This is a genomic window from Nocardiopsis quinghaiensis (assembly GCF_008638365.1).
Lineage (GTDB): Bacteria > Actinomycetota > Actinomycetes > Streptosporangiales > Streptosporangiaceae > Nocardiopsis > Nocardiopsis quinghaiensis.
In genome coordinates, this window is the sequence record NZ_VWVU01000031.1 from 1 (window position 1) to 56,025 (window position 56,025).

A 56,025-nucleotide genomic window follows, 5' to 3' on the forward strand; every position below is an offset into this window, starting at 1 on the left:
GCAAGGACGGGCTGCGGGTGCAGTTGGCCCGCCAGTACTACGCCGAGCACCACGCGGTGCCCTCCCAGTCCGCGCTGACCGACGCGATCTCCGTCCTGGAAGGACGCGCCATGGACCAAGAACCCCAACCCATCCACCTGCGGCTGGCCACCCACCGCACCGAGAACGGCGACCAGGTGGTCATCGACCTGGGCACCCCGGACGGGAGGTGCGTGGTCGCCGGCCCCGACGGCTGGCACATCGCCGAACGCAGCCCGGTGCTGTTCCGCCGCACCAAGCTGACCAGCCCCATGACCGAGCCCGGCCCGGCCGGGCAGACCACCCAAGGCCTGGCCGCCCTGCGGGACCTGCTCAACGTGGACGAGCCCTCCTTCCGGCTCATCGTCGGGTGGATGGTGGCCGGAATGATGCCCGACCTGCCCCACCCGATCCTGGGAGGCAAGGGAGAGCAGGGCACCGGCAAGTCCACCGCGCTGGAAATGCTGATCAACCTGCTCGATCCCTCCCCGGCCGCGCTCCGCTCCCTGCCCCGCGACATCAAGACCTGGGCCACCGTCGCCTCCGCCTCCTGGGCGGTGTGCCTGGACAACGTCTCGGTCATTCCCATGTGGCTGTCGGACACCCTGTGCAAGGCGGTGACCGGTGACGGCCTGGTCGACCGGGCCCTGTACTCCGACGACGACGTGTCCGTCCTCAGTTTCCGACGACTGATCGCGCTCACCTCGATCGACACCGGCGCTCTGGCCTCGGACCTGTCCGAGCGGATGCTGACTGTGGAGTTCCTGCCCATCAAGAGGGAGCAGCGCCGCGCCCACAGCGAGGTCGCCGCCGCCTACACCCGGGATGCGCCCGCCATCCGGGCCGCCCTACTGGACCTGCTGTGCCGGGTGCTGGCCGAGCTGCCCACCACGCACCTGGACGAGCTGCCCCGCATGGCCGACTTCGCACGCATCCTCGGGGCCCTGGACACGGTCATGGGGTGGAACACCCTGGACACCTACCTGACCGCCTCCCAGGTGACCACCGCCGACCTGCTCGACGCCAAACCGTTCACCAGCGCGGTGGCGGACTTTATCGACGAGCGCGGGTCATGGACCGGGTCCATCAGCCAGCTCCTGGACCTGATCCCCGCCCCAGACCCGCGGCCCCGCTCCTGGCCGGTGGACGCCACCCGCGCCTCCGGCCAACTCAAGCGGGACGCCCCGGTGCTGCGCAGCATCGGCATCACCGTGACCGAGGCCGGGCGGTCCAAGGAACGCCACCGCCGCCAGCTCTACACCTTCACCGCCCACAGCCTCGACGGCCAGGCCCCGCAGGCTCCGCACGCTGATCCTGCCCCGGACACCACGGTGACCAGGCAGGACACCCCTTTTTTTGACCAGGCAGTCACATCTGACCCCAGGGGCACGGAGACTCCAGGCTCCGCACCAGACTCCGCCCATATCCCCAGGTCACAGCAGTTTGCGGAGGCTACGGAGCCTGCGGAGGCTGGCTTCCCCCCACTCTCTGAAAAGACGTCCGTCGAAGCCGTGGAGATCGGCCCGTGCACCGCGTGCGGAGCGGGATTCCGCCGATTCGAGGCCACGACCCATCCGCGGGTGTGCACCAGCTGTGCGCACCGCCACCGCACCTGACCACGCTCATCCGAAGCGGCCCCGGACCCGATGCCTGCCAGCCCGGCCGGGGCCGCACCCAACCCGAAGGAAAGGCACTCCCAGCATGCCCGAACGCCGCAAGCGCCGCCTGGACCTGGCCAAGGTCCGGGTGATCGGACCGCCCGAGATCGTCGACCAGGTCGTGGACGCCATCACCGACGCACTGCCGTCCGCCGACCCGTCCGGGGCCTACCCGAGCCGCCACAACTCCGACCACGTCCGCGTCTACCTGGAGGTCGCTCCCGAATGAGCGTCGGAACGCGTACCGAGAAGCCCAGCTCCTTTCTGACGGTGCAGGAGGTCTGCGAGGAACTCAGGATCTCCCGGAGCACGTGGGACCGGATGGTTCGACTCGGACAGACCCCCAAGATGAAGCGCATGGGCGGCAAACGCGGCGAGATCCGCATCCGCCGCAGCTGGCTCGACTCCTGGCTGGAAGAGGGCAGTGCCTGATGCCCATGACCTACGACGTGCAGTTCTACAAGGTCCGAGCGCGGCCCAAGGGAGCACGGCCCTACCAGGCACGGTGGCGCACGGCGGAGAAGGTCCACCCCCGCTCCTTCCTGACTGCCGAACTCGCCGCCAACTGGGTCTCGGAGCTGCGGGAGGCCGCGAGGAAGGGGGAGATGTTCGATGTCGGGACCGGGCTTCCCCAGTCCAAGCTGCGTGAACTCCGAGACGTTCCCTGGTTCGCGCACGCCCGTGAGTACGTGAGTGAACGCTGGCCCGACGTGGCGGGCAATACCCGAGTCAGCATGATGGAGGCCCTGGTCGCGGTCACACCGGTCCTGGTGGGCGACGCCCCGGGGGCGCCCGACCAGGATGCTCTTCGTCAGGCTCTGCGCGACTGGGCATTCCGCATGGAACGGGACACCCAGGGCAAGTGGCGGTTCCCGAAGCCCCCTTCCCAAGTGGAGACAGTGTTCGCCTGGTTGGAGAAGGCATCCATCCCGGTCAGCGAGGTCGCGGACTCCAGGAACCTGGGGATGGCCATGCGCGCGTGTGGTCGGCTACTCGACGGAACCCAGGCATCCGCCGACTACTTCAGTCGCCGGAGACGGGGATTCTCCGCGGCTCTCAGCTACGCCGTACTGAAGGAACGCCTTCCGGAGAACCCGCTCCGGCGGAAGGACCTGCCTACCGACTGGCAGCCCCCGAAGACCGAGGAGGAGGTCGATCCGCGGTCGATCGGCAACCCGACGAAGGTCCGACAGGTTCTGACAGCGGTGAGCTACGTGGGACGACGCCAGGGGCCACGGTTCGTGGCCTGGTTCGGCTGTATGTACTACGCGATGATGCGCCCCCAGGAGGTCGCCAACCTTCGCCGGTCCGGCTGCGAGCTGCCCACCGAAGGGTGGGGCAAGCTCACGTTCTCCGACAGCAGCCCGGCGCCCGGCAAGAAGTGGACGGACTCAGGGGCCTCCCATGAGGAACGCGGCCTGAAGGGCAGGAAGCAGGGGAAGGGGAGAGGGAAGAAGCCGTCGCGAACCGTTCCGATCCCGCCTGAGCTGGTGGCCATGCTGCGCGAGCACATCCGCTGCTTCGGCGCCGGGCCCGACGGGCGGCTGTTCAGGAGCGAGAGGGGCAACCCGATCCAGCCTTCCACCTACTGGCGCGTCTGGGATCGCGCACGGCGGTTGGCGCTCACCGAGGAGGAGCGGGAGGGTTTGTTGCTGAAGCGGCCCTATGACCTCCGGCACGCCGGAATCACCTACCGGCTCAACCGCGGGGTACCGGCGACCCAGGTGGCCAAGTGGGCCGGTAACAGCGTTGACGTGCTGCAACGCGTCTACGCACAGGTCTGGACTCAGATGGATGAGGTGTGGATCAACCGCATGGGCGACCATGGGTGACGCAGATCACACTGCAGTGAAGTGCTGAGGGCGGGGACTCCGAGTGGTTTCGGGGTTCCCGCCCTTTTTGTCGTTTATGCCCGGTCCACCAGTGGTCCACAGGTGGTCCACAGAAGGTCGTTGAACCTGGTGTGAGATGACGTGACCTGACAAACGAAGAGACGCCACTCAACCAGTGTTTGCCCTGGTCAACGTGGCGTCTGTGCTCATCAGAGTGAAGTGCCCCCTGCAGGATTCGAACCTGCGCACACGGCTCCGGAGGCCGTTGCTCTATCCCCTGAGCTAAGGGGGCTGACTCGCGAGAACAACTGTAGCAGGGGCTCCGGGCCCTTCGTCCACTCGTTGCGGGCGCGCCCGGCCGAGCCCGCCGATACCCGCGATCCGGTGGTGCCGTGTCATCCCACAGCGGTAGTGTCACGCCCGTGAACGCCCTACCCACACGGGTTCTCGTCGTCGAGGACGACGACGTGATCCGGGAACTCATCCGCCTGAACCTCGAACTGGAGGGGTTCGAGGTGTTCACGGCCGTGGACGGGCAGGACTGCCTCGACCGTGCCGCGCACATCGACCCCCACGTGGTCACCCTGGACGTGATGATGCCCCGCATGGACGGGTGGACGGCCGCCGAGCGCCTGCGCGCCGACGCGCGCACCCGCGACCGGCCGATCATCCTGGTCACCGCACGTACGCAGGAAGAGGACCAGCGGCGCGGCGAGCGCATCGGCGTCGACGCCTACCTCACCAAGCCCTTCGACCCCGACGTGCTCGTCGACGTCATCCGCGGCCTGGTCGACGGGGGCCGGAAGTGACCCCTGGAGAACTGGAGGCGGCCGTCCGCGAGGCCGCCGTGCGGGTCTTCGGCCTGGACCCGGCCCGGATCCCGTTCGTGTGGCCCCGCAACGACCACGCGGACGAGGGCGCCGACGTCGCCACCGCGCTGCCGCCCCGCCTGGCCGGCAGTGTGGGGGACCGGCTGCACGTATCCCGCGGCGACCGTCGCGCGGCGGTCGCCGCCCGGGTCGCCGACGGGCTCTCGGACATGCGCGAGGAGGGCCTGGTGGACTTCGACCGGGTCTTCCACGACGGCCGCGGCTTCCTCAACGTCACCTTCACCGGCCGACAGCGCGAGGACCTGCTCGCCGAGGCCGCGGACGGGCCCCGCTTCCTCACCGGTCGGGACTGGGACGGCCCGGGGGAGTGGCCCTCCTCCGCCCTGCACGAGGCCGGGCCGGTCGCCCAGGCCCGCAGGCTCGCCCGCGCCGACGCACGAGCCCGCATCAGCCTGGCCGTCGGCCCGCAGGCCCCGCCGCCGGGACCCGGCGAGGGCGAGGAGGTCTCCTGGCGCGACCCCTACCGGGACGGCGGGCCCCGTGAGCTGATCACCCCCGCCGCCCGCGCCCTCGGCGCCGTGGGCGAGGACAGCGCCCGCCTCGCCTTCTGCCGCTCGGTGCCCGAGCGGCCCCGGGACACCGAGACCACCGGCCGCGACCTGCCGGTACTGCCCTCCGCCGAGTACCCCGGAGCCTGGGCCCGCCTGACCGACGCCAACCCCGCCTTCCGGCTGCGCTACGCCCATGCCCACGCGGTCAGCCTGTGCCGCTGGGCCGCGGAGGGGGCCCCGCCGCCCACGGCCTGCCCCGAGCACACCGCTCCCGTGCGCGGCCTCCTCTTCGACGGGCCCAGCGTCCTGGACACGGCCGCGCGCCGAGAGGAACCCCATATCCTGGTTCGATACCTGGAGACGCTGGCCAGTGCCTACGATGAGTGGCGAACGTGTCCCACCGCGGTCCCCGGACCCGCGCCACGGACCGCCACGGACCCGGCCCTGCCAACCGCCGTCGCCGGAGTCATCCGTACCGGGCTCTTCCTGCTCGGAGTGTCAGCGCCCACAAGGCTGTAGACACCCCGTGTCGTCGTCCGGCGGAGCGCACCCAACCCTTTCGTCCCGACCTGTTTGGTGGACAATGGCGGGAGGGTGCCGCCAACCCGCACAGCCGTACAGTCCCAGCCGAAAGCCCATCATGAGCCGCTACGCCCATCCCGCCGGTTCCCGCCACGCGGAGATCCTGCCGGAGGACAACCCGCCGCTGCCGCCCGAGAGCCTCAACGAGTTCGACCCCCAGGTGTGGTCCGCCACCGCGCGCCGCACGGACGGCGAGCTCGCCGTCGGCGGTGTCGGCGTACGAGAACTCGCCGCCACCCATGGCACACCCCTCTTCGTCATGGACGAGGAGGACTTCCGCGGCCGCGCACGCGACTTCCGCACCGCCTTCTCCGACGCCGACGTCTACTACGCGGGCAAGGCCCTGCTGACCAAGGCCGTCGCCCGCTGGGTCGCGGAGGAGGGCCTGAAGCTGGACGTGAGCTCGGGCGGCGAGCTCGCCGTCGCCCTGGCCGCGGGGTTCCCCACCGAGCGCATCGGCATGCACGGCAACAACAAGTCCGCCGCCGAGCTGCGCCGCGCCGTCGAGACCGGGGTGGGCCGCATCATCATCGACTCCTTCGACGAGATCGAGCGCCTCGAGGCCGTCGCCGCCGAGTTCGGAGCCCGCCCCAAGGTCCTCATCCGGGTCACCACCGGCGTGGAGGCGCACACCCACGAGTTCGTCGCCACCGCCCACGACGACCAGAAGTTCGGTTTCGCGATGAGCACCGGCGCCGCCGCCGAGGCCGTCCGCCGCGTGCTCGACGCCCAGCACCTGGACCTGGTCGGCCTGCACTCGCACATCGGCTCCCAGATCTTCGACACCTCCGGCTTCGAGGTCGCCGCCCGCCGCGTCGCCCGGTTCCTCACCGGCGTCCACGAGGACCTGGGCGTCACCCTCGCCGAACTCGACCTCGGCGGCGGCCTGGGTATCGCCTACACCTCGGGCGACGACCCGCTCGACCCCAAGACCATCGCCGAGAGCCTCACCTCCATCGTGCGCCGCGAGTGCGAGGAGGGCGGGCTGCCCATGCCCCGTATCGCCGTGGAGCCGGGCCGCGCCATCGCCGGTCCGGCCGGGATCACCATCTACGAGGTCGGTACCGTCAAGGACGTCGAGGGCATCCGCACCTACGTCAGCGTCGACGGCGGCATGAGCGACAACATCCGCACCGCCCTGTACGGCTCGGAGTACACCAGCCAGCTGGTCTCCCGAGAGAGCGACGCCGAGCCCATGCTGTCCCGCCTGGTGGGCAAGCACTGCGAGAGCGGTGACATCATCGTGCACGACCTCTATCTGCCCGCCGACCTGCGGCCGGGCGACCTGGTGGCGGTCGCCGCCACGGGGGCCTACTGCTACTCCATGGCGAGCAACTACAACCACCTGCCCCGACCGGCCATGGTCGCGGTCCGAGACGGGAGCACCCGCGTCATCGTACGTAGGGAGAGCGAGGAGGACCTGCTCCGCCTCGACGTCGGCTGAACAGTCCTTCACGGCGGCACGGCCGTCCGACACAGGACACGAGAGAAGTGGGAGTCACGCCCAAATGGCGATGAAGGTGGCGCTGCTCGGTTGCGGCGTGGTGGGTTCGGAAGTCGTCCGCCTGGTCAATGAACAGTCCGAGGAGCTGGCCGCGCGGGTGGGCACGCCGATCGAGATCGGCGGTATCGCGGTGCGCCGCATCGACCGCGACCGCGGCGTCGATCCGGCGTTGTTGACCACCGACGCCACGGCCCTGGCCACGCGCCCCGACATCGACCTGGTGGTCGAGGTCATCGGCGGTATCGAACCGGCCCGTTCGCTGATCCTCGCCGCGGTCAAGGCGGGCAAGTCCGTGATCACGGCCAACAAGGCCCTGCTCGCGGAGGACGGCCAGACCCTGCACACCGCGGCCCGCGACGCCGGGGTGGACCTGTACTACGAGGCCTCCGTGGCGGGCGCCATCCCGCTGCTGCGCCCCCTGCGGGACTCGCTCGTGGGGGACAGGGTCAACCGTGTACTGGGCATCGTCAACGGCACCACCAACTACGTCCTCGACCGGATGGACTCCATGGGCGCCGGGTTCACCGAGTCCCTGGAGGAGGCGCAGGCCCTCGGGTACGCCGAGGCCGACCCCACCGCGGACGTGGAGGGCTTCGACGCCGCCGCCAAGGCCGCTATCCTGGCCCGGCTGGCCTTCCACACCCAGCAGGTCACCGCCGCCGACGTGCACCGTGAGGGCATCACCGGCGTGTCCGCGGGCGACATCGCCAGCGCCCGCGCGATGGGCTGCGTGGTCAAACTCCTGGCCATCTGCCAGCGCTCGCAGGACGGCCGCTCGGTGGGGGTGCGCGTCCACCCGGTGATGCTGCCGGTCGAGCACCCGCTGGCCAGTGTCAAGGAGGCCTACAACGCGGTGTTCGTCGAGGCCGAGTCCGCGGGTCGCCTGATGTTCTACGGCGCGGGCGCCGGCGGCACCCCCACCGCCAGCGCGGTCCTGGGAGACCTGGTGGCGGTGGCGCGCAACCGCCTCGCCGGCACATCGATGGCCGAGGGAGGCCACGACACCGGTATGCCGGTGCACGACATGGGCCAGACCATCACCAGCTACCACGTGGCGCTGGACGTGGCCGACCGCCCGGGTGTGCTGTCCAAGGTCGCGGAGATCTTCGCCGACCACGGGGTCTCCATCAGGAACGTGCGCCAGGAGGGCAGCGGCGACGACGCCCAGCTGGTACTGGTCAGCCACCCCGCCCCCGACGCCGCGCTCAGCGCCACGGTCGAGGAGCTGCGCACGCACGACATGGTGCGCGAGGTGGCGAGTGTGATGCGCGTGGAGAGCTTCGCCGACTGAGGGCCCGCCGGGGCGGGGACCGGGCCGGGGACCGGAGCGGTTTCGGGCGGGCCGTACGGACGCGCGTACGGCCCGCCCGCCCTGCCCGGGTGTCCCGCATGATGGGACGCGGAAGACCGCGATTCGAGATACCCGGGACGGGGTCATAGACTCGTGGCTGGTGGGACGACGGGCGCGCCGCGGTGCCGTCCGGACGGGCCCCCGCATCCATCGCGCGTCAAGCGAAGCCGCATCCACCCGAAAGGGAAAAGTCGTGAGCATGGCACGGGCGTGGCGAGGCATCGTCGAGGAATACCGCGACCGCCTCCCCGTCAACGAGAGCACCCCCGTTGTCACCCTGCAGGAGGGCGGTACGCCCCTGCTGCCCGCCACGCGCGTTTCCGAGCTCACGGGCTGCGAGGTCTTCCTCAAGGTCGAGGGGCTCAACCCCACCGGGTCCTTCAAGGACCGCGGGATGACCATGGCCATCACCAAGGCCGCCGAGGACGGCGCCAAGGCCGTCATCTGTGCCTCCACGGGTAACACCAGCGCCAGCGCCGCCGCCTACGCCATCCGCGCGGGCATGACCTGCGCCGTGCTGGTGCCGCAGGGCAAGATCGCCATGGGCAAGCTCGCCCAGGCACTCGTCCACGGCGCCCGCCTCCTGCAGGTGGACGGCAACTTCGACGACTGCCTCGAACTGGCGCGCAAGCTCAGCATCGACTACCCGGTCGTCCTGGTGAACTCGGTCAACCCCTACCGCCTCCAGGGACAGAAGACCGCCGCCTTCGAGATCGTCGACGCCCTCGGCGACGCCCCCGACGTCCACTGCATCCCCGTGGGCAACGCGGGCAACATCACCGCGTACTGGATGGGCTACACCGAGTACGCCAGGGACAAGGTCGCCACACGCAGCCCCCGCATGCTCGGTTTCCAGGCCAGCGGCGCCGCGCCCATCGTCAGCGGCGTGCCCGTCACCAGCCCGAGCACCATCGCCACCGCGATCCGTATCGGCAACCCGGCCTCCTGGAAGCTCGCGGAGCAGGCGCGCGACGAGTCCGGCGGCCTCATCGACAAGGTCACCGACCGCCAGATCATGGCCGCCTACAAGCTCCTCGCCGCCGAGGAGGGCGTGTTCGTGGAACTGGCCTCCGCCGCCAGTGTGGCCGGTCTGCTGCAGGCCGTGGAGGCGGGGCGGGTGGAGCGCGGCAGCCGCGTGGTGTGCACCGTCACCGGGAACGGGCTCAAGGACCCCGACTGGGCGCTGGCCGGGGCCTCCTCCGCCACCACCGTGCCGGTGGACGCCCTCGCCGCCGCCAAGGCCCTCGACCTCGCCTGAGCCCGGGCTCGTCCGTGAGCCCTCGCAGAAAAGAGCCCACCGTGCCCCCACCACACCCCGCCCGGGTGTCCGTCCGCGCCCCCGCCACCAGCGCCAACCTCGGTCCGGGCTTCGACGCCCTGGGCATGGCCCTGCGGCTGTACAACGAGTTCGAGGTCCGACTGCGCGACGACGGCGAACTCCACGTCCGGGTCGAGGGGGAGGGCGCCGGGGAGGTGCCGACCGACGAGTGCCACCTCGTCGTGCGCGCCATGCGCGAGACCTTCGAGAGGGCCGGGGAGAAGCTGCCCGGCCTCGACCTGGCCTGCGTCAACAACGTCCCGCACGCCCGCGGGCTCGGCTCGTCCTCCTCGGCGATCGTCGGCGGCGTGGCCGCCGCGAGCGCGCTGTTGGGACGCACCGGGCCCGACGGCGGACCGGACCGCGACGGCATCTACCAGATCGCCGCGGACATCGAGGGCCACCCCGACAACGTGGCCCCCTGCGTCCACGGCGGATACACGGTCGCCTACCGCGACGGCGACCGCTGGGGCGCGGTGTCCCTGGTCACCGACGCGCGGATCCTGCCGGTGCTGTGCGTTCCCCCCTGGCGGCTGTCCACCGAGCGGGCCCGCGGTCTTCTACCGGAGGGGGTGGCGCACTCCGACGCCGCGTTCAACGCCGGGCGCGCCGCGCTGATGACCGCGGCCGTTTGTGGCCACCCGGAGTCCCTGTACGCGGCCACCGAGGATCGTTTGCACGAGTCCTACCGGGCGCCCGCCATGCCGCGCACCCTCGATCTCATCCGTGACCTGCGCAGACACGGGAACATGCCCGCCGTGGTCTCCGGAGCGGGACCGACGGTGCTGGTGCTGTGCGCGGTGGACACGGGGGAGGCCGGCCCGGATTCACCGGAAATCGCCCGGCAGACTGATTCGATCCGTCAGCGGGCGGGTAAGGACTGGGACGTACGCCCCCTGCCCGTTGAGCCGGCTGGGGTGCGGGCCCTATCTCCCCATCCGTAGCACCTGTGTCGAGGAATAGCCGTGGCCTCTGTTGATGTTAGGCTAGGTGAAGCACCAGATGCCCCGTTGCGGGGTGAGTGCTCATCCGCCACAGCGGCCTCCGCATCTCATACTCCGGTGGTTCCGTCTCACGACTCCCCGGAAGCGGCAGCCAACGTGTCGAGTCAGCGGTTCTTCCGCGACTGTGCCAACGTCATCGCAGCCCGCTCCTCCTCGGATGAGCGTGTCTTCACGATTGACGGGCAACACCACCGAGCCATATGCCCCGACGTCTGGCTGTACCCAGAGCCCGCCGCGATTGGGTAGGTAGGGGACCGCTTTCCACACCGGTTTCCGACATCCACGTGGGGCACGCCCTACCCGGCCCTGCCGGTTCGCACCATCGGGCCGGCCGCTCCAGCACCCGCTGACGGCCGAAGCCCGCTCCTTGGGAAGGACCCTTAGTGAGCGACACCACCGAACTCCGAACGGACGCGGCGGTCGACAGCACAACCACCACCGGCGCCTCCGAAGCGGAGGCTGGCGAAGCCGCGCCGACAGGTGCGTCGTCGCGGTCCCGCGCGGCGTCGCGCGGGACCGGGCTGGCGGCTTTGAAGCTCCCGGAGCTCCAAAAGCTCGCCTCCAGTCTGGGCATCACCGGTACGGGGCGTATGCGCAAGAGCGACGTCATCGCCGCGATCGAGGCCAGACAGGGCGGCCCTGTCAGCGGCCCGGCGAAGGCCAAATCCGCAAAGAACGCCGAGACGGTGCCCAAGGCCGGTAAGGTCGAGGCAACCGACGGCCAGACCGAGGCCCAGGTCCCCGACACGTCGGGCACGGACGAAGCTCCGCGCAAGCGTGTGGCCGAGCGGCCACCGGACCAGGCCGTCACCGACGCTCAGGGTGAGCGGGACGACAAGCCGTCCCGCAGCCGTCGTTCGTCCCGCAGACGCGGTGACGAGCCCGGTGACCAGACCCGATCGGTGGACGGCACCGACTCCACTACCTCCGCGAGCAGCGTGACCAAGACATCCAGCACCCCCCAGAAGAACGGCCCCGACTCCTCCGAGGACCGTGACACCAGGTCCGGACAGGGTCGCGAGCGCCAGCGCAACCGCCGCAACCGCAACCGGGGCGGCGACGACCAGAACACCGGCGGCAACTCCCAGCAGGGCGGAGGTGGCCAGAACCAGGGCCGGGGTGGTGGCGACGACGACGACTTCGGCGGCGGACGCCGCCGCGGACGTCGCCGCGACCGACGCGACCGACGCGGACGCGGCGGGGGCCAGCAGGAGCCCGAGCCGGTGATCGGCGATGACGACGTCCTGCTGCCGGTCGCGGGCATCCTCGACATCCTGGACAACTACGCCTTCGTGCGCACCACCGGCTACCTGCCCGGGCAGAGCGACGTCTACGTCTCCCTGGCCCAGGTGCGCAAGCACGGTCTGCGCAAGGGCGACCACATCATCGGCGCGGTGCGTCAGCCGCGCGACGGTGAGCGCCGGGAGAAGTTCAACGCCCTGGTGCGGCTGGACTCGGTCAACGGCATGTCGCCGGACCAGGCCAAGGGCCGCCAGGAGTTCTCCAAGCTGGTTCCGCTCTACCCGCAGGACCGACTGCGCCTGGAGACCGAGCCGCACATCCTCACCACGCGGATCATAGATCTCGTGGCACCCATCGGTAAGGGTCAGCGCGGGCTCATCGTCTCGCCGCCCAAGGCGGGCAAGACGATGGTGGTGCAGGCGATCGCCAACGCCATCACCGAGAACAACCCCGAGTGCTACCTGATGGTGGTCCTGGTCGACGAGCGGCCCGAGGAAGTCACCGACATGCAGCGCACGGTCAAGGGCGAGGTCATCCACTCGACCTTCGACCGGCCCGCCGAGGACCACACGGTCGTCGCCGACCTGGCCATCGAGCGTGCCAAGCGGCTCGTGGAGATGGGCATGGACGTCGTCGTCCTGCTGGACTCCATCACCCGCCTGGGCCGCGCCTACAACCTGGCCGCCCCGGCCAGCGGGCGCATCATGTCCGGTGGTGTGGACTCCACCGCCCTCTACCCGCCCAAGCGCTTCTTCGGCGCGGCCCGCAACATCGAGGGCGGCGGTTCGCTGACCATCCTGGCGACCGCGCTGGTGGAGACCGGCTCGCGCGCCGACGAGGTGATCTTCGAGGAGTTCAAGGGCACCGGCAACATGGAGCTCAAGCTCAACCGGAGCCTGGCGGACAGGCGGATCTTCCCCGCGGTCGACGTGGACGCCTCCAGCACCCGCAAGGAGGAGATCCTCATGTCCCCGGAGGAGCTCAACGTCGTCTGGAAGCTGCGCCGGGTGCTGCACGCGCTCGACGCCCAGCAGGCCATCGAGCTGCTCCTGGACAAGATGAAGGAGTCCAAGAGCAACGCCGAGTTCCTGCTCCAGATCCAGAAGACCACGGTGGGCCCCGAGCGCTGAGGCGCCGCAGGACCGCCACGGATCACGGCAGGGCCCCCTCCCGGCACCGGGAGGGGGCCCTGCCGTGTCCGCACCGCCGCCGGCTTCCTCGCGGACCACTCTCCTCGCGGACCACGGAAGAGGTCACCGATGTGCCGCGGATCACCCAGGGGCGCGCCCCGGTGGGGCCGACCACTCCCGCCGGCTTCGCCGACCCCCGGGTCGGGCTCCGCGGCACCGCGGGGACGCCGGCGGGAAGGGGCCGGAATAGACACTGGTCCCGACATCGTTGTGGATCTGGCAAACTGGAGGTGGAGAGTGGCCCGCCCCTGCTTCGGCGGGGCCCGCCGCCCCGTTACCTGGATCGCCGCGGCACCGGTTCGCGCATGACCCACGAGAGCATCCCACCCCTCGGGTGGCGCGGCTTGTCGTGCGTCCGGCGGTCGCGCCCCTGATGAGGAGACACACATGAAGGCCGACATCCACCCCGAGTACTTCGTGACCGAGGTGACCTGCACCTGCGGTGCCGAATTCACCACCCGCAGCACCCTCCCCGAGGGCAAGGTTCGTGCTGAGGTGTGCTCCGAGTGCCACCCGTTCTACACCGGCAAGCAGAAGATCATGGACACCGGTGGCCGGGTCGCCCGCTTCGAGAAGCGCTTCGGCAAGCGCAAGTAGCGCTGCCCGCTGTCCCGCGGCTCCGGTGCGACCGGCGCCGCGGGACCAGGTAGGCCCCCAGGGGCACACGGACAGGCGAGGCAAGCACAACAAGACGGGGACGGGCGAAAGTGAAGCTGGACGACCTTCTGGGGGAGTACTACGAGCTGGAACAACAGCTCGCCGACCCCGAGGTGCACGCCGACCAGGGCAGGGCGCGCACGCTGGGCAAGCGCTACGCACAGCTCACCCCCATCATCGAGGCCTACCGTTCGCTCAAGGAGGTCGAGAGCGACATCGACGCCGCGCGTGAGCTCTCCGTCGAGGACTCCTCCTTCGCTGAGGAGGCCGACCGCCTGACCAAGGAGGCCGAGGCCCTCACCGAGCGCCTGCGCGTCCTCCTCGTCCCGCGCGACCCCGCCGACGACAAGAACCTCATCATGGAGGTCAAGGCGGGCGAGGGCGGCGAGGAGTCCGCCCTGTTCGCCGGGGACCTGGTCCGGATGTACCTGCGCTACGCCGAGCGCCAGGGGTGGAAGACCGAGGTCATCAACGCCACCCACTCCGACCTGGGCGGGTACAAGGACGTCACGATCGCCTTCAAGAACAAGGGCACCCCCGAGCCCGGCTCGGGCGTGTGGCCCATGCTCAAGTTCGAGGGCGGAGTGCACCGCGTCCAGCGCGTCCCGGTCACCGAGTCCCAGGGCCGTATCCACACCTCCGCCGCCGGCGTGCTGGTCGTGCCCGAGGCCGAGGACATCGAGGTCGACATCCACGAGAAGGACCTGCGGATCGACGTCTACCGCTCCTCCGGGCCCGGTGGCCAGAGCGTCAACACCACCGACTCGGCGGTGCGCATCACCCACCTGCCGACCGGCATCGTCGCCTCCTGCCAGAACGAGAAGAGCCAGCTCCAGAACAAGGAGCAGGCCATGCGCATCCTGCGTGCCCGCATCTACGCCGAGGCCCAGGCCAGCGTGGACGCCGAGGCCGCCGCCGAGCGCAAGAGCCAGGTGCGCACCGTGGACCGCTCCGAGCGGGTCCGCACCTACAATTTCCCCGAGAACCGCATCTCCGACCACCGCGTCGGATACAAGGCCTACAACCTCGACCAGGTCCTCAACGGGGAACTCGACGGGGTCATCAAGGCACTCGTGGACGCGGACACCAAGGAAAGACTCGAAGCCGCACAGTCGTAACGGGTTCCCCTGCCTGAGGGCGGGGGCTTTCGGCCCTGGTGGCCGGAGGCCCGCCGTCACCAGCACGAGCCATCATCAAGGAGGTGACCAGATGGCTGCGTTTCACGTGGGGCGAGAGACCCGCCCCGGAGTGCTTCCTCGGCTCCGGGTTCTGGAATCCGCGTCAGCAGCGCCCGCCGCGGCCGGCGGGACCCTCCCCAGGGACAGGGAGGAGACGGGACGCGGAAGCCGCAGCCTCACTGTGGCATCCGGCGTGGAACACGTGCGAGGGGAGACCACCGCCGCCTCACCTGGCGGTGCCGGCGTCACCCCGGTCCGTTCGGACCGGGGGAGGGCCTGTGAAGGCCACCCACCCCGCGGGGGGACAACGCCCCGCGAGGGGCACCCGTCCGTGCTCGTCGTGGACGAGCACGACGTCCCGTTCCCGCCCACCTGCCCGGCCCGGGCGCGCAGGCTCCTCGAAACCGGCCGGGCGGCCGTGGCCCGGCGCACCCCGTTCACCGTCCGCGTGAAGGACCGCACCGCGAAGGAGGCGGGGGCTTCCTTCTCCGCCTGAAGGCGGGGGTATCCGCCCCAGACATCAGATGAACTTCCTGCTCGACGAGGTCGCCCGCGCGACGCTGAGGCTCGCGGAGGCGGGCGTGGCCTCGCCTCGCACCGACGCCGAGGAGCTCGCGGCGTTCGTGCACGGTGTCCGTCGAGGGGAACTGCACGCGGTCGCCGACGCCGACTTCGACGCCCGGTACTGGGAGTACGTGGCCCGACGCGAGGCCCGCGAGCCCCTGCAGCACATCACCGGTCGCGCCTACTTCCGCTACCTCGAACTCCAGGTCGGGCCCGGGGTGTTCGTGCCCCGGCCCGAGACCGAGATCATGGTCGACTGGGCGATCGAGACCCTGCGCGCCATGGACGTGGCCGACCCCCTGGTGGTCGACCTCGGCGCCGGATCGGGTGCCATCGCCATCTCCATCGCCCAGGAGGTGCCGCGCTCGCGTGTGCACACGGTGGAGATCGACCCCCTCGCCCTGGAGTGGGCGCGCCGCAACATCGGCCTCAGCGGCCACGCCGACCGGGTCACCGCCCACCACGCCGACATGCGCACCGCCCTGCCCGAGCTCAACGGCCGCGCCGACCTGCTCATCAGCAACCCGCCCTACGTCCCCACGGGTGAGGCCGCGGCCATCCCGCCCGAGGTGCGGGACTACGACCCCGCCCCCGCGCTGTGGTCGGGCGAGGACGGCCTCGACATGATCCGCGACCTGGAGGCGGTCGGCCGCAGGCTGCTGCGCCCCGGCGGCGCGATGGCCGTCGAGCACCACGACGGCCAGGGCATCGACATTCCCCGGCTGTTCCCCGAGGACAAGGGCTGGCGCGACGTGCTCAACCGCAAGGACATGGCACGGCGCGACCGCTTCGTGGTCATGCGCCGCGTCGACGAGGACGGCTGACCGTGTCCGTTTCCGCGGTCCGCCGCACCCGCCCCCGTATCCCCGTCAGACCGTGAACCCGGTCGACTCCGTTCGAGAATGAGGTGAACGCAGGTGAGCCGCATCTACGACTGCGCGGACGAGGCCGCCCGCAAGGACGGCCTCGCCGACGCCGCGTCCGCGGTACGCCGAGGCGATCTTGTGGTGCTGCCCACGGACACCGTGTACGGCATCGGCACCGACGCCTTCAGCCCGACCGCGGTGTCCAGGCTGCTCGCCACCAAGGGCCGGGGGCGTGAGATGCCCCCGCCGGTCCTGGTCGGCTCCATGCGCGCCGCCACCGCCCTCGTCGACGACCTGGGCAACCACGGCCGCGACCTCATGGAGGAGTTCTGGCCCGGTCCGCTCACCCTGGTGTGCGGCGCGACCCCGAGCCTGTCCTGGGACCTGGGCGACACCAAGGGCACCGTAGGCGTGCGCATGCCGATGGACCCGGTCGCCCTGGAGCTGCTCAAGGAGGTCGGACCGATGGCGGTGAGCAGCGCCAACAAGTCCGGTCAGCCCTCCGCGACCCGTGTGGAGGAGGCCATCGAGCAGCTCGGCGACGAGGACGTGGCGGTCTACCTGGACGGCGGCGAGACCGAGGTCCGGGTCTCCTCCACCATCGTCGACCTCACCTACGCGGTCCCGCGCGTACTGCGGGCGGGCGCCATCTCCATCGAGCAGCTGCGCTCGGTGTGCGGCACCGTCATCGGCGAGCTGCGCAGGGGCCGTACGAAGGCCGACAGGAGTGAGCAGGCCGAGCAGGCCGAGCAGGCCGAACAGGTCGAGGAGGCGGAGTCCTCACGGGACGACGCCCCACCGGAGACCGGGGACGGCGCGCAGGAGACTCCCAAGGCGGGGCGGGCCCCCGAAGGCGACGAGAGCTAGAGGGGCCGGGAAGTGCGGGAGTACGCGCTCACCTTCGTCATCGCCGCCGCGGTGACCTACCTGCTCGTTCCACTGGTGCGCCGGTTCGCCATCGCCTTCGGCGCCACTCCGCCGGTGCGCGACCGCGACGTGCACAAGGAGCCCATCCCGCGTCTGGGAGGGCTCGCCATCTACGGCGGGTTCGCCGCCGCCCTGCTGATCTCGGCCCAGCTCCCGCACCTGCAGAACGTCTTCGTCGCCGACACCTGGATGGGACTGCTGCTGGCGGGCGGGCTGATCACGGTCATCGGCGTCATCGACGACCGCTGGGGAATGGACGCGCTGAGCAAGCTCGCCGGGCAGACCGCCGCCGCGGGCATCCTCGTCTGGCAGGGCGTGCAACTGCTGTGGCTGCCGCTGCCCGGTACGCAGCTCTCGCTGGGACCGTGGCTGGGCGCGATGATCTCCATCCTGCTCATCGTGGTGACCATCAACGCGGTCAACTTCGCCGACGGACTCGACGGGCTGGCGGCGGGCATCGTCGGCATCTCCGCCTTCGCGTTCTTCGCCTACTACTACGTGGTCGCGGTGGAGCAGGGCTTCGTGCGCCAGTCCTATCCGGCGATGATCGCGATCATCCTGGCCGGCACGTGCGTCGGGTTCCTCTTCCACAACTTCCATCCGGCCAGGGTGTTCATGGGCGACACCGGGGCGATGCTGCTGGGACTGCTGCTGACGTCGATCACCATCACGGTGACCGGCCAGTTCGACGCCAACACCGCGCGTGAGGAGTTCAACTCCGGCCTGGTGGTGTTCCTGCCGGTCGCGCTGCCGCTGCTGGTGATCGCCCTGCCCCTGGCCGACCTGGTGCTCGCCGTGCTGCGCCGGACGCTCGCGGGCAAGTCCCCGTTCGCCCCGGACCGGGGCCACCTCCACCACCGCCTGCTGGACATGGGACACAGCCACATGCGGGCGGTGCTGCTGATGTACCTGTGGGCGGGCATCGTGTCCTTCGCCGCGGTGGCGCTGTCGGTGTTCGACTCCCCGGTGATCGTGCTGTCGGTGACCGCCCTGGTGGCCACGTGCGCGGTCGGCCTCATCGTGCTGCCCCGGCTGCGGAGGCGCGGACTGCGGGCCCGGAGGCGCAAGGAGGGCGTTAAGACGGGTTCAGGTCACGATTCGCGATCCGATGCGTGAACGTGGGGTCGCGTACGGGACCGAACGCCCGTGAAAAGGGGCCGCTGACCTGTGGATACCATGGCGGGAGTGGATGTGGCGAAGGCGACACAAGGCCTGAAAAGGGCCTGGAACGGGCACTTTGCGGCCCGTTAAGGTCGCGTTAAGGAACCCCCGGATCCACCACCAAAAACCTTGTGATAGCTTTCACGAGCAGGCAACCACTGAACCCCACGGAGCTTCGTTGATGCAGGAACACGACGCCCGGACTCTCCGCGGCGCCGCGCTTCCGACGGCCGTCGTCGGCGTGGTCGCGTTGATCGTCGGCTTCGCCATCTCCGGTACCCAGGGACTCTACGGCGCGCTTTTCGGCGTGCTTCTGGTCATCGGCGCATTCGCCGTCTCGGCCTTCGCCATCTCCTGGACCGGCGGTCGGCGTCCCGAGCTCCTCCTCCCAGTGGCCTTCCTCGTCTACACCACGAAGTTCGCGATTCTCATGGCCGCCCTGATGTTCTTCCGGGACACGACGGCCCTGGACAAGGACGTCTTCGGATGGACGGCGCTCGCCTGTGTGCTCGTCTGGCTGGCCGCCCAGGCCGTGGCCGTCAAGAGGAGCAAGCAGCCGACCATCGTCCCCGCGGACGAACAGGACGAGAACACGGCCGAGGACAGTGAGGCGCACCGGTGAGCCCGCGCGTACGGGCCGGTGTGCGGAGCCTGATCACCTACTGCTATCTTCCGGAGCGAGATGAACGGTCAACGGAGCGCGAAGAGCGACTCGAAGGAGTCGCCCAACGCCAACCCGGCCACACTCATCTCGTATCTGCTGGGAGGCCTCGCCTTCTGGGGCGGCGTCGGCTGGGTCGTGGACTGGGCGCTGGGCTTCTCCGGCCTCTTCCTGCCCATCGGGTTCGGCGTGGGCCTGGTCGGTTCGATCTACCTCATCTACACCCAGCACGTCCGGTCCTGACCGAACACTCGGATGCGTCCTCCCGCGCTGAGGGTGGAGCCGCACCGACCACAACACCAAGGATTATGTTGCGTCACGACGAAAGGGATCGCCGTGGGTGCTGACGTGAACGTCGTCGCGGCGTCCGAATCAGGCTGCCATATCTTCGGCTCCGGCTGCGGTTTCGAAGCCCCGGGCGTGGGCCTCTTCTCGCCGACGCCGTGGCTCGACTTCGGGCTTCCCGGTGCCGCGGGAGTGAACAAGTACTACCTGGTCGCGGTGGTCGCGCTCATCATCGCCGCCGCCTTCTGGTACTTCACCACGCGCAGGGCCAAGGTCGTCCCCGGCCGCGGCCAGGGCATGGCCGAGATGCTGGTCGGCTTCCTGCGCGACCAGGTGACCCGGACCACCATGGGCAAGGAGGGGGACCGGTTCCTCCCCCTGATCGTCACCCTGTTCCTGTTCATCTTCTGTATGAACATCATGGGTCTGGTACCCGGCCTCCAGCTGCCGGTGACCACCAGTCTGGCCTTCCCCGCGGTCCTGGCCCTCTTCGTCTTCCTGCTGTGGAACATCGTCGGCGTCCGCCGCCACGGTGTCGGCGGCCACTTCAAGGCCCGTCTGATCCCCGGTGGCGTTCCCTGGTGGATCCTGCCCATCGTCGTACCGATCGAGGCGTTGTCGAACTTCGTCATCCGGCCGGCCACGCACATGATCCGTCTGTTCGCGACCATGTTCGCCGGGCACCTGCTGCTCGCACTGTTCGCGGCCGCCGGCTTCTACATGTTCAACCCCCTGTCCCAGATGGGCGGCCTCTTCGGCGCCCTCTCCGTGGGGTACTCCGCCATCGCACTGGTCGGCTTCCTGGTCTTCACGGCCTTCGAGCTGTTCATCATGGCGGTCCAGGCCTACGTGTTCGTCCTCCTGACCTCCATCTACCTCGGTGAGGCCATCGAGGGAGCGCACTAGGAAAACGGCCCCCGGCCTTTTCCGCGTGCATTCATGACCTGTCCGATTCGTAACGTCAGTCCGGCGTCAAACATGATCGCCGACGTGTAGTAAAGGGAATATCAACATGGATCTCGCCGCCATCGAAGGTAACCTGAACAGCATCGGTTACGGCCTCGCCGCCATCGGCCCCGGTATCGGCGTCGGCCTCGTCTTCGGCCTGGGTGTCCAGGCCATCGCCCGCCAGCCCGAGGCTCGCGGCATCCTCCAGGGTCAGATGATCTTCGGCTTCGCCGTCATCGAGGCCCTGGCCATTCTCGGCTTCGTTCTCGCGTTCGCCGTTTAGTCAGACCTGGTCAATAGAACGCGAAGGGATGCCAGCCGTGTATTTGGCAGCCGAGCAAGAGAACGTCCTGCGGATCCACTGGGACGAGTTCACCTTCGGTCTCATCGCCTTCCTCATCATCCTCGGCGTCGTCTACAAGATGTGGCCGAGGCTGACGAAGGCGCTGGACGAGCGTGCCGACCAGATCGAGGGTGGCATCGCTCGCGCTCAGAAGGCCGAGGCTGAGGCGGAGGAGACCCGCCAGCAGTACCGGGAGAAGCTCGAGGAGGCGCACCGCGAGTACGCCCAGGAGCTGGAGAAGGCCAAGGAGCAGAAGGCGGCGATCATCGCCGAGGCGCGCGAGGAGGCCCAGGTAGAGGCCCGTCGCATCGTCGAGGCGGCTCACGCCCAGATCGAGGCCGACCGCCAGCAGACCCTGGTGCAGCTGCGCAACGAGATCGGTGCGCTCTCCACCGAGCTGGCGAGCCGTATCGTCGGTGAGACCCTCAGCGACAGCGCCGCCCAGAACCGCGTCATCGACCGGTTCCTGGACGAGCTGGAGCAGAGCGGGAACACACAGCAGGCTGAGGTGCGTTGATGCGTGGTGTAAGCCGCACGTCGCTGACCGAGGTGACCCGGCGCCTGGACGAGAACGTCCTGGCGTCGGCGAGCACCGCGCAGAGCGGCGCCTCCCTGGGCAAGGAGCTCTTCGAGGTCGTCGCCCTCCTCGGGAGCGAACACTCCCTGCGCCGGTGGCTCGCCGACCAGGCGAACCCGGCCGAGGCCAAGTCCACGCTGGTCGGAGAGCTGCTGGAGACCAGGGTGTCTCCGTCCGCGGTCATGGTGGCCAGTGACGCGGTCTCGGCCAAGTGGTCGACTCCGCGCGACCTCATGGACGCGCTGGAGCGGATGGCGGTCTACGCGACCATCGCTCCTCTCCAGAGCGCCTCGGGGCTCGGCGAGCTGGAGGACGAACTGTTCCGCTTCCAGCGGATCGTCGCCTCCCAGCCGGACCTGCGCGACGCCCTCACCCGTGAAGGGGCGGCCCCCGAGCTGCGGCTCTCCCTGGTGGAGAACCTGCTCTCGGACAAGGTGAACCCCGCGACGCTGACCCTGGTCAGCGAAGCGGTCACCCGGCCCAGGGGCCGTACCCTGGAACAGGCGCTGGAGAACTTCGGACAGCTCGTCGCCGAGCGCGCCAAGCGCTACGTCGCCGTCGTCCGCAGCGCCGTCGCCCTGAGCGAGAGCCAGCAGTCCCGGCTCGGGGCCGCGCTCTCGCGCGCCTACGACCGCGATATCCACCTGAACATCGAGATCGCCCCCGAAACCGTGGGTGGCATGTCCATCCAGGTGGGTGACGAGGTCATCGACGGGACCATCGCCGGGCGTATCGCCGAGGTCCAGCGCCGTCTGGCCGGCTGAAAGAACGCAAGGCAAGCACGCACGGCGCCAGCCCGGCGCCATTTGAGAGCAAGGACAACGTAGAGATGGCGGAGCTGACGATCCGACCGGACGAGATCCGGGACGCGCTGCAGCGCTTCGTCCAGTCGTACGAGCCTGAAGCCACCCGCGCGGAAGAGGTCGGTACCGTCACCTACTCCGGTGACGGCATCGCCCGCGTCGGTGGCCTTCCCTCGGCGATGGCGAACGAGCTGCTGCAGTTTGAGGACGGCACCCTGGGCCTGGCCCAGAACCTCGAGATCGGTGAGATCGGTGTCGTCGTGCTGGGTGACTTCACCAGCATCGAGGAGGGGCAGCAGGTGCGCCGCACCGGCCAGCTCCTCTCCGTGCCGGTGGGTGACAACTTCCTCGGCCGTGTGGTGGACCCCCTCGGGGCCCCCATCGACGGCAAGGGCGAGATCGAGACGACCGAGCGCCGTGACCTGGAACTCCAGGCCGCGACGGTCATGCAGCGCCAGCCGGTCCACGAGCCGATGCAGACCGGTATCAAGGCGATCGACACCATGACGCCGATCGGCCGCGGGCAGCGCCAGCTGCTCATCGGCGACCGGCAGACCGGCAAGACCGCGGTCGGTATCGACGCGATCATCAACCAGAAGTCCAACTGGGAGTCCGGCGACCCCGACAAGCAGGTGCGCTGCATCTACGTCGCGATCGGCCAGAAGGGCTCGACCATCGCCAGTGTGCGCGGCGCCCTGGAGGACGCCGGCGCGATGGAGTACACCACCATCGTCGCCTCCCCGGCGTCGGACCCGGCGGGCTTCAAGTACCTGTCCCCCTACACCGGTTCGGCCCTGGGCCAGCACTGGATGTACGAGGGCAAGCACGTCCTCATCGTCTTCGACGACCTGACCAAGCAGGCCGAGGCCTACCGTGCGGTGTCGCTGCTGCTGCGCCGTCCGCCGGGACGTGAGGCCTACCCCGGTGACGTCTTCTACCTGCACTCCCGTCTCCTGGAGCGCTGCGCCAAGCTCTCCGACGAGCTGGGCGCGGGCTCGATGACCGCTCTGCCGATCATCGAGACCAAGGCGGGCGACGTCTCGGCCTACATCCCCACCAACGTCATCTCCATCACCGACGGCCAGGTCTTCCTGGACTCGGACCTGTTCAACCAGGGCCAGCGTCCGGCGATCGACGTCGGTGTGTCGGTCTCCCGCGTCGGTGGCGCGGCCCAGACCAAGGCCACCAAGAGCGTCTCCGGCACGCTGCGTCTGGGCCTGGCCCAGTACCGCGAGCTCGAGGCGTTCTCCGCCTTCGGCTCGGACCTGGACGCGGTCTCCAAGCAGCAGCTGGAGCGCGGCGCCCGGATGATGGAGCTGCTCAAGCAGGGCCAGTACTCGCCCTTCCCCATGGAGAAGACGGTCGTCTCGATCTGGGCCGGCAACACCGGCAAGCTCGACGACGTCCCGATCGAGGACGTGCGCCGCTTCGAGGACGACTTCCTGGACCACCTCTCCCGAGAGCACTCCGGAATCCTCGACACCATCCGTGACACCGGCAAGTTCGACGACGAGACCAAGGGGTCCCTGGAGTCCGCCCTGGAGAAGTTCAAGCAGGGCTTCCAGACCTCGGCCGGTACCCTTCTGGGCACCGAGGCCGAGACTGAGGCGCTCGACAAGGACCAGGTCGGCCAGGAGACCATCAAGGTCGCCAAGGGCGGGAAGTAACCCATGGGTGCACAGCTTCGCGTCTATCGCCGGAGGATCCGCTCGACGAAGTCGATGGCGAAGATCACCCGCGCGATGGAGCTCATCGCCACGACGCGCATCACCAAGGCGCAGCGGGCGGCGGAGGCTGCTGGGCCCTACGCGCGGGAGATCACCCGGGCGGTCTCGGCCCTGGCCAGCCGGGTGACCTACAACCCGCTGCTGATCGAGTCCGAGAACCCCACCCGTGCGGCCGTCCTGGTCATCACCAGCGACAAGGGCCTGGCGGGAGCCTTCTCGTCCAACGTGCTCAAGGAGGCGGACGCCCTCTCCGGACTCCTGCGGGAGGAGGGCAAGGAGGTCCTCACCTACATGGTGGGCCGCAAGGGCGTGGGCTTCTACAAGTTCCGTGACCGTCCGCTCGAAGGGCAGTGGGAGGGCATCACCGAGCGCCCGACCTACGCGCACGCCCAGGAGATCGGCTCGGCGCTCATGGAGAAGTTCGCCATGGACGCCTCCGAGGGCGGCGTCGACGAGATCCACGTGATCTCCACGGAGTTCGTCTCGATGCTGACCCAGCGCGCCTCGGCCGCCCGTGCCCTGCCGCTGGAGATCGAGGAGGTCGACGCGAACGAGCTCGAGGCCGAACAGGGCGCTCCGCTGCCGCTGTACGAGTTCGAGCCCTCCGTGGAGGAGGCGTTGGACCGGCTGCTTCCGCAGTACGTGACCAACCGCATCTACTTCGCGCTCCTGGAGTCCGCAGCCTCCCAGCAGGCGTCCCGCCGCGCGGCCATGAAGGCCGCCACGGACAACGCTGAGGACCTCGCCAAGAACCTGACCCGCCTGGCCAACCAGGCACGTCAGGCTGAGATCACCAATGAGCTCAGTGAGATTGTCGGCGGTGCCGACGCGCTCGCTGCTGCCAGCGCGGGAAGTGAGTAACAAAAAGTGACTGCGACAGTTGAAGGGACGGCTGGGGCCGGCACCGCCACCGGCCGCATCTCCCGGGTCACCGGCCCGGTCGTCGACGTGGAGTTCCCCGTCGGCTCCCTGCCTTCCATCTACAACGCCCTGCACACCGACGTGAGCATCGGCGGCACGGAGAAGACCGTCACCCTGGAGGTCGCCCAGCACCTGGGTGACAACCTGGTGCGCGCCATCTCCCTGGCTCCCCAGGACGGCATGGTCCGTGGCGCCGAGGTCCGCGACACCGGTGCGCCGATCAGCGTGCCCGTCGGCGACGTCGTCAAGGGCCACGTGTTCAACACCCTGGGCGAGTCCATGGACGTGCCCTCCTCCGAGCTGGGTGCGACCGAGCACTGGCCGATCCACCGCAAGGCTCCGTCCTTCGACCAGCTCGAGTCCAAGACCGAGATGCTGGTCACCGGCATCAAGGTGATCGACCTCCTCACGCCGTACGTGCGTGGTGGCAAGATCGGTCTGTTCGGCGGCGCCGGTGTCGGCAAGACGGTGCTCATCCAGGAGATGATCACCCGTATCGCCCGCAACTTCGGTGGTGTGTCCGTGTTCGCCGGTGTCGGCGAGCGCACCCGTGAGGGTACGGACCTCTTCCTGGAGATGGACGAGATGGGCGTCCTCCCGGACACCGCGCTCGTCTTCGGCCAGATGGACGAGCCCCCGGGCACCCGTCTGCGGGTGGCTCTGTCCGCTCTGACGATGGCGGAGTACTTCCGCGACGTGCAGAAGCAGGACGTGCTGCTGTTCATCGACAACATCTTCCGTTTCACCCAGGCGGGTATGGAGGTCTCCACGCTGCTGGGCCGTATGCCCTCGGCCGTGGGCTACCAGCCCAACCTGGCGGACGAGATGGGCCAGCTCCAGGAGCGGATCACCTCGACGCGGGGCCACTCGATCACCTCGATGCAGGCGATCTACGTCCCCGCGGACGACTACACCGACCCGGCTCCGGCGACCACCTTCGCCCACCTGGACGCGACGACCGAGCTCTCCCGCCCGATCTCGCAGAAGGGCATCTACCCGGCGGTGGACCCGCTGACCTCCACCTCGCGCATCCTGGACCCGCAGTACGTGGGCGACGAGCACTACCAAGTGGCCCAGCGCGTGAAGGAGATCCTGCAGCGCAACAAGGACCTGCAGGACCAGATCGCCATCCTCGGTATGGACGAGCTGTCCGAAGAGGACAAGATCGTCGTCAACCGGGCGCGGCGCCTGGAGCGCTTCCTCTCGCAGAACATGTTCGTCGCCGAGAAGTTCACCGGTAACCCGGGCGTCTTCGTTCCGCTGGAGGAGACCATCGCCTCCTTCAAGGCAGTCTGCGACGGTGAGTACGACCACCTGCCCGAGCAGGCCTTTCTCGACGTCGGCAACATCGACATGGTCGTCGAGAAGGCCAAGAAGCTGCAGGGCTAGAACCGCGCAGCGTCCGTTGAGGGTGGTGGCGGGCGACGGGCGGGCTAGTTGTTGGGCCGGGTCGGTCCCCGCGGATCGTCGGGGACCGACCCGGCCGAAACCACCCGCTAGCCGAGGAGTTTGTGGCAGTGTCGAAGAAGCTTTTCGTCGAGATCGTCTCTCCCGAACGTGAGATTTGGGCGGGCGAGGGCGACATGGTCATCGCGAAGACCGTCGAGGGTGAGATCGGCGTTCAGCCCGGGCACGTCCCGCTGCTCTCGCTGCTGGCCCACGACGCCGTCGTTCGCGTGCTGGGTGCGCGGGAGACCGGTGAGGTCCGGGCCGCCGCGCACAGCGGGTTCGTCTCGGTCTCGGGTGAGGGTCGCGTCTCCATCCTCGCCGAGACCGCCGAGCTCGCGGAGGACATCGATGTGGACCGTGCGCGTACGGCGCTGAAGAGCGCGGCCGAGTCCGGCGACGACGTCGCCCTGGGCCGTGCAAGCAGCCGCCTGCGCGCTGCTGGCGAGGAAGTCGCCTAGCGTACCGGGACGGCGGAACGAGTAGTGGGCATGGAACGGCTGCTGCCTGGCACACCGTGGTTGGAGTCCGCGCAGTGGGTGTTCTACGCCCTGCTCCTCGTCCTCCTGGCGCTGGTACTCGCCGTCACCCTGCGCCGCTGGGTCCTCGTACGGCGCGGCGGCGCGGTGGAGTGCTACCTGCGCGCCGTCGGAGTGCGGGGCCGGAGGGGCTCCTGGCGCATCGGTTTCGGCCGGTACGGCACGGAGAGCCTGAGCTGGTTCCCCATCTTCTCACTCAGACCGCGGCCGACAGCGAACCTGTCGCGCCGCGGTCTCGTCGTTGTGGGGAGGCGTGCCCCCGAGGAGGGGGAGGACCTGCCGGTCGACCTGACCGTGCTCCGCGTCGGCTGGCTCCGCGCGGACGGCTCCGACCCCCGGGAGCCGTCGTACGAGATCGCCATGAACGAGGGCACTCTGACCGGTTTCCTGTCCTGGCTGGAATCGATGCCGCCGGGGACCCACTGGGAGAGCTGAGACGCCGTGTCGGTGACGTGCGGCGGCGCTTCCCGTACCTAGTATGGCCGCATGATCGTTGCCTTCTCCGTAGCTCCCCTCGGTACCGGTGAGTCCGTCACCCCCGCTGTCGCCCGCGCTGTGAAGGTGGTCCGGGAGAGCGGACTGCCCAATGAGACCGGCCCCATGTTCACCACCGTCGAGGGTGAGTGGGACGAGGTCATGGACGTGGTCAGGCGCGCCGTGGAGGCCGCCAAGGAGGGCGCCCCCCGGGTGACCTTCACCCTCAAGGCCGACATCCGCGAGGGCGTCACCGACGCCCTGCACGGCAAGGTCGAGGCCGTCGAGCGCGAACTCGACAACCTCTAGAGGGCGCGGGCCCCTTCCGGAGGGACCCCTGGACACGGCAGGATGCGGTTCCATGTGCGCCTCTCGACTCTCCGGGCCTCCCGTCCTCGCGCTCCTGGTGTTCCTGCTCGCCGCCTGCCAGCCGGCGGGCGGCCACGTCGGCGCGGTGGCCACGGGCCACTTCAGCGCCGCGCACAAGTTCCCCGTCCTGCTCGTGGCCTGGTGCGGCGAGACCGGGCCGCGACAGGTCGACCTGGTCGGCGGACAGCTGCGAAGGCACCTGGTCGCCACACGCGAGTTCGACGGGAACCGGCTGGAGGTCGACCTGTCCGCGCCCGGTGACGACTGGCGGATCACCGACGGGGCGGGTGAGCCCGTCTACCGGCTGGTTCCGGAGTCGGAGCGGGAGGAGTACCTCGTCGGGATCGGGTCCGAGCCCGGTGAGCCGGGGGAGGGCACGGAGCACGACATCGGCACGGTCGTGTTCACGACCGGGGCGATGGCCGACGACGAGGGCGTGTACGCCAGGGCCGAGGGCGTCTCGGAGGCGGAGTTCGCCGCCCGTGAGGACTTCCCGCCCGAGTGCTGAGAGCGCCGTGCGCCCGGAGGCGCGGGGCGCGCCCGGCCCGCGGGAGGGGTGACGGGCCGGACGCGGTTCGGAGCGGTCAGCCGACCTGCGAGTGGGCGTGACCGGTCGGGAGCGTGTCGGAGAAGTACTCCTTGGCGCTCCTGGAGTTGGCCAGGCCCGCCACGGTCAGGGCGAAGGCCGCCGTGATGATCTCGGGTACGGCGCTGACCGGGGTGAACAGCAGTGCGAGGATGACGACGGCGTAGCCGACGTTGACCGCGGTCACCGCCTTTCGCGCGCGGGGACGGTTCCGGCTGACCATGACGGCCAGGACGATTGCCGCCGCGCCGTACACCAGCCCGATGGCCGCGGCGGTCAGTACGGCCCAGGTGGGTACTTGGGCGCTCTCGGCGACGACGCTGACGGTCTCCATGGCGACGGCTCCGGCGAGGGCCAGCAGGCTCATGACGATCTGGTAGATCGCGATCAGGATCAGCAGGACGAAGACTGCCGTGACGGCAGCCGGTCTGGCTCCGGTGGTCATGTACGCCCCGTTCCTTGGTCGTGGATCCGTATAACGGACCCATAACCTTGTTTTTGCGGGCGACACATCATTTCCTGAACATTCTTCGTCCTCGCAGGTGGGGAAGCCGGCCCGGGGACGTGCGCGGAGGCGGGAACGCGGAGAGGGGTCCGCTTCCATGGAGACGGGGTCCCCTTTCCCGGGGCAGGGGACCCCAGGGCGGGTCCGCCGGACACGCCCTAGCGCTCGCCCCCCGGCTTCCAGAGGACCTCGTCACCCTCCCCGGCCACGTACCGGCCGAGGATGAACAGCAGGTCGGAGAGCCGGTTGAGGTACTGGGCGGTGAGCGGGTTGACCGTATCGCCGTGCTCCTCGACGGCCGCCCACACGCTGCGCTCGGCGCGCCGGACCACGATCCGCGCCGTGTGCATGAGAGCCACGGTGGGGGACCCCCCGGGCAGGATGAAGCTGCGCAGGGTGGGCAGGTCGGCGTTGTAGGTGTCGCAGGCCTCCTCCAGGCGGGCGACGTACTCGGGCCCGACCCGCAGCGGCGGGAACTCCGGGTCGGGCACGATCGGCGTGGACAGGTCGGCGCCCAGGTCGAACAGTTCGTTCTGGACGCGGCCGAGCAGGGCCCGGACGTCGTCGGGCAGCTCGCCCATGGCCAGGGCGGTGCCGAGCGCGGCGTTGGCCTCCTCGGTGTCGGCGTATCCGACCAGGCGTGTGTCGTTCTTGCCGGTCCGGCTCATGTCGCCGAGCGCCGTCGTGCCGGCGTCGCCGGTGCGCGTGTAGATCTTCGACAGCACGACCGGCTTGTCGGTGTCCCGTTTGGTCATGGCCCAACCCTAGGGGGCGGGGACCGGACGGGGATCATGCGGGAACCGACAGGAACGCCCGCAGCTGCTCGGCGAGGGGCTCGTCGAGGCTCTGCGGTACGCCCCGGTGGCGGGGGTCCCGGCACGCCCGGCGGAAGGCGTCGGGATCGCCGGTGAGGTCGGTGGTGGCCCGCCTGAGCTCCTCCAGGGCCAGACGGAGGCGGTCGGGGGTGCTCCCCCAGGCGTTCTCGTAGGCCCTGAGGGCGTGGAAGAAGCGGACGCACGCCAGATGCGTCGCCTCCCCGCCGCTCTGGCGCTGGATGTGCTCGGCTACCGCACGGGTTCTGCGCAGGACGGAGGTCATCGAATCACTACTTCCTGATGGGCGGAACACGGGTTCGGCCAGGTGGACCCGTGGTCCGGCCGGGCCGTGGTCCGGCCGGACCACGGGTGCTCAGGCGTTGATGCTCTGGGGCTGGCCCTCGCCCTGGCTGACGCTGATCTTGCGGGGCTTGGCCTGCTCGGCGACCGGGATGCGCAGTGTCAGGACACCGTCGGTGTAGTCGGCCTGGACGTCGTCCGTCCGCAGGGTCTCCCCGAGGAACAGCTGTCGGGAGAAGGTGCCGGTGGGCCGCTCGGCGACCACCACCGATTCGCGGTCGCGCACGGTGTCGGCCCGCTCGGCGGTCACGGTCAGCACGTTGCGCTCGACCTCCAGGTCGATGGAGTCGGCGCGCACGCCGGGAAGGTCGAAGCAGACGATGAAGACGTCCCCGTCGCGGTAGGCGTCGATGGGCATCGCGGCCGGTCGGTTGGTCGCGCCCAGGAGCCGCTCCGTGAGGCGGTCGATGTCGCGGAAGGGATCGGTGCGCACCAGCATCATGGATACCTCCTCTACTCGTACCACAAAACCTGATGCGAGGTGACGCAAGTTTTATACCTCATGATTGAGGAGATAAACAACAGTGTCAGCTAAAGATTTCGTCAGGCAGGAGTGCGCACGGACGCGCACGGGCGCGGCCGTGCGATGCGCGCCGAGGAGGGACGCCGCTCATGACAGAACCCCGGTCAGATTCCACGCGGGGCCTCTACACGATCTCCGTGGCGGCGGAGCTGGCGGGCATCGCGCCGCAGAGCCTGCGCTCCTACGAGGAACGGGGCCTGGTCGCCCCGGCGCGCACTGACGGCGGCACGCGGATGTACAGCGACGGCGACATCGCGCGGTTGCGGCGGGTGGCCGAGTTGGCGGCCCAGGGCGTGAACCTCGCCGGGATGGGCCGGATCCTGGAACTGGAGGACGAGAACAACCGCCTGCGCGACGATTCCCGGGCGGACGGGAGGAGCGAGGGCCACGCACCCCAGTGACGGAGAAGAGTCATTCCGTACCAGGGGGTGAAAGTGATGCAGCTCACTGATACATTGAGGAGTCACGGGGCTACTCAAGGTAGTTTCCGGCGGTGTTCGCACACGGGTTTCCGAGTGGGCAGAGGGGGCCACCCGGGCGGTCGTGGAGGGGGAGACACCGCGAGGGGCGGGCGGCGTGGAACCGGGGGGTTCACGCCGCCCGCCCCGCCCTCAGGGCCGTGCGGTCCGTCCCGCGCGCGGGACGGCGCGGACTACATGCGCCAGGCGTCGCCCACCTGGGGGAACTCGGTCTTGGCCGCGGAGTAGCGCAGCACGCCGTTCACCGGCAGGGTGCTCTCGGCGAAGAACTCCACACCGTGTGCACCGGCGGCCGACAGGTCGGCCACCGAGTCCCAGTTGACCTTGTCCAGGGTGTCCTCGGCGGTGTGGTAGTACGGGTCGAACTGATCGCCCGCGGTACCGCCGTACCACTCGACCTGCTCCTCGCTCTTGACGCCGTCGGCGCCGCTGAACAGGCCGCCGGACGGGATGCCCGCCTCCATGAACGCCTGGTAGTCGCTGCGCCCGCTCAGCACGCCGGGCTCACTGACCTGGTCCTGGGCGGCGAAGTAGTCCGAGAAGACCTTCGCGATCGCACCGGAGCCGGAGGGCGCCTGGACGGATCCGGGCAGCTCCATGCCGCCGTCCAGGACGAACCGGGCGTAGTTGTGCGAGCCGATCATGTCGAAGTTGAGGTAGAGGGCGATGTCCTCGACCTGCTCCGCGGTCAGGTCCTCCACGTAGCGGGTGGAGCCGATCAGGCCCTCCTCCTCGGTGCCCCAGAAGGCGAAGCGGACCTTGTTCTCGGGGTCCTCCTGCTTCGCCAACTGGACGGCGGTCTCCAGCACGAACGCCGAGCCGCTGCCGTTGTCGTTGATGCCGGGGCCCTCCGCGACGCTGTCGAGGTGGCCGCCCACCATGACCACGTTGTCGTCCCGGCCGCCCGGGGTCTCGGCGAGGATGCTGTAGGAGCTCTCCTCGCTGAGCTCGGCGTCTACCCTCACCCGCAGTTCCAGGCCCTCGGCGGCCAGCAGGTCGGCGCCCGCCGTCCCGGAGACCCCCAGGGCGGGGATGTCGGAGAGCTCGCTCACGGTGCCGAGGAAGACCTCGTCGGCGTTGTTGACCACCAGGGCGGCCGAGGCTCCCGCGCCGGCGGCGTTCTGGACCTTGTCCGCGAACGGGCAGCTGCCGCGCATGGTGATCGCGATGGCGCCCTCGGGGAAGTCCGCGAAGTCGTCGGCGGAGCATCCGCTCGCGGCGCTGTCGGTGTTGACGGCCACGGCGGGGGCGGTGGTGTCGCCGGAACCGGAGTAGGACATGGTCACGTAGTCGGTGTCGACCTCGTAGTCGACCTGTTCCGGCGCGGTCTGGGTCAGGACGGCGGTGGACTGTTCCCGCCACAGCTCGTACTCGTACTCGTGCCGGTAGGGCTCGTACCCGGCGCGCTCCAGCTGGTCCTCGACGTACAGGGCGGCGACGTCGTAGCCCGGGGTGCTCGTGGCCCGGTTGCCGCCGTTGTACTCGGCGATGGTGTCGAGGTTCTCCAGGTGCTCCTGGATGGCCTCGGCGGTCACCTGTTCCGACAGCGGCAGGTCCCGGCCCGGCTTGCCGGGCTTTCCCGCGTGCCCGGGCGGCCCCGCGTGCTCGGGGGCGCGGGAGTGGTCCGGCGGACCGGGCTCGGCGTGTGCGGGGGAGGCCGCCAGGGTGCCGACGGCCATCAGGACGGCGGCGGCACCGGCCGTGGCGGCGCGGCGCCGGAAGGCCGGGGCCGACGTGCGTGACGAGGCCCCCTCATGTGTGGGACGCAACGATCTTCCTCCGAAAGTGTGGGGGGTCCACCGCTCCACGGTGTTGGGGGATGGACACCTTGAGTAGGCGAACTACCGCTGCAGCCTGACATCAGAAGGGTTCGCCCGACAAGGACCAGTGGCCACAATTGCCACAATCAGCCATAGACCTTACGTATGGGGGACCACTGTGGTTCGATGGACGGCTTCGGGAGAGCAGAATGTCTTGGCGACGAGGGGCGGAGACCGTCCCTACCCCTCGATCTCGCCCTGGTGTTTGCGCGGCTTGTACTCGACGCCCACCCCGCCCATCACGGCGATGCCACGGATGTGCACGACCGGCGCGTCCGGGTCCACCACGCTGGGAGTGTTCTCGGAGACGCCGAAGCCGCCCATGAGCGGCAGCCCGTGCACCCGGACCTGGATGTCGTCGGGCACGATGACGCCCACCCCGCCCATGACGGTGCAGATCCAGATGGTGGTCTCCCGCTGGGTGAACCGGGCCTCGCGCAGGTCCAGTTCGACACCGCCCATCACCGCGAAGGCGACGAAGGTACCCGGCACGACCCAGCTGCCCGACCGGTCGGCCCCGCCCATCACGACGATCGCGGCCCGGCTGGTGGGCTCCCGGTCCACGATCCGGCCGCCGCCGTAGACCGGGCGGGGCGAGCGGAAGTCGGTGGGTGCGACGGAGGCGCTGGGGCCGCTCTCCGCGGGGAGGTCTTCGGTGATGGGGACGAGCTCGCCGAGGGTCTTGGCCCGGTAGACGGAGTCCAGCCGCTCGCTGTGCTCGTCCGGGTCCAGCCTCCCCTCGGCGAGGGCCTCGCGCAGGCGGTGCGCCACGGAGTCACGGTCGGCGTCGGAGGCGCGTATCCGACCGTGCTCGGGGGGGTTCACTTCGCTCATCGGTTCCACCATATGCCCATTCTTCCGCCCGGTGCCGTGCACCACATCGGGATGATCCCTGAAACGGCCCTGAGTCCGTGGCCGGCTTTTTCACGCGGGTGCGCCTCCGACGGCCGTGCCGGCCCCTGCGCCGGCCCTCCGGGTCAGGCCTCCGGAAGCAGGCCGCGGCGGATCGCCTGGGACACCGCGGCGGTCCGGTCACTCACCCCCAGCTTGTCGTAGACCCGCATCAGGTGGGTCTTCACCGTGGTCGCGCTGATGTGCAGTGCGCGGCCGATCGCCGCGTTGGTGCGCCCCTCCGCGGCCAGGCGCAGGACCTCCGCCTCACGCGGGGACAGGGTGGTGGCGGGCTCGGTGCGCTGGCGCATCCCGGTGACCAGCTTGTCCGCCAGCCGCCTGGTGAGGACGGTCTCGCCGCGCGCGGCGGTGCGCACGGCCTCGGCCAGCTCCGCGCGAGGGGTGTCCTTGAGCAGGTAGCCGGTGGCGCCCGCCTCCACGGCGCGCAGGATGTCGGTGTCGGTGTCGTAGGTCGTGAGTACCAGGACGTGCGCACCGGGGCGTTCGGCGCGGATGCGCTCGGTGGCCTCCACCCCGTCGCCGCCGGGCATACGCAGGTCCATGAGCACCACGTCCGGTTCCAGCGCGGCCACCTGGGCGACCGCCTCGGGACCGGAGGCGGCGCCGCCGACGATGAGCAGGTCCTCCTCGGCGCTGAGCATGCCGCGGATGCCCTCACGGACCACGGGGTGGTCGTCGACCAGCAGGACACGGATCACGGTGCGTACTCCTCGTCGTCCTCGCCCCGGACGCGGTCCGGATCCGGGAGCAGGGGCAGCGACATCCGCACGCGGGTGCCGTGCCCGGGAGAGCTGTCGACCTCCAGGGAACCGCCGACGCCGTCCGCCCGGTGCCGCATGTTCACCAGTCCGTTTCCGCGGCACACCTCGTCGGGACGGAAGCCGACGCCGTCGTCGGTGACGGTCAGCTCCACCGCCCCCGCGGTCGCGCGCCCGGGGTCCGCCGCGTGCGCGTACTCCAGCGCCACCCGCACGTGCCCGGCCCGGGCGTGCCTGCGGGCGTTGGCCAGCGACTCCTGGGCGGTGCGCAGCAGGCAGATCTGGAGGGCGTTGGACAGGACCGCGGGAACGCCGTGCACGGAGGTGTCCACCGGGATGCCGAGCTCGTCCCCCAGGCGCTTCGCGGCCCGCTCCAGGGCGGCCTCGAGGGACCCGTGGTCCAGGTTCACCGGCTGGCGGGCGGCGACCATGGCCCGTGCCTCGGCGAGGTTCTCCGCGGCGGTCTCACGCATCAGGGCGAGGTGGCGCCGGGCCAGCACGGGATCGGTGTCCATCTCCGACTCCACCGCCTGGGTCAGGGCGATGATGCTGGCCAGGCCCTGGGCGAGGGTGTCGTGCATCTCCCGCGCCAGGCGCTCGCGCTCGGCCATGGCCCCCGTCTCCTCCGACAGCCGTGCGGCCTCCACACGGCTCTCCCGGAGCTCCCTGATCAGCTCGGACCGTTCGTAGCTCTGCTCGATGATCCGCCCGAGCCAGCTGCCGAACCACAGCGTGAAACCCACCATCACGCCGTTGATCAGGAGGTTGACGGCGGTGGATTCCCACGTGCTCAGACCGGTCAGCCCGCGCAGCAGCGCCGGAGCCAGCAGGAGCGCGCCCACCGTCGAGATGGCGACCGGGATCCGGGCGGTCATGAAGCACAGCGGGGCCACCCCCACCGTCACGAAGGCCAGGACCGGGTTGGCGGTCAGCGCGGGCAGGCACAGTGCGAGCAGGACACCCATGAGGACCACCGGGCGGATCCGCTCCTCCTGGAGCAGTAACCGCCTGGCGAACAGGTAGTACACGGCCACCACCGCGGCCATGAGTCCCGCGAGCGGCCACCGCAAGAAGGGATCGCTGGTCAGCAGTGCCAAGGCGCCCATGGCCGCCATCACGGAGGTGAAGTACACGTCCCACCACACGCCCAGGTTCCAGGCGTGGTGCTCCTCGGTCGGTGCCCGCGCCCCGACGGGCCCGGGGAGCGGCGCCGTGGCGGGACCGCCGTCCCCGTCCGCCGATGCGGTCACGGTGATCACCCGTCCTTTCGCGTCTTCCAGCGGAACGTCAGTAGTACCAGCGCCAAGCCCAGCACACACCACACGCCGAGCGCGAGGGCCACCGAGGGCAGGTCCCAGGAGCCGCCGGGTTCGAGGGCGGCCATCTCGGCGGGGAAGAACGCGGCGCGCAGACCCTGTGCCATCCACAGCAGCGGGAAGAGCGACGCGGCGTTGAGCACCCACTCGGGCAGGGCGATGACGGGCACGAAGATCCCCGAGACGAATTGCAGGACCAGGAACGGCAGGACCACGATTCCGGACGCGGACCGGGCGTTGCGGGCCAGTGAGCTGACCGCGATGCCCAGCAGGGAGCAGGAGACGGTGCCGAGCGTGAACACCCACGCCAGCGTCACCCAGGCGGTCGGATCCTGGGGCAGTCGCGCGCCGAAGGCGAGACCGCCCACGGCCAGGAGCAGGACCACCTGTCCCAGGGCGAGGAACAGGATCAGCACGGTCTTGCCGACGAAGTAGGCGGTCGGCGGCATGGGGGTGCCGCGCAGGCGGCGCAGGCCGCCGGTGTCGCGTTCGTTGGCGATGGCCAGGCCCAGGGTCTGGAAGCTGACCGACATCAGGCCCATGGCGATCAGGCCGGGAAGGTAGTAGTCCACGGCGGGCATACCCATGTCGAACATGCCGTCGAAGATCGAGGAGAACATGACCAGGATCAGCGCGGGAAGGGAGAAGGTGAAGATCACGCTCTCCCACTCGTTGGCGAACTCGCGGATCTCCAGCCAGCCCCGGGAGAGCCCGACGCGCAGGACACCGGGAAGGGGAGCGTGCTCGGTACGGGTGCTCATACGGAGACGGCCTCCCCCTCGGCACGGGCGTCCCGTTCGTCGTCACCGATCAGGTCCAGGTAGACCTCCTCCAGAGTGGGGCGGTGCACACTCAGACCGGGGACCTCACCGGAGAACAGGGTGGCCAGTTCGCCCACCAGCCGGGTGGGCTCCTCGGTCCTGGTCTCGCGGCGCCGCCCGCCGTCCGTCCAGCTGACGGTGGCCCGGGCCGTGGCCCGCCCGCCCAGGGTGGCGGGGGCGCCCTCGGCGCGGATCCTGCCGCGCGCGATCACGCACACGCGGTCGGCGAGGGCCTCGGCCTCCTCCAGGTAGTGCGTGGTCAGCACGACGGTGGTGCCGTCCTCGGCCAGGTCACCGATCAGCGACCAGAAGTCGCGCCGGGCCCGGGGGTCGAACCCGGTGGTGGGCTCGTCCAGGAACAGCAGTTCGGGCCCGCCGACGATGCCGAGAGCCACGTCCAGCCGGCGCCGCTGTCCGCCGGACAGGGAGGTGACCCGGGCCCCGGCCTTCTCGCCGAGGCCGACCAGCTCGACCGTCGCGTCGGGATCGCGGGGGTCGGGGTAGTAGCCCGCGAAGTGGCGGACCACCGCACGCACGGTCAGTTGCGGGACCAGGGTCTCGCGCTGCCAGACCACGCCGATGCGCGCACGCCACCGGCGCCCGGCCGTGCCGGGGTCCTGGTCCAGGACCCGGGCGGTGCCGCCGTCGCGGCGGCGGAAGCCCGCGAGGATCTCGACGGTGGTGGACTTGCCCGCCCCGTTGGGGCCGAGGAAGGAGAAGACCTCGCCGCGCCGGACGGTCAGGTCGACACCGGCGACAGCCTCGTCGTCGCCGTACTTCTTGCGGAGGCCACGTACCTCGATCGCTGTCTCGCTCATGGCACCGACTCTTCCGGAACGGCGCCGGCCCGGGTATCGGCCGTCGGGGCGCACCCGGGTCCTCCGATCAGAGGACACCGCCCCGCACGGGTACCACCACGCGGTGGGTGCCACCGTGCCGGGTCAGAACAGGCGCAGGACGTCCGGCTCGATACCGCGCAGCTCGTCGTAGTCCAGGACGACGCAGGCGATGCCGCGGTCCTCGGCGAGGACACGGGCCTGCGGCTTGATCTCCTGTGCGGCGAACACGCCGCGCACCGGCGCCAGCTGCGGGTCCCGGTTGAGCAGCTCCAGGTAGCGGGTGAGCTGCTCGACGCCGTCGATGTCCCCGCGCCGCTTGAGCTCCACCGCCACGGTGGCGTTCTCCCCGTCCCGGCACAGGATGTCGACCGGGCCGATCGCCGTCGGGTACTCGCGGCGGACGAGGGTGTAGCCCTCGCCGAGGGTGGTGATGTGCTCGGCCAGAAGCTCCTGGAGGTGGGACTCGACGCCGTCCTTCTGCAGGCCGGGGTCCTTGCCCAGTTCGTGCGAGGTGTCGTGCATGACCTCCTCGACGGTCAGCACCAGCTTCTCACCGGACTTGCCGTGCGTGACCGTCCACACGTCCGGACCGTCCTCGACGGCCTCCTCGCGCACCTTGCACGGAGGGTTCATCCAGTTCAGCGGTTTGAACGCCCGGTCGTCGGCGTGGATGGACACGCTCCCGTCGGCCTTGATCAGGATCAGGCGGGGAGCCATGGGCAGGTGGGCGGTGAGACGGCCGACGTAGTCGACGCTGCACCGAGCGATGACGAGACGCACGAGAGGTCACGTTACCGCCTTCGGACGGCGCGCGGGGCGCGTCCGCGTAACCGCCGCGCACCGCATTGGCAATGACAACCGTATCCACATGCGTGTACCCCGGAGGGAAGGCAGTTGTGTCCTTCACGCCCCGTGACTGGGTGCCGACAGGCCTCTAACGTCGCCAGAGGACAGGCGCGGACGAACCGCTCTGTAACGACGAAGGGACATCCATGTCGCTGACGGTCTCACCGGACCTGCTGGAGAAGGCACAGCGCGGCCCGGTCGACGATGCCGACTTCATCGCCTGCATCAAGGACTCCCTGCCCTACGCCTGGGAGGTGGTCAGCGGTCTGGCCGACGGCGCCCGGAGTGCCGAGTCCGGCTTCGAGGCCAACGAGGTGCCCCCGCCCGGTGAGGGGGAGCGGGGCCAACTGCTGCGCCTGCTCGCCAGCGACGCCATGCGCGACGCGGTGGAGCGGCACTTCGGTCTGCGCCTGGCCTTCCAGAACTGTCACCGTGTGGCGCTGTTCGCACCCGGAGCGGAGGCCGCCCACGCGGAGTTCACCTCCCCGAGGGCCCAGCTGCTGAACCAGTCCCCCGAGCTCGTGGACTGCTGAGAGGAACAGGCTCCGACAAGGAGGAACGGCGGGACCGCCGCGCCGGGGGAGCGGTGCGGCGGCCCCGCCGTCGGCGCCGAATGCCCCACCGGGCATCCCGTGCGCTGTTGGGGGCACGGGGACCCGTACTCTGGGCGTATGGTGCAGGAATTTGACAAGGTCGGTGTCGTCGGACTCGGCGCGATGGGCGCGGGTATCGCTGAGGTGTTCGCACGCGCGGGGTTCAACGTCATCGGGGTCGAGATCGACCAGGCCGCCGTCGACCGCGGCCGCGCCCACGTGGACAAGTCCCTCTCGCGGGCGGTCAGCAAGGGCAAACTCACCGAAGAGGAACGCGCCGGGATCGACGCCCGGCTGACGTTCACCACCTCGCGCGAGGACCTCGCCGACGCGGACTTCGTCGTGGAGGCCGTCCCCGAGCGGCTGGACATCAAGAAGGACGTCTTCAGCGATCTGGACCGGATCTGCCCGCCCGGCACGATCCTGGCCACCAACACGTCGTCGCTGTCGGTCACCGAGATCGCCGCGCTCACCGGCCGTCCGGACAAGGTCGTGGGTCTGCACTTCTTCAACCCGGCTCCGGTCATGAAGCTGGTCGAGGTCATCACCACGGTCTCCACCAGTGACGAGACCGTCGACCTGGTCTCGGAGGTCGCCAAGCGCATCGGCAAGACCCCCGTGGCGGCGGGTGACCGCGCCGGGTTCGTGGCCAACGCCCTGCTGGTGCCCTACCTCAACGACGCCGTCCGCCTCTACGAGCGCAAGATCGCCACCCGGGAGGAGATCGACGCCGCCGTCCAGAAGGCGGCCGGCGTGCCCATGGGTCCCCTGACCCTCGCCGACCTGGTCGGCCTGGACGTCTGCCTGGCCGTCATGGACGTGCTGTGGGAGGAGTACCGCGACCCGCGCTACGCCGCCTCTCCGCTGATGCGCCGCATGGTCGCCGCGGGCCACCTGGGCCGCAAGTCCGGCCGGGGCTTCTACGCGGGCGCCGACGAGGCGCCCGAGCCCCGGCCCGGGAGCCGCTACGCGGAGATGGTCCGCGAGGAGGAGACCCTGGACCTGGGCGAGATGCTCATCGCTCCGCAGATCGACGACGCCATGCGCATGATCGGCGACGGGTACGCCTCCGCCAAGGACGTCGACACCGCCATGAGGTTCGGCTGCGGCTACCCCAAGGGCCCGACCGAGCTCCTGGAGGAGCGCGGCGCCGAATCCGTGGTCACCACCCTGGTCGCGATGAGCGAGTACGGCCTGACCACCATCGCCGTGCCCGCGCCGCTGCTGATGGACCGGCTGCCCGACACCGAGGAGGGCGAGGGACACGGCGGCGGCTGCGCCTGCCACGGTTAGCGGTCCTCGTTCCGGGGGGCTCCGACCGTCGGCGCCCGAACAGCCTTCTTGTGGCCGCCGTCATGTGTGTGGCGGCGGCCACTGCTCCGCTTCTTCTACCCTGGACGGTGTGAGCCCGCGTCGTAACTCCCCCCGCCGCAAGTCCGGCCGGGGCCGTAGCGCCCCCGGTCGTGCCCCCGCCGACGAGGATTCCCTCGTGCTGCGCATCACAGGAGGACAGCGCCGCGAGACGGGCCCTGACGGTGAGTGGGTGACGCGCCGCATCCCGGGTGCCTCGGCCACCAAGGTCTACCGCTGTCCCGGCTGTGCCCAGGAGATCCCCCTGGGCATGGCCCACGTCGTGGCCTGGCGCCCCTACGGCGACGGTGGCGACCGGCGCCACTGGCACTCCTCCTGCTGGGACCGGCGCACCCACCGCGCCCCCCGCTACTGAGCCCACGGCCACCGAACCCGGACACGAGGAGCCATGGAGATTCGAGCCACCACGGTGCTGCCCGCCGTGAGACGACCCATCACCCTGCACACCGCCGACGGCCTGGAACTGGTCGGCGAGCTGGCCCTGCCCGAGGGGCGCGACCCGAAGGCCACCCTGGTGTGCCTGCACCCGCTGCCCACCGCCGAGGGCATGATGGACAGCCACGTCCTGCGCAAGGCCTCGTTCCGGCTGCCCGCACTGGCCGACGTCGCGGTGCTGCGCTTCAACACACGCGGCACCGGTTCGCGGCACGGCACCAGCCAGGGCGAGTTCGGCGGGGGCGAGACCGAGAAGCACGACGTGCTCGCCGCCATCGAGTTCACCGAGTTCGAGGGCCTGCCCGAACCCTGGCTGGTGGGCTGGTCCTTCGGTACCGAGCTGGCCCTCAAATGGGGTGCCGATCCGCAGATCAGGGGTGCCCTGCTGCTGTCGCCGCCGCTGCACCGCGCCGACGAGTCCGACATGGCGGTGTGGGCCGAGTCGGGTAAGCCCGTGATCGCCCTGGTGCCCGAGCACGACGACTACCTGCGCCCCGACGAGGCCAGGGAGCGGTTCAGCCCGCTCACCCAGTGCGAGGTCATCGGAGTGGAGGGCGCCAAGCACCTGTGGGTGGGCGAGCCCTACGTGCGCCGGGTACTGGACGAGATCGTCAAACGGGTCAACCCCGGGGCCTACCCGCTGCCCATCGAGTGGGACGGCCCGTACGAGAGGGACACGCAGACCCTCCGGTGACCGTGCACCGACCCGACACACCGAAGGGCCCGCCCTCCCCCTGAGGGGAAGGGCGGGCCCTCGTGCGTGAGCGTGTGTCAGCCCCCGAGGGGACGGGACACTACTCCTGCCACCAGTCCTCGTCGTCGGTGCCCTTGCCGGAGTGCGCGGGCTGCTTGGTCTCCTCGGCGGCCGGCGCGGGCTCCTGCTGGATCGCGGCCGGGGACGGAGCCGCCGGGGCGGCGGGCGCCGCCGGAGCGGAGCCACCGCCACCGAGCAGCTGGCGCAGCTGCTGGAGGTGCGACTGGATGCTGTCGCGCTGGCGGTTGAGCTCGTCGACCTCCTTCCGAGCGACCGTCATGATCCGGTTCGCCTCGGCCTTGGCGTCGCTGAGCTGGTGCTCGGACTTGGACTTGGCCTCGGCCTCGATCTGGGAGGCGTTCTTCTTGGCGTTGCCGACCAGCTGCTTGGCGTGGTTCTCGGCGTCGCGGCGGGTCTGCTCGGCCTGCTGGCTCGCCTTGGTGGCGCGCAGCTCGGCGCTGGAGGCCCGCTCCTCCGCCTCGTTGACCATCTTCTGCGTGGCGGCCTGGGCGGCGGCGAGGCGCTCGGCGTCCTGACGCTCGGCCTCGGCGCGGCGGTCGGCCAGCTGGAGCTCGAACTGGTCCTCGGCCTCGGTGCGGCGGGCCTCGGACTCGGCGTAGGCGCGCTCGGAGTTCTTGCGCAGCTCCTCGGCCTGGCTCTTGGCGGCCTGGATGGTCTCGTCGCGCTCGCGCTTGGCGGCGGCGCGGGCCTGGGCGCACTCACGCTCGGTGGTGGTGCGCAGCTTGGCGATCTCGCCCTCGAAGGTGGCGCGCTTCTCGGCGATCTCGTGGTCGACCGCGGAGCGCTTCTTCTGGACCTCGCGCTCGGTGGTGGAGGTCAGCTCGTCGGCCTCGCGGCGGGCGGTGGTGGTGATCTCCTCCGCCTCGGTCTCGGCGGTCTGACGGGTCTCGTCGGCCTCGCGCTGGGCGAGGGTACGGGCCTCGGTGGCCTCGGACTCGGCGGCCGCGCGCATCTCGGCGGCCTCGATCTGGGCGGCGGAGCGTATGTCGTTGGCGTCGATCTGCGCGCTCTGGACCAGCTCGTTGGCCTGCTCCTCGGCCAGGCGCAGCAGCTCCTCGATACGCGAGCCCAGGCCGGAGTAGGAGGGGCGCTCGCGCTCCTGGAGCTGGCGGGTCTTGGCGGCCAGTTCGGACTTGAACTTGTCGAGCTGCTTGGTGTTCTGCTTCAGGTCGTTGCGCAGGCTTTCCAGGTGGTCCATCACCTGGTTGCGGTCATAGCCACGCAGCACCACGTCGAATTCGGGTGGGGTGTTGTCTTCGTCGAAGATGTTGTTGAGCTGGGTGTCAATGTTGTTTGACGACATGTGGCGGAGTCCTGAACGGGTGCGAGACGGCTACTTGCAAACGGCCGGGGACGACGAGGAGGGCGGCTGCGTTGTCCCCGGGGGACAGGCGGGTCCGGAACTAGCGAGCCGGGGGGTGTGGGGGCCGGTGCCACGGGCTTCGTGCGCCCTGACCGCCTCCGAGGCCGCCCGCGTGCGCCCTGTCACCTGACACGGCGGTACGGCCGATCCGGCTCGACTACCGGACTGCAAGACATGGACCAGAGCCGGAACGGTGAATCCGGCAGCTAGCCGACTTTATCAAGCGCGGAACCCCTGGGAAGAGGGTTTCGGGTAACTTCCGGTGGCCTCTGTGCCCGACCACGCACATGACGCCCAACCTGTGATGTGTCCGGAACTCTCCCGTGACGTCTCCCCGGCGTCGCCGTGCGGAGGTAACGCCTGCTCAGACGCGGTCCCCGCTACCGGTGCGGCTCTGGACCAGTTCTGTGAGCACGCCTCCGCAGTCCTTGGGGTGCAGGAAGACGATCCTGGACCCGGCGGTCCCGGCACGGGGCCGGGAGTCCAGGACGCGCACGCCGTGTTCTCCGACACCCGTCGCGCTGCCGGCCACGTCGGCGGTCCCGAAGGCGATGTGGTGGACGCCCTCGCCGTTGCGCTCCAGGAACTTCGCCACCGGGGAGTCCTCCCGGACCGGTTCCAGCAGCTGCAGGTACGTGGCGCCGCCGTCGTCGGTGCCGTTGATCCGGAGCATGGCCTCGCGCACGCCCTGCTCCTCGTTCACCTCCTCGTGGGCCACCTCGAACCCGTACGTGGACCGGTAGAACGCGATCGAGGCGTCGAGGTCGCGGCAGGCGATCCCCACGTGGTCGAGCCGGGTCAGCCCCGAGAACGGTACGGGAGAGGGGGGCGGGTCGGTGAACTCGCTGGCCGAGTGCGGTGTGTCACTCATGGGGTGAACCTCCCGGGGGTCGCTGACGGTTGTGTGGGTATCGTTGCAGACCAGGTGCGTCACCCATCACTTGGAGGCCAGTTACGATGCCCGGTTCCGTCATCGTCGGTGGGGCTCGAACCCCCACCGGCAGACTCCTCGGCTCCCTCGCCGGGTTCTCCGCCGTCGACCTCGGCGGCTTCGCGATCAAGGCCGCGCTGGAGCGCGCCGGTATCAGCGGCGAACAGGTCGGATACGTGGTCATGGGACAGGTGCTCCAGGCCGGCGCCGGGCAGATCCCGTCCCGCCAGGCCGCCGTCAAGGCGGGCATCCCCATGAACGTGCCCTCGGTGACGATCAACAAGGTCTGCCTGTCGGGCCTGGACGCCATCGCCCTGGCCGACCAGCTCATCAGCGCGGGCGAGTTCGACGTGGTGGTGGCCGGGGGCATGGAGTCCATGACCAACGCGCCGCACCTGCTGCCCAAGTCCCGCAAGGGCTACAAGTACGGGTCGATCGAGGTCCTGGACGCGACCGAGCACGACGGCCTGACCGACGCCTTCGAGGGCGACTCCATGGGCGCCTCCACCGAGCGCCACAACGGCAAGCTCGGCCTCGGACGCGAGGAGCAGGACGCCTTCGCGGCCCGCTCCCACCAGCGCGCGGCGGCCGCCGCCTCCGCAGGGCGCTTCGACGCCGAGATCGTCCCCGTGGAGATCCCGCAGCGCAAGGGCGACCCGGTCGTCTTCTCCGCGGACGAGGGCGTCCGGCCCGACACCACCACCGAGAGCCTGGCCAAGCTCCGCCCGGCCTTCGACAGCGAGGGCACGATCACCGCCGGCTCCTCCTCCCAGATCTCCGACGGCGCCGCCGCCGTGGTCGTGATGAGCCGCGCCAAGGCCGAGGAGCTGGGCGCCCCGGTCCTCGCCGAGATCGGCGCGCACGGCAACGTCGCCGGTCCGGACAACTCGCTGCACTCCCAGCCCTCCAACGCCATCAACCACGCGCTGACCAAGGCCGGGCGGTCGGTGGAGGACCTGGACCTGGTCGAGATCAACGAGGCCTTCGCGTCGGTGGGCATCCAGTCGACCAGGGACCTGGGCGTCTCGGAGGACATCGTCAACGTCGACGGCGGCGCCATCGCGATCGGCCACCCGATCGGCGCCTCCGGTGCCCGGATCGCCCTGCACCTGGTCCACGAGCTGCGCCGCCGCGGCGGCGGGCTCGGTGCCGCGGCCCTGTGCGGTGGCGGCGGCCAGGGCGACGCCCTGCTGTTCACGGTGCCCGCCGAGTAGCGCGGCACGTCGGTGGTCGCCGGAGCCGGTTCCCGGCGGACGGCGGCCGCCTCCCCACGGCCTGGACCACGGGCACCGGGAGATCCCCGACCGCCCGCGTGGCGCGTCCGTGCGGGAAAGCCCGATCCGAAGAGACCGTGTACCCGGGAGAGCCCCGGGACACACGACGCACCTGACAGCCGCGGGGCGGGGGCCACGAGCCCTCGCCCCGTCCTGCTCCGCTGACACCGAGGAGTCCCATGCACGCCCCCCGACTGGTCGAACGGGTTCGCGGGGGTGACCGTCGGGCGCTGGCCCGCGCGATCACCCTGGTCGAGAACGGGTCCGAGGAACTGCGCGAGATCATGGCGGGCCTGGCCCCGCACACCGGCCGCGCCCGGGTGGTGGGCTTCACCGGATCCCCGGGGGTGGGCAAGTCCACCACCACCAACGCCGTCGTGCGCGCGGCCAGGGCGAAGGGGCTGACCGTGGCCGTGCTGGCCGTGGACCCCTCGTCGCCGTTCACCGGAGGTGCCCTGCTGGGCGACCGTGTGCGGATGCAGGAGCACGCCACCGACCCGGGGGTGTTCATCCGCTCCATGGCCAACCGGGGTCATCTGGGCGGGCTGTCCTGGGCCACGCCGCACGCGCTGCGGGTGCTGGACGCGGCCGGGTTCGACGTGATCCTGGTGGAGACCGTGGGCGTGGGCCAGGCCGAGGTGGAGATCGCCGGGCAGGCCGACACGACCGTGGTGCTCTGCGCCCCGGGCATGGGCGACTCGGTGCAGGCCGCCAAGGCGGGCGTGCTGGAGGTCGCCGACGTCTTCGCGGTCAACAAGGCCGACCGGGACGGAGCCAGGTCCACCCTGCGCGAGCTGCGCCAGATGATCGCCATGAAGGACCGCACCGACCACGAGTGGAAGCCGCCGATCGTCATGACCGTCGCCTCCAGGGACGAGGGCGTCGACGAACTGTGGGAGCGGATGGACGAGCACTTCGCCCACCTGGAGGCCAGTGGCGACCTGGCCGCGCGCCGCAGGGCCCGTGCCGGGCACGAGGTACAGGCGATCGTGCTGGACCTGCTGCGCTCGCGGATGGGCGAGGTGGGCGACGACACCGGTCTGGACACCCTGGCCGGGGAGGTCGCGGAAGGGCGACAGGATCCCTACTCGGCCGCGGAGGCGCTGGTCAAGGAGCTGGGCGCCGACCTGCGCTAGACCTGGTGCGGTGATCGCCGGGGCCGACCGGGTTCGCCCGGTGCCCCGGTCTGGCTCCCAACGGCGGTGATCTTGCTCTCAGCGGCACTCTCGACCGCCGGCAGCGCCGCTGGGAGCAGGATGATCCGGCGCGGACCCCCGGACACCGCGCCAGGGTTTGAGGACCTCGCGCAGTACGGCGGCGAAGCCCTCGGGGTCGTCGGCGAAGCCGCCGTGCCCGCCGAGAGAGAGGTGGCCGGCGCGGACCGTCGCACATCGGTCCGCACCGGCCGGGCGGCGGTGCTCCCCGGAGCGGAGCACCGACGCCGTTCGGGCCCGGTCCGGGGTCGCCGGACCGGGGGTACTCAGCCGTCCAGCGCCGTGTCGATGGCCGTCATGAGGCTGCCGTCGGCGTCGTCGCCGTCGACGGACCAGATCATGACTCCGCCGAGGCCCTGGGACTGCGCCCAGTCGGTCTTCTGGGTCATGGAGATCTCGTCGTCGTAGGTCCAGAAGGTGGAACCGTCGTAGAGCCAGGCGGTGCCCAGCGCGTCGTCGCGGTGGAGCTCGTAGCCCTGCAGGTCCTTCAGGACCTTCCAGTCGTCGATCCCGGCCTCGTAGCCGCCGGGGGCGGGACCGGTGGCACTCTGGAAGAGGCCGTCTCCGTTCGGTCCGGGCTCCACCCCGGTCCAGCCGCGCCCGTAGAACGGCACGCCCAGGACCATGTCGGCCGGGTCGACACCGCGGTCGAGGTAGGCCTGGACCGTGGTCTCGGTGGAGTAGACGTCGGGGCCGGGGTCGGCGGGGTGCTCGACCAGGTTGGACTGGTGGTTGGCGGTGCTCTCCCAGCCACCGTGGTAGTCGTAGCCCTGCACCGTGATGAAGTCGAAGTCGCTCATGAGCGACGGCATCTCGAAGCCGAGCTCGATCTTCTCCGGGTCGGCGGGCAGGAAGGCGGTCAGCTCGTACTCACGGCTGGTCTCGCCCTCCAGGGCGTCCAGCTGGTCGCGGAACTCCGAGACGAGGGCGGTGAAGTTCTCCTTGTCCTCGGGGCGGACGGTGTTGTGCTCGTGGCCCGCCGATCCGGGCCACTCCCAGTCCAGGTCGATGCCGTCGAAGACGCCTGAGGCGGACCCGGCGCCACCGGCGCCGTCGAAGAGGGGCAGGTTGCCGCGCAGGTACTGGTCGACGCAGGAGGAGACCATGCGCTCGCGGGACTCGGCGGTCAGGGCGGCGTCGGAGAAGTGCTCGGACCAGGTCCAGCCGCCGAGGGAGATGTTGACCTTCAGGTGGGGGTACATCTCCTTGAGCTCGCGCAGCTGGTTGAAGTTGCCGCGCAGGTCCTGGTCCCAGGTGTCGGCGACCCCGTCCACGCTGTCGGCGGCGCCGAAGGAGCGGCCGTAGTCGGCCCAGGCGTCGCCCTGGCCGGGCTGGTTGGCCATGAAGCACTCACCGTTGGCGTTGATGTTGCCGAAGGCGTAGTTGATGTGGGTGAGCTTCTCGGCGGTACCGGAGGTCACCAGGTCGTTCACGAGGTAGCCGCGGTCGTAGACGCCCCACTGGGTGAAGTAGGCGACCCGGCGGTCCTCGGGCGGGTCGGTGGGCCCGCCGCCTTCCGCGCCGGTGGTGGCGGTGACGGGGGCACTCTCCGGGCCGCGGTTGTTGGAGGTGTCGTAGGCCCGCACGGTGAACGTGTACCCGGTCTCCGGCGTCAGGCCGGTGACCGTGGCGGTGGTGCCGCTGACGGCGCGGACGACCTCGTCGCCGGAGAGGACCTCATAGCCAGCGATCCCGACGTCGTCGCTCGCGGCCGTCCAGTCCAGGGAGGCGGTGGTGGCGGTGGTGCCGGTGACGGTCAGCCCGCTCGGCGCTGTGGGCGGCTCGGTGTCCTCTTCCTCCCCGCCCGGTTCGCCGGAGCAGGGGTTGCCGTTGATCGCGCAGTCCACCGGCGCGGTGTCGCCGCCGCCGTGGGTGCCGTTGAACCCGATGGAGTAGCTGCCGCCCGCGGGAACCGCGGTACCCCACGAGGGCGGGGCGATGGTGTACGCGGCGCCGGACTGGCTGAGGGTGGCGTTCCACAGGCTGGTGATCGCCGCGTTCGGGGGGAGCTGGACCTCGACGGTCCAGTCCGAGAGCGGCGCGTCCGAGCCGTTGTCGATGGTGAACTGTCCGCCGTAGCCGGTCTCCCAGCGGCTGGTCTCCACGTAGGTGACGGTGACGCCGGTGGTGTCGGCGGCGGCGGGGACAGGGGACAGGGCGATGGGTAGGGCGACGACCGCGGCCGCCAGGGCCGCGATCCGGTTTCTGAGTCGTGCTCTCACTGTTGCTCCTGGTGCGTGAGCGGGTGTGGGGGTCGCCTTCCGCCGCGGCGGGGCGGCGGAGCGGCTGCGGGGTGTGCGCCCGAGGAGTTCGGTGTCCTGAGCTGACCGGTACCGGTTCTCGGTGGCGCGCGTGGGGGGTGCCGTGCACGTGGGGGAAACATGGCGTCGTGTCCCAAGGGGTGGGGGAGGGGCCGGGATCTGGGTGGCCGGCGCGAACCGTCGCACATCGGTCCGCGCCGGCCCTGGCGTCGGTGCTCCCCGGATCGGAGCACCGACGCCGCTCGGGCCCGGTCCGGGGTCGCCGGACCGGGGGTACTCAGTCGCTCAGCGCCGTGTCGATGGCCGCCATGAGGCTGCCGTCGGCGTCGTCGCCGTCGATGGACCAGACCATGACTCCGCCGAGGCCCTGGTCCTGGGCCCAGTCGGTCTTCCGGGTCATGGCGGTCGGGTCGTCGTAGTTCCAGAGGGTCTCGCCGTCGTAGATCCAGGCGGTACCGGCCCCGTCGTTGCGGAAGACCTCGAACCCGCCGGAGGCGGCCTTCTCCTCCAGGACCTTCCAGTCCTCGGTGCCCGCCGCGTACGTCCCCTGCGCGGGTCCCGTCGCGGACTGGAAGAGGCCGTCGCCCTCGGGCCCGGGCTCCACGCCGGTCCACCCCTGTCCGTAGAAGGGGACGCCCAGGACGAGCTTGCCGGGGTCCACGCCCCGGTCCAGGTAGGCCTGGACGACGAGCTCGGTGGAGATCACCGGCTGGGGGTCGCGGGCGTCGACGACCAGGTTGGACTGGTGGTTGGTCGTGCTCTCCCACGTGCCGTGGTAGTCGTAGCCCTGCACCGTGACGAAGTCGAAGTCGTGCATGAGCTCGTCCAGCTCGTATCCGGCGTCCAGGCGCCAGCCGCCGGCGGGCATGAACGCGGTCAGCTCGTAGTGGCGGTCGGTCTCCTCGCCGAGCTCGTCCAGCTGGTCGCGGAACTCCCGCACCAGGGCGGTGTAGTTCTCCTTGTCCTCGGGGCGGACCGTGTTGTGCGGGTTGCCGCCGGACCCGGGCCACTCCCAGTCCAGGTCGATGCCGTCGAAGACGCCGTAGGCGGCGCCCTCACCGCCCGCTCCGTTGGTCTCGGGCAGGTCGCCGCGCAGGTACAGGTCGACGCAGGAGGAGACCATGCGCTCGCGGGACTCCTCCGTCAGAGCCGCGTCGGAGAAGTGCTCGGACCAGTTCCAGCCGCCCAGGGAGACGTTGACGAGCAGGTCGGGGTACATCTCCTTGAGCTCGCGCAGCTGGTTGAAGTTGCCGCGCAGGTCCTGGCCGGGGTCGTCGGCGACGCCGTCCACGCTCTCCTCGGCGGGGACGGCGTGCCCGTAGTCGGCGAGGGCGTCGCCCTGGCCGGGCTCGTCGCTCATGAAGCACTCGCCGTCGGCGCTGACGTTGCCGAAGGCGTACTGGAGGTGGGTGAGCTTCTCCGCGCTGCCGCTGTCCACCAGGTCCCGGACGTGGTAGTCGCGTTCCTTGGCGCTCCACTGGGTGTAGTAGGCGACGCTGCGGCTGTCGTGGGCGGGCCCCCCGGCGCAGGAGGAGCCGTTGACCAGGCAGCCCACCGGTTCGGTGGCGCCTCCGGAGTGCAGGCCGTTGAAGCCGAAGGAGTAGCTGCCGCCGGCGGGAACGCTGGCGCCCCAGTGCGGCGGGGTGATCGTGTAGCCGTCGGGGGCGCCCGCGAGCGTGGCGTTCCACAGGTGGTGGATACGGCTGCCGTCGGGGAGCGCGAACTCGACGGTCCAGTCGCTGACGGCCGTGTCCGAGGCGTTGTGGACGGTGATCTCACCGGTGTGGCCGGTGCTCCACCGGGCCGGCTCCGTGTAGGTGGCCGTGAGGTCGGAGGCGGTGGCTTCCCGGGCTCCGGCCTCCTCGGCGGCGGCCGGCGACGCGGCCGCCGCGAGCGGGGCGAGCAGCACGGCGGCCGCGGCGGCCGCGAGGCGGGTTCTGAAACGCGGTGCTCTCACGTGGGGGTATCTCCTGGTGAGTGAGCGGGGATCGGGGGATGTGTCGGCAGCCGCACCGTGAGCGGGTGGGACGGTCTGCGTTCGGGCGGCTGCGGAAAGCGGTGGTTCGCGGCCTGGGTCGGCGCCCTCCTACGGAGGTGTTTCACGGTCCAAGTGAGGCCAGGTGATCACTCCTGTGCCTCTGACGTGGGAGGATAAATTTTTAGGAAACTTAACTAATAATTCCGGGTGCCGTCAACGTCCATGTCGTGACTTTCCGGCGGTTTCCCCGCGTCGGATCCGAATCTTCCGAGATGGCGGGGTGGACCGGATTCCGAAAACGTCATCTGTCCCCTTGTGGCCATGGAAAATCCTTGATTTATTTCCATGTGTCTGTTATCGCATCCGGTGTCGGGTGGCGCACGTGTGCCCGTCGTCCCGCCCCGGGCGGACGCCCTTGCCACGCCGGTGCGGCGCCCATGCCGCGCCTGTCCGGAATGCCGGATCCGCTGCCTCCGCGGGCACCGGAGGCGGCGCGGCCGCGCCGGGCCGTCCGGGGGAGGGCCCGGCCCTCCACGGTTCCGGCGAGTGCTGTGCCCACCCCTGGCTAGAGTGGCGACGTGGGTAATCCGTTGAATCTTCCGTTCGACCCGATCGAGCGCGCGCACGAGAACTGGACGCGCAGATGGGGAGCCTCGCCCGCCATGGCCGCGGTCACCTCGGTCATGCGCGCGCAGCAGATCCTGATAGGGGAGCTGGACGGAGCCCTCAAGCCGTTCGGCCTGACCTTCGCCCGATACGAGGCGCTCGTCCTGCTCACCTTCAGCAGCTCCGGCTCCCTTCCCCTGGGCAAGATCGGTGAGCGCCTCATGGTGCACCCGACCAGCGTCACCAACACCATCGACCGGTTGGAGGGGCAGGGCTTCGTGTACCGCCTCCCCAACCCCAGCGACGGCCGCGGCGTGCTGGCCGAGATCACCGACTCCGGGCGCAGGGTCACCGAGGAGGCGACTCGGGCGCTGCTGTCCATGGACTTCGGCCTGTCCTGCTACTCCGACGAGGAGCTGTGGCGCATGCACGAGATGTTCACCAGGCTCAGGGTGGACTTCGGGGACTTCCCCGCACCCGTCTCGGAAGCCGCCGAGGGCCGCTGACCCGCCCGTCGCGTCCCCGGGGCGCCACGGGTTCCCTCGCTGTACATCATTACTTGGACGTCCTACTATCTCGGTATGGCGAACACCACGAACGACCCCACCAACGGCGGCGGGGCCGGGGAGATCGAGGCCGGGCGAGAGCGCTGGCAGCGCCGCTACGACTCCGCGCGCACACGCGACGCCGACTTCACGACCCTGTCCGGACGCACCCTGGAGCCCGTCTACGGGCCCCGGACCGGTGCCGAGGTCCCCGGTTTCGAGCGCATCGGCTGGCCGGGGGAGTACCCCTACACGCGCGGTCTGTACGCCACCGGTTACCGGGGGCGGGCGTGGACCATCCGCCAGTTCGCCGGGTTCGGTAACGCTCGTCAGACCAACGAGCGCTACAAGATGATCCTGGCCTCGGGCGGGGGCGGGCTCTCGGTCGCCTTCGACATGCCCACCCTCATGGGCTACGACTCCGACTCGCCCCACGCGCTGGGCGAGGTGGGACACTGCGGCGTGGCGATCGACTCCGTGGCCGACATGGACCTGCTCTTCGACGGGATCCCGCTCGGCGAGACCACCACATCCATGACCATCAGCGGCCCGGCCGTCCCGGCCTTCTGCATGTACCTGGTGGCGGCCGAGCGTCAGGGGGTGGACACCAGCACCCTCAACGGCACGCTCCAGACCGACATCTTCAAGGAGTACATCGCCCAGAAGGAGTGGCTGTACCCGCCCGAGCCGCAGCTGCGGCTGATCGGCGACCTCATGGAGTACTGCGCGGAGAACATCCCCGCGTACAAGCCGCTGTCGGTGTCCGGGTACCACATCCGCGAGGCCGGTGCCACGGCCGCCCAGGAACTCGCCTTCACCCTCGCCGACGGTTTCGGCTACGTCGAGCTGGGCCTGTCCCGGGGGCTGGACGTCGACAGGTTCGCTCCCGGCCTGTCCTTCTTCTTCGACGCGCACATCGACTTCTTCGAGGAGATCGCCAAGTTCCGCGCCGCACGGCGCATCTGGGCGCGCTGGCTGAGGGACGTCTACGGTGCCAGGACCGAGAGGGCCCAGTGGCTGCGGTTCCACACCCAGACCGCCGGGGTGTCCCTGACCGCGCAGCAGCCCTACAACAACGTGGTGCGCACCGCCGTGGAGGCCCTCTCGGCCGTCCTCGGCGGCACGAACTCGCTGCACACCAACGCTCTGGACGAGACCCTGGCCCTGCCCACCGAGCAGTCCGCCGAGATCGCCCTGCGCACCCAGCAGGTCCTCATGGAGGAGACCGGGGTGGTCAACGTGGCCGACCCGCTCGGCGGCTCCTGGTACCTGGAATCGCTCACCGACGAGCTGGAGGCCGACGCGGAGCGGATCTTCGCCCAGATCATGCGCATGGGCGGGGGAGAGGAGGCCGAGCACAAGATCGGCTCCATGACCTCCGGCATCCTCGCCGGGATCGAGAACGGCTACTTCAGCTCCGAGATCGCCGAGTCCGCCTTCCAGTACCAGCAGGCACTGGAGAAGGGCGAGAAGCGGATCGTGGGCGTCAACTGCCACACCAACACCGTCTCCGGCGAGCTGGACATCCTCAAGATCAGCCACGAGGTCGAGCACGAGCAGAAGCGGGTGCTCGGCGAGCGCCGCACCCGGCGCGACGGCGCCGTCGTGGACCGTGCCCTGGCCGCACTGGTGGAGGGCGTGCGCGCGAGCGACCGCAACCTGATCCCGCTGATCATGGACGCGGCCCGCGCCGAGGCCACGCTCGGCGAGATCTGCGCGGCCATGGGAGAGGAGTTCGGGACCTACACCGAGGAGCCGAGGTTCTGACACGGACGTGAGGACGTGTTCGGCGGGCGCCGCCCGCCGCGCGGCGGTGTGTGTCCGCCGCACACGCGTGAGGGCCCCGCCGGAGGACTTCCGGCGGGGCCCTCGTCCTGTCGGCTCAGACGGCGTCCGCGTGTGTGGTCAGGGACACCCACTGAACAAGGGGGAAGGACAGACAGCTCGAATCGGGATGGACGGAGTCGCGTACGTCCGTCCCGGTCTCGTGCTCACGTACCTCGACGCACTGTCCGCCCGTGCTGCTGTAGCTGGACTTGTGCCACTCACTGGTCACGTACTCAACCCCTTGAGGACCTGTACTGACTGCTCCGGGGGAAACGCGCTGCCGAGGGCGCGTTTCACCAGCTCAGACAGTCGGTCGAATCCGGTTCCTTCGTCATAGAGGACGTTACCGGAAACGTGGTCGCTGGAGGCGACCCGCGACCCGTCCACGAGGCGGCACAGCAGCAGCGGTGAGGTGATCCCGATCAGGGCCGAGCCCTCCGGCACGAGGTGGGTGCGGACCCTCCCGCTCCGGGCCAGTGAGACCAGGTGCGAGGCCTGTTCGCGCCGCACCTCGTCGGGGACACAGGTGAGCGCGCTGTGGGGGAACACCGCGACCACCTCGGGGTCGTTGCGCTCGCGCAGGCGCTCATAGCGGGCGCAGCGCATGGAGACGAGGTGGTCGATCTCGGACGGAGTGGCGAGCGGCTGCCCGTGCTCGAAGACGATCCGCGCGTAGCCGGGGGACTGCAGGAACCCGGGAACCAGGACGGGGGACAGGAACTCGATGTGGACCGCCTCCTCCTTCAGCTGCCAGAGGTCCCGCATCCACGTCGGGAGGGAGGAGCCGACGGTCTGCGTCTCCCAGACCTTCAACAGCCGGCCGGACGCTTGAAGGAGCTCGTCCAGCTTTTCCACATGGTCCCGTTTCGGGGTGTTTTCGCCGGATTCCCATCTGCAAAGGGACGAGGAGGACGTGCCGAGCCGGGCCGCCAACTGCCTCTGCGTGAGGCCTCGGAGATCACGCCACTTCGTGATCTGCGCGGGGAAGGGTTGCATCATGTCCCAGATCGTAACGACCGCATTGCGTCCGGGACCGCAACTTTGGGAATGGTTCGCAGATCCTCGCGGGACACGGCATCTGACTTGCAGACTGGGACTGTGAAGGACGGGGCTGTGGTGTTCCGTGATGCTCCGTAGTGCTCCGGGCGAACCCTGCGTGTGAGGCGACGGACAGCATTCCCCCAGCGGAGCGCACCGCTTCTGTCGCGACCCTCCTTCACACCTGCTGGTGACTGCTCCGGGTGCGCCGCAGTGAGAGTTTCCTTTCCCCGGGAGGGGCCTCAGGAGGGGCTGAGGCGAGGAAAGGGAAGGGCAGGGGCCCGGGAACGGGGGTCGGGCCCCTGCCCGACGGACAGATGTGGAACGCGGTCCGCTCCCGCCCGCGTATGCGGCAGGATGGAAGCATGCAGCCTTCGGACTTTTCACCGAACAGTGCCGTTGACCTCGGCGCGCGCAAGGCGGCCATGGAACGCGAGGCCAAGCAGCGTGCGGCGGAGTCGACGGGTCGATCCAATCCCTACGCCGTCAACGTCGACGAGTCCAACTTCCAGGCCCAGGTCCTGGAACGGTCCATGACCGCTCCGGTCGTGCTGGCCGTCCTCGTCGGCTGGTCGGAGCAGTCCAAACAGGTCGAGGACGCCCTGGACAAGCTCTCGGCGGCCTCCGGCGGCAACTGGTCCCTGGCCAAGGTCGACAGCGAGGCCAGCCCGCAGCTGGTCCAGGCCCTGCGGGTGTCCACGACCCCGATGATCGTCGTGGTCGTCCAGGGCCAGCTCCTGCCCGGCCCGGCGGGTCCGGCCACGGAGGAGCAGCTCACCGGCTGGCTCGTCGAGGCCTTCGCCGCGCTCAAGGAGCAGGGGGCGCTGCCCCAGGGCCACCCCGGCACCATCACCGGCGAGCCCGGCGCGGAGGGCGCCGTCCCCGACCAGTCCGAGGAGCCCCAGGCCCGTCCCGTGGACGTCGAGGCCGAGGAGGCCCTGAACCAGGGCGACTTCGCGGCGGCCGAGGCGGCCTACGCCAAGGCCGTGGAGGCCGACCCCGGCGACGCCGAGTCCAAGAACAAGCTCGCCCAGGTCCGCCTGTTCGGCCGCCTCCAGAACGTGGACCCGGACGCCGTCCGGCAGGCCGCCGCCGACCGGCCCGAGGACGTCGACGCCCAGATCACCGCCGCCGACGCCGACATGTACGGCGGCAAGTTCGAGGACGCCTTCGACCGCCTCATCACCACGGTCAGGAACACACGCGACGAGGACCGGAACCGGGCACGCGCCCACCTGCTGGAGCTGTTCGAGCTGCTGCCCCCGGGCGACCCGAGGATCGGCGCCGCCCGCCGCAAGCTCACCTCCGCGCTGTTCTGAGCCGGGGACGAAGGAAGAGGGAAGGGAACGGGGCGCCCACGGGAAACCGGCGGGCCGCCCCGTGGCCCCTCCGGGCGAAGGGCCCGGACACCCGTCCGCCCGCGGGATGGACGCGGCCCACGCGGGTACAACCCCGCCATGAGACGGGCCGACGGCCCGCACGGCGATCCGGCAGGTATCCCATGGTGATCGACGACACCCCCGGCGGGCACGGAGCGCCCGTGGTCACGGTCTCGGCCACCTACGGCGCGGGGGGCGGCGTCGTGGGACCGGCCGTCGCCGCGCGGCTCGGCGTCGCCTTCCTCGACCGCGCGATCCCCAGCGCGGTGGCCACCCAGATCGGCTGTTCCCTGGACGAGGTGCTCCAGCGCGACGACCGCGCGCCCGGC

Annotated in this window: 58 protein-coding genes and 1 tRNA gene (1 of these 59 only partly in view); 41 read left to right on the forward strand and 18 right to left on the reverse strand. The window is 70.2% G+C overall.

The window, feature by feature from the left end; all coding sequences use genetic code 11:
• From FYX01_RS22960 to FYX01_RS22975, 4 genes are all read left to right on the forward strand, one after another.
• A partial coding sequence (locus FYX01_RS22960) for an ATP-binding protein (RefSeq protein ID WP_150244846.1) occupies positions 1-1,634 on the forward strand: 1,634 nt, incomplete at its 5' end.
• An 85-nt stretch (positions 1,635-1,719) separates the two neighbouring features.
• The gene (locus FYX01_RS22965) at positions 1,720-1,905 is read left to right on the forward strand and encodes a hypothetical protein (RefSeq protein ID WP_150244848.1); all 186 of its coding nucleotides are present in this window, start codon (positions 1,720-1,722) and stop codon (positions 1,903-1,905) included.
• A complete protein-coding gene (locus FYX01_RS22970) occupies positions 1,902-2,108 on the forward strand; it encodes a helix-turn-helix transcriptional regulator (RefSeq protein ID WP_150244851.1) in 207 nt (68 codons plus the stop codon). The genes FYX01_RS22965 and FYX01_RS22970 overlap by 4 nt, the downstream gene beginning before the upstream one ends.
• Positions 2,108-3,508, forward strand: a complete 1,401-nt coding sequence (locus FYX01_RS22975; RefSeq protein ID WP_150244854.1) for a tyrosine-type recombinase/integrase — start codon at positions 2,108-2,110, stop codon at positions 3,506-3,508. The genes FYX01_RS22970 and FYX01_RS22975 overlap by 1 nt, the downstream gene beginning before the upstream one ends.
• Before the next feature lie 220 nt (positions 3,509-3,728).
• Here the strand turns inward: FYX01_RS22975 and FYX01_RS22980 are convergent.
• Positions 3,729-3,800: transfer RNA gene (locus tag FYX01_RS22980), tRNA-Arg, on the reverse strand.
• A gap of 130 nt (positions 3,801-3,930) precedes the next feature.
• Here FYX01_RS22980 and FYX01_RS22985 point away from each other — a divergent pair.
• The 26 genes from FYX01_RS22985 (at position 3,931) to FYX01_RS23110 (ending at position 28,034) form a co-directional block, all read left to right on the forward strand.
• A complete protein-coding gene (locus FYX01_RS22985; RefSeq protein ID WP_150244856.1) occupies positions 3,931-4,317 on the forward strand; it encodes a response regulator in 387 nt (128 codons plus the stop codon).
• On the forward strand, positions 4,314-5,408 hold the full coding sequence (locus FYX01_RS22990) for a DALR anticodon-binding domain-containing protein (RefSeq protein WP_150244859.1): 1,095 nt from the start codon (positions 4,314-4,316) through the stop codon (positions 5,406-5,408). Before FYX01_RS22985 ends, FYX01_RS22990 begins: the two co-directional genes overlap by 4 nt.
• Positions 5,409-5,529: 121 nt before the next feature.
• On the forward strand, positions 5,530-6,915 hold the full coding sequence (lysA, locus tag FYX01_RS22995) for a diaminopimelate decarboxylase (protein ID WP_150244862.1): 1,386 nt from the start codon (positions 5,530-5,532) through the stop codon (positions 6,913-6,915).
• Between the two features lie 64 nt (positions 6,916-6,979).
• Positions 6,980-8,266: a homoserine dehydrogenase gene (locus FYX01_RS23000; protein ID WP_150244865.1), complete on the forward strand. Its 1,287-nt coding sequence runs from the start codon at positions 6,980-6,982 to the stop codon at positions 8,264-8,266.
• A gap of 259 nt (positions 8,267-8,525) precedes the next feature.
• Entirely contained in the window at positions 8,526-9,584 is a 1,059-nt protein-coding gene (gene thrC, locus FYX01_RS23005) for a threonine synthase (protein WP_190394455.1), read from the forward strand.
• Positions 9,585-9,649: 65 nt separating this feature from the next.
• The gene (thrB, locus tag FYX01_RS23010) at positions 9,650-10,588 is read left to right on the forward strand and encodes a homoserine kinase (RefSeq protein ID WP_150245059.1); all 939 of its coding nucleotides are present in this window, start codon (positions 9,650-9,652) and stop codon (positions 10,586-10,588) included.
• 443 nt (positions 10,589-11,031) lie between these two features.
• Positions 11,032-13,020 (forward strand): transcription termination factor Rho, encoded by a 1,989-nt coding sequence (gene rho / locus FYX01_RS23015; protein ID WP_150244871.1) that lies wholly within the window; start codon positions 11,032-11,034, stop codon positions 13,018-13,020.
• Positions 13,021-13,467: 447 nt separating this feature from the next.
• Positions 13,468-13,677 carry a 50S ribosomal protein L31 gene (gene rpmE, locus FYX01_RS23020; RefSeq protein ID WP_150244873.1) on the forward strand — a complete coding sequence of 70 codons (210 nt, stop codon included), beginning with the start codon at positions 13,468-13,470 and terminating at the stop codon, positions 13,675-13,677.
• A gap of 110 nt (positions 13,678-13,787) precedes the next feature.
• The gene (gene prfA, locus FYX01_RS23025) at positions 13,788-14,855 is read left to right on the forward strand and encodes a peptide chain release factor 1 (protein ID WP_150244876.1); all 1,068 of its coding nucleotides are present in this window, start codon (positions 13,788-13,790) and stop codon (positions 14,853-14,855) included.
• Positions 14,856-15,246: 391 nt separating this feature from the next.
• Complete coding sequence (locus tag FYX01_RS26875; protein WP_223830607.1) at positions 15,247-15,411, forward strand: RRXRR domain-containing protein; 165 nt, start codon at positions 15,247-15,249, stop codon at positions 15,409-15,411.
• Positions 15,412-15,439: 28 nt separating this feature from the next.
• Complete coding sequence (prmC, locus tag FYX01_RS23035; RefSeq protein ID WP_150244883.1) at positions 15,440-16,303, forward strand: peptide chain release factor N(5)-glutamine methyltransferase; 864 nt, start codon at positions 15,440-15,442, stop codon at positions 16,301-16,303.
• 93 nt (positions 16,304-16,396) lie between these two features.
• The gene (locus FYX01_RS23040) at positions 16,397-17,212 is read left to right on the forward strand and encodes an L-threonylcarbamoyladenylate synthase (RefSeq protein ID WP_150244885.1); all 816 of its coding nucleotides are present in this window, start codon (positions 16,397-16,399) and stop codon (positions 17,210-17,212) included.
• A 12-nt stretch (positions 17,213-17,224) separates the two neighbouring features.
• Complete coding sequence (locus FYX01_RS23045; RefSeq protein WP_150244888.1) at positions 17,225-18,388, forward strand: MraY family glycosyltransferase; 1,164 nt, start codon at positions 17,225-17,227, stop codon at positions 18,386-18,388.
• A gap of 226 nt (positions 18,389-18,614) precedes the next feature.
• A complete protein-coding gene (locus FYX01_RS23050) occupies positions 18,615-19,055 on the forward strand; it encodes a Cg1360 family ATP-synthase-associated protein (protein ID WP_150244891.1) in 441 nt (146 codons plus the stop codon).
• Positions 19,056-19,115: 60 nt separating this feature from the next.
• Positions 19,116-19,337: a hypothetical protein gene (locus FYX01_RS23055; protein ID WP_150244895.1), complete on the forward strand. Its 222-nt coding sequence runs from the start codon at positions 19,116-19,118 to the stop codon at positions 19,335-19,337.
• A gap of 93 nt (positions 19,338-19,430) precedes the next feature.
• Complete coding sequence (atpB, locus tag FYX01_RS23060) at positions 19,431-20,285, forward strand: F0F1 ATP synthase subunit A (protein WP_223830608.1); 855 nt, start codon at positions 19,431-19,433, stop codon at positions 20,283-20,285.
• 106 nt (positions 20,286-20,391) lie between these two features.
• Positions 20,392-20,610, forward strand: coding sequence for an ATP synthase F0 subunit C (gene atpE, locus FYX01_RS23065; RefSeq protein WP_073704647.1), 219 nt, complete (start codon positions 20,392-20,394; stop codon positions 20,608-20,610).
• Positions 20,611-20,638: 28 nt separating this feature from the next.
• Positions 20,639-21,187: a F0F1 ATP synthase subunit B gene (locus FYX01_RS23070; protein WP_150244901.1), complete on the forward strand. Its 549-nt coding sequence runs from the start codon at positions 20,639-20,641 to the stop codon at positions 21,185-21,187.
• The gene (locus FYX01_RS23075) at positions 21,187-22,011 is read left to right on the forward strand and encodes a F0F1 ATP synthase subunit delta (RefSeq protein ID WP_150244904.1); all 825 of its coding nucleotides are present in this window, start codon (positions 21,187-21,189) and stop codon (positions 22,009-22,011) included. Before FYX01_RS23070 ends, FYX01_RS23075 begins: the two co-directional genes overlap by 1 nt.
• A 65-nt stretch (positions 22,012-22,076) precedes the next feature.
• Complete coding sequence (gene atpA, locus FYX01_RS23080; RefSeq protein ID WP_150244907.1) at positions 22,077-23,717, forward strand: F0F1 ATP synthase subunit alpha; 1,641 nt, start codon at positions 22,077-22,079, stop codon at positions 23,715-23,717.
• A gap of 3 nt (positions 23,718-23,720) precedes the next feature.
• Positions 23,721-24,638 (forward strand): F0F1 ATP synthase subunit gamma, encoded by a 918-nt coding sequence (locus FYX01_RS23085; RefSeq protein WP_150244910.1) that lies wholly within the window; start codon positions 23,721-23,723, stop codon positions 24,636-24,638.
• A 6-nt stretch (positions 24,639-24,644) separates the two neighbouring features.
• Positions 24,645-26,087 carry a F0F1 ATP synthase subunit beta gene (gene atpD / locus FYX01_RS23090; RefSeq protein WP_150244913.1) on the forward strand — a complete coding sequence of 481 codons (1,443 nt, stop codon included), beginning with the start codon at positions 24,645-24,647 and terminating at the stop codon, positions 26,085-26,087.
• 128 nt (positions 26,088-26,215) lie between these two features.
• Positions 26,216-26,605 (forward strand): F0F1 ATP synthase subunit epsilon, encoded by a 390-nt coding sequence (locus tag FYX01_RS23095; protein WP_150244920.1) that lies wholly within the window; start codon positions 26,216-26,218, stop codon positions 26,603-26,605.
• Positions 26,606-26,635: 30 nt separating this feature from the next.
• Positions 26,636-27,118, forward strand: coding sequence for a DUF2550 domain-containing protein (locus tag FYX01_RS23100; RefSeq protein ID WP_150244923.1), 483 nt, complete (start codon positions 26,636-26,638; stop codon positions 27,116-27,118).
• A gap of 51 nt (positions 27,119-27,169) precedes the next feature.
• Positions 27,170-27,466 carry an MTH1187 family thiamine-binding protein gene (locus tag FYX01_RS23105; RefSeq protein WP_150244926.1) on the forward strand — a complete coding sequence of 99 codons (297 nt, stop codon included), beginning with the start codon at positions 27,170-27,172 and terminating at the stop codon, positions 27,464-27,466.
• 52 nt (positions 27,467-27,518) lie between these two features.
• Positions 27,519-28,034, forward strand: a complete 516-nt coding sequence (locus tag FYX01_RS23110; RefSeq protein WP_150244929.1) for a hypothetical protein — start codon at positions 27,519-27,521, stop codon at positions 28,032-28,034.
• Positions 28,035-28,110: 76 nt separating this feature from the next.
• Here the strand turns inward: FYX01_RS23110 and FYX01_RS23115 are convergent, their stop codons facing one another.
• The 4 genes from FYX01_RS23115 to FYX01_RS23130 form a co-directional block, all read right to left on the reverse strand.
• Positions 28,111-28,557, reverse strand: coding sequence for a hypothetical protein (locus tag FYX01_RS23115; RefSeq protein WP_150244932.1), 447 nt, complete (start codon positions 28,555-28,557; stop codon positions 28,111-28,113).
• A gap of 218 nt (positions 28,558-28,775) precedes the next feature.
• The gene (locus FYX01_RS23120; RefSeq protein ID WP_150244935.1) at positions 28,776-29,372 is read right to left on the reverse strand and encodes a cob(I)yrinic acid a,c-diamide adenosyltransferase; all 597 of its coding nucleotides are present in this window, start codon (positions 29,370-29,372) and stop codon (positions 28,776-28,778) included.
• 34 nt (positions 29,373-29,406) lie between these two features.
• The gene (locus FYX01_RS23125; protein WP_150244939.1) at positions 29,407-29,715 is read right to left on the reverse strand and encodes a hypothetical protein; all 309 of its coding nucleotides are present in this window, start codon (positions 29,713-29,715) and stop codon (positions 29,407-29,409) included.
• Between the two features lie 90 nt (positions 29,716-29,805).
• The gene (locus tag FYX01_RS23130) at positions 29,806-30,234 is read right to left on the reverse strand and encodes an Hsp20/alpha crystallin family protein (RefSeq protein WP_150244942.1); all 429 of its coding nucleotides are present in this window, start codon (positions 30,232-30,234) and stop codon (positions 29,806-29,808) included.
• A 170-nt stretch (positions 30,235-30,404) separates the two neighbouring features.
• Here FYX01_RS23130 and FYX01_RS23135 point away from each other — a divergent pair, with 170 nt between their 5' ends.
• Complete coding sequence (locus FYX01_RS23135; RefSeq protein ID WP_150244944.1) at positions 30,405-30,716, forward strand: MerR family transcriptional regulator; 312 nt, start codon at positions 30,405-30,407, stop codon at positions 30,714-30,716.
• A 251-nt stretch (positions 30,717-30,967) separates the two neighbouring features.
• Here FYX01_RS23135 and FYX01_RS23140 read toward each other — a convergent pair whose 3' ends face one another.
• The 7 genes from FYX01_RS23140 to nucS form a co-directional block, all read right to left on the reverse strand.
• On the reverse strand, positions 30,968-32,473 hold the full coding sequence (locus FYX01_RS23140) for a M28 family peptidase (protein ID WP_190394457.1): 1,506 nt from the start codon (positions 32,471-32,473) through the stop codon (positions 30,968-30,970).
• A 321-nt stretch (positions 32,474-32,794) separates the two neighbouring features.
• Complete coding sequence (locus tag FYX01_RS23145) at positions 32,795-33,460, reverse strand: DUF1707 SHOCT-like domain-containing protein (RefSeq protein ID WP_150244950.1); 666 nt, start codon at positions 33,458-33,460, stop codon at positions 32,795-32,797.
• A gap of 131 nt (positions 33,461-33,591) precedes the next feature.
• The gene (locus FYX01_RS23150) at positions 33,592-34,224 is read right to left on the reverse strand and encodes a response regulator (RefSeq protein ID WP_150244953.1); all 633 of its coding nucleotides are present in this window, start codon (positions 34,222-34,224) and stop codon (positions 33,592-33,594) included.
• Positions 34,221-35,534 carry a sensor histidine kinase gene (locus FYX01_RS23155; RefSeq protein WP_223830609.1) on the reverse strand — a complete coding sequence of 438 codons (1,314 nt, stop codon included), beginning with the start codon at positions 35,532-35,534 and terminating at the stop codon, positions 34,221-34,223. The genes FYX01_RS23150 and FYX01_RS23155 overlap by 4 nt, the downstream gene beginning before the upstream one ends.
• Before the next feature lie 5 nt (positions 35,535-35,539).
• A complete protein-coding gene (locus FYX01_RS23160; RefSeq protein ID WP_150244955.1) occupies positions 35,540-36,361 on the reverse strand; it encodes an ABC transporter permease in 822 nt (273 codons plus the stop codon).
• Positions 36,358-37,239 (reverse strand): ABC transporter ATP-binding protein, encoded by an 882-nt coding sequence (locus tag FYX01_RS23165; protein WP_150244958.1) that lies wholly within the window; start codon positions 37,237-37,239, stop codon positions 36,358-36,360. The genes FYX01_RS23160 and FYX01_RS23165 overlap by 4 nt, the downstream gene beginning before the upstream one ends.
• A 123-nt stretch (positions 37,240-37,362) precedes the next feature.
• Positions 37,363-38,040, reverse strand: a complete 678-nt coding sequence (gene nucS / locus FYX01_RS23170) for an endonuclease NucS (protein ID WP_150244960.1) — start codon at positions 38,038-38,040, stop codon at positions 37,363-37,365.
• Between the two features lie 212 nt (positions 38,041-38,252).
• Here nucS and FYX01_RS23175 point away from each other — a divergent pair, with 212 nt between their 5' ends.
• The 4 genes from FYX01_RS23175 (at position 38,253) to FYX01_RS23190 (ending at position 41,199) form a co-directional block, all read left to right on the forward strand.
• Complete coding sequence (locus tag FYX01_RS23175) at positions 38,253-38,639, forward strand: SCO5389 family protein (protein ID WP_150244963.1); 387 nt, start codon at positions 38,253-38,255, stop codon at positions 38,637-38,639.
• Positions 38,640-38,777: 138 nt separating this feature from the next.
• Positions 38,778-39,992 (forward strand): 3-hydroxyacyl-CoA dehydrogenase, encoded by a 1,215-nt coding sequence (locus FYX01_RS23180; protein ID WP_150244966.1) that lies wholly within the window; start codon positions 38,778-38,780, stop codon positions 39,990-39,992.
• Between the two features lie 109 nt (positions 39,993-40,101).
• A complete protein-coding gene (locus FYX01_RS23185; RefSeq protein ID WP_190394454.1) occupies positions 40,102-40,425 on the forward strand; it encodes an ATP/GTP-binding protein in 324 nt (107 codons plus the stop codon).
• 33 nt (positions 40,426-40,458) lie between these two features.
• Positions 40,459-41,199: an alpha/beta hydrolase gene (locus tag FYX01_RS23190; protein WP_150244969.1), complete on the forward strand. Its 741-nt coding sequence runs from the start codon at positions 40,459-40,461 to the stop codon at positions 41,197-41,199.
• 100 nt (positions 41,200-41,299) lie between these two features.
• On the opposite strand, the gene FYX01_RS23195 is transcribed toward FYX01_RS23190, so the two are convergent.
• Together FYX01_RS23195 and mce are read right to left on the reverse strand one after the other, a co-directional pair.
• Positions 41,300-42,583, reverse strand: a complete 1,284-nt coding sequence (locus FYX01_RS23195) for a DivIVA domain-containing protein (RefSeq protein WP_150244972.1) — start codon at positions 42,581-42,583, stop codon at positions 41,300-41,302.
• 424 nt (positions 42,584-43,007) lie between these two features.
• Positions 43,008-43,514 carry a methylmalonyl-CoA epimerase gene (gene mce, locus FYX01_RS23200; RefSeq protein ID WP_150244975.1) on the reverse strand — a complete coding sequence of 169 codons (507 nt, stop codon included), beginning with the start codon at positions 43,512-43,514 and terminating at the stop codon, positions 43,008-43,010.
• Between the two features lie 86 nt (positions 43,515-43,600).
• On the opposite strand from mce, the gene FYX01_RS23205 reads away from it, so the two are divergent.
• The gene (locus tag FYX01_RS23205; RefSeq protein WP_150244978.1) at positions 43,601-44,788 is read left to right on the forward strand and encodes an acetyl-CoA C-acetyltransferase; all 1,188 of its coding nucleotides are present in this window, start codon (positions 43,601-43,603) and stop codon (positions 44,786-44,788) included.
• Between the two features lie 239 nt (positions 44,789-45,027).
• Entirely contained in the window at positions 45,028-45,984 is a 957-nt protein-coding gene (gene meaB / locus FYX01_RS23210) for a methylmalonyl Co-A mutase-associated GTPase MeaB (RefSeq protein WP_150244981.1), read from the forward strand.
• A 344-nt stretch (positions 45,985-46,328) separates the two neighbouring features.
• On the opposite strand, the gene FYX01_RS23215 is transcribed toward meaB, so the two are convergent.
• Together FYX01_RS23215 and FYX01_RS23220 are read right to left on the reverse strand one after the other, a co-directional pair.
• Positions 46,329-48,284 carry a glycoside hydrolase family 18 chitinase gene (locus tag FYX01_RS23215; protein WP_150244984.1) on the reverse strand — a complete coding sequence of 652 codons (1,956 nt, stop codon included), beginning with the start codon at positions 48,282-48,284 and terminating at the stop codon, positions 46,329-46,331.
• Positions 48,285-48,600: 316 nt separating this feature from the next.
• Positions 48,601-50,280 carry a glycosyl hydrolase family 18 protein gene (locus FYX01_RS23220; RefSeq protein WP_150244987.1) on the reverse strand — a complete coding sequence of 560 codons (1,680 nt, stop codon included), beginning with the start codon at positions 50,278-50,280 and terminating at the stop codon, positions 48,601-48,603.
• 611 nt (positions 50,281-50,891) lie between these two features.
• On the opposite strand from FYX01_RS23220, the gene FYX01_RS23225 reads away from it, so the two are divergent.
• Positions 50,892-51,413: a MarR family transcriptional regulator gene (locus FYX01_RS23225; protein WP_150245071.1), complete on the forward strand. Its 522-nt coding sequence runs from the start codon at positions 50,892-50,894 to the stop codon at positions 51,411-51,413.
• Between the two features lie 75 nt (positions 51,414-51,488).
• Positions 51,489-53,219: a coenzyme B12-dependent isobutyryl-CoA mutase large subunit gene (locus FYX01_RS23230; RefSeq protein ID WP_150244990.1), complete on the forward strand. Its 1,731-nt coding sequence runs from the start codon at positions 51,489-51,491 to the stop codon at positions 53,217-53,219.
• A 115-nt stretch (positions 53,220-53,334) separates the two neighbouring features.
• Here FYX01_RS23230 and FYX01_RS23235 read toward each other — a convergent pair whose 3' ends face one another.
• Together FYX01_RS23235 and FYX01_RS23240 are read right to left on the reverse strand one after the other, a co-directional pair.
• Entirely contained in the window at positions 53,335-53,508 is a 174-nt protein-coding gene (locus FYX01_RS23235; RefSeq protein ID WP_150244993.1) for a DUF397 domain-containing protein, read from the reverse strand.
• Positions 53,505-54,278, reverse strand: a complete 774-nt coding sequence (locus tag FYX01_RS23240; RefSeq protein ID WP_150244996.1) for a helix-turn-helix domain-containing protein — start codon at positions 54,276-54,278, stop codon at positions 53,505-53,507. Before FYX01_RS23240 ends, FYX01_RS23235 begins: the two co-directional genes overlap by 4 nt.
• Positions 54,279-54,682: 404 nt before the next feature.
• Between FYX01_RS23240 and FYX01_RS23245 the strand changes: the two genes are divergently transcribed.
• A complete protein-coding gene (locus tag FYX01_RS23245; protein WP_150244999.1) occupies positions 54,683-55,636 on the forward strand; it encodes a tetratricopeptide repeat protein in 954 nt (317 codons plus the stop codon).
• 182 nt (positions 55,637-55,818) lie between these two features.
• On the forward strand, positions 55,819-56,025 hold the start of the coding sequence (locus tag FYX01_RS23250; RefSeq protein ID WP_150245003.1) for a cytidylate kinase-like family protein. It continues 558 nt past the right edge of the window; 207 of the gene's 765 nt are visible here — the first part of the coding sequence; its start codon is at positions 55,819-55,821; its stop codon lies off the right edge, out of view.

What these genes read in the sequence shown, in the direction of transcription:
- FYX01_RS22965 (WP_150244848.1), top strand. Translation starts at nt 1,720, where the DNA reads ATGCCCGAACGCCGCAAGCGCCGCCTGGACCTGGCCAAGGTCCGGGTG.
- FYX01_RS22970 (WP_150244851.1), top strand. Translation starts at nt 1,902, where the DNA reads ATGAGCGTCGGAACGCGTACCGAGAAGCCCAGCTCCTTTCTGACGGTG.
- FYX01_RS22975 (WP_150244854.1), top strand. Translation starts at nt 2,108, where the DNA reads ATGCCCATGACCTACGACGTGCAGTTCTACAAGGTCCGAGCGCGGCCC.
- lysA (WP_150244862.1), top strand. Translation starts at nt 5,530, where the DNA reads ATGAGCCGCTACGCCCATCCCGCCGGTTCCCGCCACGCGGAGATCCTG.
- FYX01_RS23000 (WP_150244865.1), top strand. Translation starts at nt 6,980, where the DNA reads ATGGCGATGAAGGTGGCGCTGCTCGGTTGCGGCGTGGTGGGTTCGGAA.
- thrC (WP_190394455.1), top strand. Translation starts at nt 8,526, where the DNA reads ATGGCACGGGCGTGGCGAGGCATCGTCGAGGAATACCGCGACCGCCTC.
- rpmE (WP_150244873.1), top strand. Translation starts at nt 13,468, where the DNA reads ATGAAGGCCGACATCCACCCCGAGTACTTCGTGACCGAGGTGACCTGC.
- prmC (WP_150244883.1), top strand. Translation starts at nt 15,440, where the DNA reads ATGAACTTCCTGCTCGACGAGGTCGCCCGCGCGACGCTGAGGCTCGCG.
- FYX01_RS23050 (WP_150244891.1), top strand. Translation starts at nt 18,615, where the DNA reads ATGCAGGAACACGACGCCCGGACTCTCCGCGGCGCCGCGCTTCCGACG.
- FYX01_RS23055 (WP_150244895.1), top strand. Translation starts at nt 19,116, where the DNA reads ATGAACGGTCAACGGAGCGCGAAGAGCGACTCGAAGGAGTCGCCCAAC.
- atpE (WP_073704647.1), top strand. Translation starts at nt 20,392, where the DNA reads ATGGATCTCGCCGCCATCGAAGGTAACCTGAACAGCATCGGTTACGGC.
- FYX01_RS23070 (WP_150244901.1), top strand. Translation starts at nt 20,639, where the DNA reads ATGCCAGCCGTGTATTTGGCAGCCGAGCAAGAGAACGTCCTGCGGATC.
- FYX01_RS23075 (WP_150244904.1), top strand. Translation starts at nt 21,187, where the DNA reads ATGCGTGGTGTAAGCCGCACGTCGCTGACCGAGGTGACCCGGCGCCTG.
- atpA (WP_150244907.1), top strand. Translation starts at nt 22,077, where the DNA reads ATGGCGGAGCTGACGATCCGACCGGACGAGATCCGGGACGCGCTGCAG.
- FYX01_RS23085 (WP_150244910.1), top strand. Translation starts at nt 23,721, where the DNA reads ATGGGTGCACAGCTTCGCGTCTATCGCCGGAGGATCCGCTCGACGAAG.
- FYX01_RS23100 (WP_150244923.1), top strand. Translation starts at nt 26,636, where the DNA reads ATGGAACGGCTGCTGCCTGGCACACCGTGGTTGGAGTCCGCGCAGTGG.
- FYX01_RS23105 (WP_150244926.1), top strand. Translation starts at nt 27,170, where the DNA reads ATGATCGTTGCCTTCTCCGTAGCTCCCCTCGGTACCGGTGAGTCCGTC.
- FYX01_RS23110 (WP_150244929.1), top strand. Translation starts at nt 27,519, where the DNA reads ATGTGCGCCTCTCGACTCTCCGGGCCTCCCGTCCTCGCGCTCCTGGTG.
- FYX01_RS23115 (WP_150244932.1), bottom strand. Translation starts at nt 28,557, where the DNA reads ATGACCACCGGAGCCAGACCGGCTGCCGTCACGGCAGTCTTCGTCCTG.
- FYX01_RS23120 (WP_150244935.1), bottom strand. Translation starts at nt 29,372, where the DNA reads ATGACCAAACGGGACACCGACAAGCCGGTCGTGCTGTCGAAGATCTAC.
- FYX01_RS23125 (WP_150244939.1), bottom strand. Translation starts at nt 29,715, where the DNA reads ATGACCTCCGTCCTGCGCAGAACCCGTGCGGTAGCCGAGCACATCCAG.
- FYX01_RS23130 (WP_150244942.1), bottom strand. Translation starts at nt 30,234, where the DNA reads ATGATGCTGGTGCGCACCGATCCCTTCCGCGACATCGACCGCCTCACG.
- FYX01_RS23135 (WP_150244944.1), top strand. Translation starts at nt 30,405, where the DNA reads ATGACAGAACCCCGGTCAGATTCCACGCGGGGCCTCTACACGATCTCC.
- FYX01_RS23140 (WP_190394457.1), bottom strand. Translation starts at nt 32,473, where the DNA reads ATGGCCGTCGGCACCCTGGCGGCCTCCCCCGCACACGCCGAGCCCGGT.
- FYX01_RS23145 (WP_150244950.1), bottom strand. Translation starts at nt 33,460, where the DNA reads ATGGTGGAACCGATGAGCGAAGTGAACCCCCCCGAGCACGGTCGGATA.
- FYX01_RS23160 (WP_150244955.1), bottom strand. Translation starts at nt 36,361, where the DNA reads ATGAGCACCCGTACCGAGCACGCTCCCCTTCCCGGTGTCCTGCGCGTC.
- FYX01_RS23165 (WP_150244958.1), bottom strand. Translation starts at nt 37,239, where the DNA reads ATGAGCGAGACAGCGATCGAGGTACGTGGCCTCCGCAAGAAGTACGGC.
- FYX01_RS23175 (WP_150244963.1), top strand. Translation starts at nt 38,253, where the DNA reads ATGTCGCTGACGGTCTCACCGGACCTGCTGGAGAAGGCACAGCGCGGC.
- FYX01_RS23180 (WP_150244966.1), top strand. Translation starts at nt 38,778, where the DNA reads ATGGTGCAGGAATTTGACAAGGTCGGTGTCGTCGGACTCGGCGCGATG.
- FYX01_RS23190 (WP_150244969.1), top strand. Translation starts at nt 40,459, where the DNA reads ATGGAGATTCGAGCCACCACGGTGCTGCCCGCCGTGAGACGACCCATC.
- FYX01_RS23195 (WP_150244972.1), bottom strand. Translation starts at nt 42,583, where the DNA reads ATGTCGTCAAACAACATTGACACCCAGCTCAACAACATCTTCGACGAA.
- mce (WP_150244975.1), bottom strand. Translation starts at nt 43,514, where the DNA reads ATGAGTGACACACCGCACTCGGCCAGCGAGTTCACCGACCCGCCCCCC.
- FYX01_RS23205 (WP_150244978.1), top strand. Translation starts at nt 43,601, where the DNA reads ATGCCCGGTTCCGTCATCGTCGGTGGGGCTCGAACCCCCACCGGCAGA.
- meaB (WP_150244981.1), top strand. Translation starts at nt 45,028, where the DNA reads ATGCACGCCCCCCGACTGGTCGAACGGGTTCGCGGGGGTGACCGTCGG.
- FYX01_RS23230 (WP_150244990.1), top strand. Translation starts at nt 51,489, where the DNA reads ATGGCGAACACCACGAACGACCCCACCAACGGCGGCGGGGCCGGGGAG.
- FYX01_RS23240 (WP_150244996.1), bottom strand. Translation starts at nt 54,278, where the DNA reads ATGATGCAACCCTTCCCCGCGCAGATCACGAAGTGGCGTGATCTCCGA.
- FYX01_RS23245 (WP_150244999.1), top strand. Translation starts at nt 54,683, where the DNA reads ATGCAGCCTTCGGACTTTTCACCGAACAGTGCCGTTGACCTCGGCGCG.